Origin of the sequence: Aeromonas sp. R5-4 (genome assembly GCF_040908215.1) — a bacterium.
Classification (GTDB): domain Bacteria; phylum Pseudomonadota; class Gammaproteobacteria; order Enterobacterales; family Aeromonadaceae; genus Aeromonas; species Aeromonas veronii.
Map to the genome: position 1 here is coordinate 57,672 of NZ_JBFODG010000033.1, position 56,849 is coordinate 114,520.

The following is a 56,849-nucleotide window of genomic DNA, read 5'->3' on the forward strand; positions in this document are numbered from 1 at the left end:
TGGTGAGGCGCTGGAACGGCTGACCGAAATCGATGGTCAGGCCCTCTTCGCCCTCTTTGGCGTAACGGATCTTGGTGTCGCCCAGAATGTCCTGCGCCAGGGTGCGCAGCAGCTCTTCGGTCAGGTCCATCAGATCGATGTAGTCGGCGTAGGCCATGTAGAACTCGATCATGGTGAACTCGGGGTTGTGACGAACCGAGATACCTTCGTTACGGAAGTTGCGGTTGATCTCGTAGACACGCTCGAAGCCACCGACCACCAGACGCTTCAGGTAGAGCTCCGGAGCGATACGCAGGTACATGTCGATGTCCAGCGCATTGTGGTGAGTGACGAACGGACGCGCGGAGGCACCACCCGGGATGACTTGCATCATCGGGGTTTCCACTTCCATGAAGCGCTTTTCGTTGAAGAACTTGCGGATACCGGCAACCACCTGGGTGCGGATCATGAAGGTCTTGCGGGACTCTTCGTTGGCGATCAGATCCAGGTAGCGCTGGCGGCAGCGAGCTTCCTGGTCGGTCAGGCCTTTGTGCTTCTCTGGCAGCGGACGCAGCGCCTTGGTCAGCAGGCGGATATCGGAAACGTGAACGGAGAGCTCACCGGTCTGGGTCTTGAACAGGGTACCTTCGACACCCACGATGTCGCCCAGATCCCACTTCTTGAACTGCTCGTTGTAGAAACCTTCCGGCAGGTCGTCACGGGTGACGTAGACCTGGATCTTGCCGGCCATGTCCTGCAGGGTGGCGAAAGAAGCCTTGCCCATGATCCGGCGGGTCATGATGCGACCGGCAATCTTCACCCGTTTACCCAGGCTCGTCAGCTCCTCGGCGCTTTTGTCGTCGAACTCTGCGTGCAGATCGCCAGAGAGGCTGTCGCGACGGAAGTCGTTGGGGAAAGGATTACCCTGGGCGCGCAGGGCGGCCAGCTTGGAACGACGCTCGGTCATCTCGTTGTTGAGTTCGAGAGTTTGGTCGACTTCCGGAGTGATGGTTTGTTCAGACATGGTGATTCCTGCTTGTTTACAGACCTGATTTCAGGCTGGCTTCGATAAACTTGTCCAAGTCACCGTCGAGCACCGATTGGGTATTACGGGTTTCGACGCCGGTGCGCAGATCCTTGATACGGGAGTCATCCAGCACATAGGAACGGATCTGGCTGCCCCAACCGATATCAGACTTGGTCTCTTCCAGGGCTTGTTTCTCAGCGTTCTGCTTCTGAATTTCCAGCTCGTAGAGCTTGGCTTTCAGCTGCTTCATACACTGGTCTTTGTTTTTGTGCTGGGAACGGTCGTTCTGGCACTGTACCACGACACCGGTCGGAACGTGGGTAATACGCACCGCGGATTCGGTTCGGTTAACGTGCTGACCACCGGCACCGGAGGCGCGGTAGACGTCGATCCGCAGATCTGCCGGGTTGATCTCGATATCGATATCGTCGTCGATCTCGGGGTAAACGAACACAGAACAGAAGGAGGTGTGACGGCGGCCACCGGAATCGAACGGGGACTTACGAACTAGGCGGTGTACGCCGGTTTCGGTACGCAGCCAGCCGAACGCATATTCGCCGGTGAACTTGATGGTGGCGGATTTGATACCAGCCACGTCGCCTTCGGAGCATTCAATCAGCTCGGGCTTGTAGCCGTGGGCATCGCCCCAGCGCAGGTACATGCGCAGTACCATGTTGGCCCAATCCTGTGCTTCGGTACCACCGGAGCCGGATTGAATATCGATATAGCAGTCGGAGCCGTCGTGCTGACCGGAGAACATGCGGCGGAATTCGAGATCCACCAGCTTGGCTTCCAGCTGTTCGGATTCGGCGATGGCTTCGTTGAAGGTCTCTTCGTCTTCCCCTTCCACGGCCAGGCTCACCAGCATCTCGACGTCATCCACGCCCTGGGTCAGGGTGTCGATGGTGCCGACCACGTTTTCCAGCGCGACGCGCTCTTTGCCCAGCGCCTGTGCGCGCTCGGGTTCATTCCATACGTCCGGCTGTTCCAGCTCGGCGTTGACCTCTTCTAGACGCTCTTTCTTGGCGTCATAGTCAAAGGTACCCCCTAAGAAGCTCGGTCCGCTCAGACAGCTCCTTAAGTTTATTTAATACGGGATTAACTTCGAACATCGTGAAAACTCTCAGGGTCGATGTGATTTAAAAACGGGATATTCTAGCCAATTGTGGAAGGAATAAACAGGGTTGCCTTGGCTTGTGCGGCTCATGCCGTCAATTTCTGGTGCACTTTTCTCCACCTCGGTAGAAAATATCGCCCGCAGACCCATTTTCAGGTTCAGTTTTGGCCATTCGGGTCGCTAATGACTACGTGTAGTGTTGTGCAATTTAGGGAAAAACCCGCTCCTCACCTCAATAAGAAGAACACATGATGAAAAACCTGTCACTCAAGCAGAAGATACTGTTGTCAGTGGTGATCGCCCTTTCGTTGGTGATTTTGTTGCTCTCTTGGCAGAGCTATAGCAGCCAGAAGTCCCTGTTGCTGCAAGGCAGCAAGGAGCAGTTGCAACGGCTGGGTACCCAGCAGGCCGAGCGTGTCAGCGACTGGCTCGCAGCCCGTCGCGACGTGATCCAGGCGCTCGGCAACAAGGCCGGTGCCGAACCCCTCAATGCCTTGCAACAGGCACAAGTTTCCGGCCGTTTCCAGCTCACCTATTTCGGTGAGAGCAGTGGCAAGATGAATGACTCCGATCCTTCCATCAACCGCGATGGCTACGACCCGCGCTCCCGCGGCTGGTATCAGGAGGCGATGAGCAAAGGTGGCCTGATTGTCACCAAGCCCTATCTCGACGTGGCCTACAACATCATGGTGGTGACCCTGGCCCAGCCGGTTGCTGGCGGGGTAGTCGGTGGTGACCTCTCCATCGCCTCGCTGGTGGAAGACGTGACCAAGATGCAGCTGCCTGCCGACGGTTTCGCCATCATGATGCACAAGGATGGCACCATCATCGCCTACAAGGATGCCGCCAAGGCGATGAAACCGGCCAGCGAGATCGACAATGATCTGACCAACGCGCTGATCGAGCAGAGCAAGTCGAGCAAGGATCTGGTTCCTGCCTACTTCGACAACGAAGGTCGCGACAAGCTGCTGTGGGCGGCTGATATCCCCGACACGGATTGGGAACTGGTGCTGGTGCTGGACAAGGCCGCGCTGGAAGCGCCGCTCTCCTCCCTGCTGATGACCCAGCTGGGGATGGCGCTGCTGGTGCTGGTGGGTAGCATCCTCGCTATCTCCTGGCTGGTCAGCATGCTGCTTGGCCCGCTCACCAAGGTCTCCCTGGCGCTGGCCCGCATTGCCGATGGTAACGGTGATCTGACCCAGCGCATCAAGATCGACGCCAACGACGAAGTGGGCCAACTGGCCAACAGCTTCAACCGTTTCGTCGGCAGCCAGCATCAGCTGATCGGCAATATCCGTCAGCTGGCCAACGAGTTGAACGCCGATGCCGAGCGCAGTCTGGTGACCAACCAGGCCGCGGTGGACGAGCTGCAGCGTCAGCAGCAGGAGGTGACCATGGTCGCCACGGCGGTCACCGAGATGGCGAGCGCCACCATGGAGATCGCCGGCAACGCCGAGAATACCGCCGCCGCTGCCCAGCAATCTGCCCAGAGCAGTGAGCAGGGCAAGATGCTGGTCAACAAGACCCGCCAGTCCATCAATGGTCTGGCCGAAGAGGTGGGGCAGGCGACCGAGGTGATCGGCGAGCTGAGCCGTCACGCGCAGGCCATCACCAGCATTCTCTCCACCATTCAGGGGATTGCCGAGCAGACCAACCTGCTGGCACTGAACGCGGCCATCGAAGCGGCCCGTGCCGGTGAGCAGGGTCGTGGTTTTGCGGTGGTCGCTGACGAGGTGCGGGTGCTGTCGCGCCGTACTCAGGACTCCACCCAGCAGATCCAGTCCACTATCGAGACCCTGCAACAGACCACCGCTCGTGCGGTAAGCCTGATGCAGACCAGTCAGGGGCTGGCGGACAACAGCGTGCAGGATGCCGATCAGGCGGTGCGTGCGCTGGAAGAGATCACCAGCGCCATCTCCCTCATCTCCGACATGGCGGGTCAGATCGCCACAGCCGCCGAGGAGCAGACTCAGGTGACCGGCGAGATCACCCAGAACACCACCGCCATCAAGGATGTGAGTGACGAGATCACCGCTGCTGCCATGCGCGATCTGGATCAGGCCCACAGCCTTAAAGGGCGTGCTGCTGACCTTAACCAGCAGGTATCGACCTTTATCCTGTAAGGTGCAACTCACGGCCTGTTCCGCCTGAGATAAACAAGCCCCGCCCTCTGTCGAGTGCGGGGCTTTTTGTTGTTCGGGGGAGAGCGGGATGTGGGGATTCCGGGTAGTCCGGGTTGCTCGCGGGTCACCCTGGTGGCGGATACGTGCCCCGGCTCTGCCTGCGTCAGCTGGCGAGTAGGGAGCAAGCAAAGAGCCCACCGAAAGGTGGGCTCTGATCATATACGTCTGACGGAAAGGGAATTACAGGAATGGCATCGCCATAAACAGCTTGATCACCATGGCGTTGATGATGTCGATAAAGAAGGCGCCCACCATGGGCACCACCAGAAACGCCAGGTGGGAGGGACCGAAGCGCTGGGTGATGGCCTGCATGTTGGCAATCGCGGTCGGGGTGGCCCCGAGGCCAAAGCCGCAGTGACCTGCCGCCAGCACGGCCGCATCGTAATTTTTGCCCATCACCCGGAAGGTGACGAAGATGGCGTAGAGCGCCATCGCCACGGTCTGGGCGGCCAGCAGAATGAAGATGGGCAGGGCCAGGCTGGCCAGATCCCACAATTTCAGGCTCATCAGTGCCATGGCGAGGAACAGCGACAGGCTGACGTTGCCCAGCAGGGATACCTCGCGATCGCTCACCTCATGCCAGTTCAGCAGGGTCAGGACGTTGCGCAGCAGCACGCCGACAAACAGCACGCAGACAAAGATCGGCAGCTCGAAGGCGCCCCCTTTGAGCGAGGCGGAGAGCAGCTCGCCACCCTTGAGGCTGATGGCGATCAGCGCCAGCGTCTCGATGACGCTGAAAGTGGTGAGGGGGCGCTCCATGTCGGGCATTTCGAAGCCCTGGGGGGCCTCATCCTGATTGTGCTCCTCACCGGGCACCTGCACTTTCTTCACCAGATAGCGAGCGACCGGACCACCGATCAGGCCGCCCAGCACCAGACCGAATGTGGCACAGGCGATGGCGAGCTCAGCGGCGGATTGCACGCCGTACTTCTCGGAGAAGGTGGCACTCCAGGCCGCCCCGGTGCCGTGGCCGCCGGAGAGAGTGATGGAGCCGGCCAGCAGCCCCATGTGGGGATCTAGACCGAGCAGGGTCGCCAGACCGACACCCAGACTGTTCTGCACCAGCAGCAGGCCGGTGACCACCATCAGGAAGGTAACCACCGCCTTGCCGCCGCGTTTCAGGCTGGCGAGATCGGCGGAGAGACCGATGGAGGCGAAGAAGGCCAGCATCAGCGGGGTTTGCAGGCTGGTATCAAATTGCAGCTCCATCTGCAGGGTGGAGCGCAACAGCAGCAGTACCAGCGCGACCACCAGGCCGCCGGCTACCGGTTTGGGGATGTTGAAGGTACGCAGCAGCCCGACTCGGGTAACCAACACCCGGCCAAGCAGCAATACCAGAGTGGCAGCGACCAGCGTTGCGTAGGAATCAAGTTGTAACATTCAGTACTCCCATGTTGATTGGCTGTGTCTTTCATAGCAAAAGACTTACAGATTCAGCCGGGATGAAACCAGTGTGGCTTATGTGCCAGCAAAGAAGGGGAAACATCTCCCCGCCCCAGGAAAGATGGGGCTTGTGCGGGCCTGAAATGCTCAGGCATCCAGATGAGATTTTAGTAAAATCCGGCGGATTGTAGCAAAAAGCATCGTTTAATTCCATCTTTGTCGTATTAATGCTCGTTTTAGTGGTTTATTGTGACATTTAACACTATGTAGGTAGAGGGCAGAAAAGCCGAAAAGGGTGCATGGAACGGCTGTCATTTGGGGCGCCAGTCTCTATAATTCGCCGGTTTCCGCTGCACGCAGAGGCGCTGGCGGGCGTTGACATTGTGGTTCACCCCGACATGGTTCATGTTCCGGCGGTGTTCACTTCATCAAGAGGAGAGGGTGTGAAGAAGTCTATCTACATTGCCTACACAGGCGGCACCATTGGGATGCAGCGTTCCGATCACGGCTACGTGCCGATGGCGGGCTTTATGGAAGACTGTCTGGCGCGGATGCCCGAGTTCCACCGCCCCGAGATGCCGGATTACCATATCCACGAATATGCCCCTCTCATCGACTCCTCCGACATGACCCCGGCGGATTGGCAGCGCATCGCCGAGGATATTCGTGACAACTACGACAAGTACGACGGTTTTGTCATTTTGCACGGTACCGACACCATGTCGTTCACCGCCTCGGCGCTCTCTTTCATGCTGGAAGATCTGCACAAGCCGGTTATCATCACCGGTTCCCAGATCCCGCTCGCCGAGTTGCGCTCCGACGGTCAGCAGAATCTGCTCAACGCCCTCTATATCGCGGCCAACTACCCGATCCACGAGGTGACGCTGTTCTTCAACAACCAGCTCTATCGCGGCAACCGCAGCAAGAAGGTGCACGCCGACGGCTTCCACGCTTTCGACTCCCCCAACTATCCGCCGCTGCTCAATGCCGGGATCGCCATCTCGCTGGAAGCGGGCGAGTTGGGCGTGCCGTCCGAGCGGCCGCTGGTGCTGCATGACATCACCCCCCAGCCCATCGGCGTGGTGACCCTCTATCCGGGGATCTCCAGCGAGGTGATCGCCAACATCCTGCAACAGCCGGTGAAGGCGCTGATCCTGCTGTCATTCGGGGTCGGCAATGCGCCGCAAAACCCGGCCATGCTGGCGCTGCTCTCCGAGGCTTCGGCCCGTGGCGTCATCATCGTCAACCTGAGCCAGTGCCTGCACGGCAAGGTCAACATGGGCGGCTATGCTACCGGCAACGCCCTGTCGCGGGCCGGGGTGATCTCGGGCTTTGACATGACCGCCGAGGCTGCACTCACCAAGCTCCACTTCCTGTTGAGCCAAGACTTGCCCTCCCACCGCATTCGCGAGCTGATGCAGCAGTCGTTGCGTGGGGAGCTGACTCCCTGATAACCCTCGCGGTAGGGTGCAATAAGCGCAGCGCATTGCACCGGTGACGAGGGGTGATAAGTTAGGAAAAAAGAGGGGAGCCATAATGGCTCCCCTCTCTGTTGTGGCCGCTGCGGGCGGCCTGCCGGGTAAGACTCAGTGGTTGAGGTCGACCCGGACTATCTCTTCCTCATCGCGATACTGACGCTTGAGCTCGCTCTTGCTCTTCATCACGATCTCACCGTCGCGGCCGATGTTCATGTGCTCGGGATTGTCGAGATGCATCGCCTGCCAGGCCATCACTGCTTGCAGGGAGGTGGCCTTCTGCTCGTCGGTCAGGGGCTTGCCATCGGGCCACTTGCCCAGCTCGACTGCGGTCTTGAGCCGCTCGTACACCTCTTGTGGCATCTGCCTGATAGCTTGTAAAAACTCACCCTGTTGAAACGACATCCGGCCTTCTCCTTGAACTATTGAGCCATAAACTGCGGGATCTGACGGGTCATGCAGGTAGACTCTATCGGTCTATGCAGGCAGATCCTGTCGGACTACGCCAGCCATCTGTTCCATCACCCGCACTACCTGACAACTGTACCCGAACTCGTTGTCATACCATACGTAGAGCACACAATGATCCCCTTCGGCGATGGTCGCCTGGGAGTCGACGATGCCCGCATAACGGGAACCTACCATGTCGGAGGAGACCAGCTCGGTACTGGCGCTGAAGTCGATCTGGCGATGGAGGGCCGAGCTTAGCGCCATCTGTTGCAGATAGGCGTTGAGGCTCTCCCGATCGGTGGCCTGCTCCAGCGACAGATTGATAATCGCCAGCGAGACGTTGGGGGTCGGCACCCGGATGGCGTTGCCGGTCAGCTTGCCCTTGAGTTCCGGCAGCGCCTTGGCCACCGCCTTGGCGGCGCCGGTGCTGGTCATCACCATATTGAGAGCTGCGCTGCGACCGCGGCGCTCGCCTTTGTGATAGTTGTCGATGAGGTTCTGATCGTTGGTGTAGGAGTGGACCGTCTCCACGTGACCGTGGCGGATGCCGAATCGCTCCTGCATCACCTTGAGCACCGGGGTGATGGCGTTGGTGGTGCAGGAGGCGGCGGAGATGATCCTGTCATCCGGGCCTATCACCTCATGGTTGACCCCGAACACCACGTTCTTCATCTCCCCCTTGCCGGGGGCGGTCAGTAGCACCTTGCCGGCACCGCGCGCTTTCAGGTGCTCGGAGAGGCCTGCCTCGTCACGCCAGACGCCGGTGTTGTCGACGATCAGCGCATCGTGAATGCCGTAGGCGGTGTAGTCGATGTCGGCCGGGCTATTGGCGTAGATCACCTGAATGAAGGTGCCGTTGGCAATGATGGCGCTGCGCTCCACATCCACCTCGATGGAGCCGTTGAAGGGGCCGTGCACCGAGTCGCGGCGCAGCAGGCTGGCGCGTTTCTCCAGATCCCCGTCGCGACCACCGCGTACCACGATGGCGCGCAGGCGCAGCGGATTGGCGGCGCCGGTACGCTCGATCAGCAGGCGGGCCAGCAGGCGGCCGATACGGCCAAAGCCGTAGAGCACCACGTCGGTCGGCTGCGGCATCTGGCTGCGGCCAAGGGCCGGTGCCAGTCGCGCTTGCAGATAGTCCTCTATCCCGGCTTCATCCTGATGATCCTGCCAGTAGCCGACTGCCAGCTTGCCAAGGTCAACCTCGGCGGCGGTGGGTTTGAGGGCCACGATGGCCTGAAGCAGGGGGAAGCTTTGCTGGATGGGGAGGGGAGCGCCCTGGTGGCGGCGGACGACCCGGTGGGCCTTGAGGATATCGATGGTGGAGGCGTTTTGCAGCGGGCGGCCGTAGAGGGTGATCTCGACCCCTTGTTGTCGGTAGAGGCGACCAATCAAGGGCTGCATGGCTTCGGCGAGCTCCTGGCTCTCCTGCCACGCTTGCAAGTAGTGCTCGTGGGTCATTGACCAGATCCTTTATTTCACGTTGTTGGTGTAAATAGAAAATTCGTCGAATGCAGATCAGTGTAGGGGTGTATATTTCGTTATATTATTCTGCAATCGCGGCCTTATATGGCGCGCGTATTGTAATGGATATGTAACCGGTTTGCTAGCCGGAGGTGGCCCGTAAAGGCGCCAGTTGTTACCAACCCGCGTTACCAACAAGATGTGAACCATGGCCAATTTCCCCCTGCGACAGACCTTCATCATGCTTTCCGTCGGCCTTGCCGTGGCTGGCTGCAATGACGACCGGATCCACAATATCTGCAGCAACCATGCCGAGCTCTGTCAGGATCTGGTGGACGATGGCTGGTGCCGCTACGAGCGTACCGATGTGATCCGCAGTCGCTTCTATCTCAAGGAGGAGGGGACGGATCGGCGCAAGTACGAGCTGATGCGCAACCTTGAGCGCTATCTCAAATGTGCCGAGCGCTCCACCAACATCGAGTACAAGAATGCCCGCGAGCAGAAGAGTCCACGGGTCGAGGGCATGCTGGCGGCCGGGGATCAGTTGGCCCAGCTCGATGCGGCGACCCGCAATTCACAAGATCCCTACCTGCTGCTCTGGCACTGGACCAACAACACCAACGAGTTGGCTCGTCAGCAGTTTATGGCGCTGGAAGGCACCAAGGCGCTGGATGAACCCGAGCTGCAACTGGCGCTCGGCGGTATCTACGCCAAGAGCGACCCCGAAAAGGCCATTGCCACCCTGCAGCACGGTCTCTCCCTCTATCAGGAGGGGGACAAGGTGAACAGCCGCATGTTCACCTCCCTCAGCACCCTCTATATGGGCCAGAAACAGTACGGGCTGGCCTATCTGTGGGGCAAGGTGAGCGAGTCGTTTCAGGATAGCCCCGAGGTCTCAGCCAAACGTTTTGGCATCTACCACACCCTGAGCAAGACAGAGCAGGATGGTTACGATGTGCGGGCTGCCGAGATTGTCGAGCAGCTCAAGCATGGCAACTACCGGCCCTGAGGCAGTGATGACGACGTTTTCTCCGGCCAGCTGCTGGCCCAATCCGTTCGATCTCTCTTTCGTTCATGGCGAGGTGCGTACCGATGGCCGTACTCTTGAGCGCCTCACGGTACGTGCCGTGGTGCTGCGCGGCGACGAGCTGCTGCTGGTTCACTCCCGGGTTAACGGCGATCTGATGTTCCCCGGGGGCGGCATTGAAGCGGGGGAGAGCCACCATGTGGCATTAGCTCGCGAGTTGCTGGAGGAGTGCGGTGCCGACCTGCGGGAAGTGGGGGGCCTGCTTGGCGAGACCCGTGAATATCGCGCCGCCCGCGAACCGGGGTTCGATGCCTACTGCATCCGCTCGCTCTACTATCTGTGCCGGATTGCTGAGCAGCTGGTAGCGCCGCAGCCGCAGCCCTACGAGATCCGGCTTGGCTTTGTGCCCGGCTGGTTTGCGATCGACGAGGCGCTGCAGACCAACAAGACCCAACTGGCGGGGCCATGCCCCCAGTGGACGGCGCGGGAAACCCGGGTGCTGGCCCAGTTGCAGCGCTGGCATCAGCAGGGGCGCTTCGAGGAGGAGTGACCATCAGGAGTGACAAGGGGGCGCGATGCCTCTCGTTGTCGTCTATATCGGGGGTGGCATCGCGCCTCGCCTGCTCGAATAGCGGACGGCTTCATGGCTCAGATTGTTGCAAATAAATCGGTTGGAGTTTTCTCTCTGTTGCGCTGGTGAGACAATTTGCCTTGTCAGTGCGTCCGGCTTGCCGGCCATGATGGCCAGAAAGCAGTGCCCGATTTGCCGCCGTAATCGGCATAAGCAGATGCTTGCGGGGGGCGTCGGCAGCCTTGATAGCGCAGCATCAGCCAGCCATGAGCCATAAAAAAGAGCGCCTCGGGGCGCTCTTTTTGTTGCTGCTGGCGAAAGGAGGGGGTGTTTCACCCCTCTTTGCTGCGAGGTTACTTGACCTCTTCGCCCTTGGCTTGCAGATCCGCGTGGTAGGAGGAGCGAACGAAAGGACCACAGGCTGCGTGGGTAAAGCCCAGCTCCATGGCGACATCTTTCAGCTCGTCAAACTCTGCGGGCGGCACGTAGCGCTTGACCGGCAGGTGGTGGCGGCTTGGCTGCAGATACTGACCCAGGGTCAGCATATTGACGCCGTGGGCGCGCAGATCCTTGAGTACCTCGACGATCTCTTCGTTGGTCTCGCCAAGGCCCATCATCAGACCGGATTTGGTCGGCACGTGGGGGTGCATCTCCTTGATGCGGCGCAGCAGCTCCAGCGACCACTTGTAGTCGGCACCCGGGCGGGCGACGCGATACATGCGCGGCGCGGTTTCCAGGTTGTGGTTGAAGACGTCCGGCGGGGTCTCGCGGAACACCTCCAGTGCCTGCTCCATCCGGCCACGGAAGTCCGGGGTCAGGATCTCGATGCGGGTCTGCGGGCTGTGCTCGCGGATCTCGCGGATGCAGTCGGCGAAGTGCTGGGCACCGCCGTCGCGCAGATCGTCGCGGTCCACCGAGGTGATCACCACATACTTGAGGTTCATCTCCTTGATGGTCAGCGCCAGCTTCTTCGGCTCTTCCGGATCGAGTGCCAGCGGGCGGCCGTGGGCCACGTCGCAGAAGGGGCAGCGACGAGTGCAGATGGCGCCCATGATCATGAAGGTGGCGGTGCCGTGGTTGAAGCACTCCGCCAGATTGGGGCAGGAGGCCTCTTCACAGACCGAGTGCAGCTTGTTTTTGCGCAAGGTGCTCTTGATGTGTTCGATCTTCTGGCTGGAGGGGGGCAGCTTGATCCGCATCCAGTCCGGCTTGCGAAGGAGTTCTTCGTTGGGATCCGGCATGAATTTCACCGGGATCAGGGCCATCTTGTCGCCATCGCGCAGCTTGACGCCCGGCTCCATACGAACGGGTTTGCTCATGATTCACTCTCGGTGTTTGTTATTGTTTGATAGCCAATCAGGCGGGCCAGCTCGGCCACCAGAATGGATTGCGCCTCGGCCACGCTCTGCGGGCCGCCCAGGGCGCTGGTCTGGGTCATGGCCATGCCCGCATAGCCGCACGGATTGATGTGCAGGAAGGGGGTCATGTCCATGTTGATGTTGAGGGCCAGCCCGTGGAACGAGCACCCCTTGCGGATGCGCAGCCCCAGCGAGGCCAGTTTTGCCTCCATGCCAAGGTCATTTTTCACATAGACCCCGGGAGCATCGGCCTTGGCATAAGCCTGGATATCGCTTTTGGCGAGGGTGTTGATGATGGCTGTCTCCAGCGCGGTCACCAGCTCGCGAACCGAGAATTTGCAGCGGCGGACATCCACCAGTACGTAGAGCACCAGTTGGCCCGGGCCGTGATAGGTCACCTGACCGCCGCGATCGCTCTGCACCACCGGGATATTGCCCGGATTGAGCAGGTGTTCGGCCTTGCCGGCCTGACCCTGGGTGTAGACGGGATCGTGCTCTACCACCCAGAACTCGTCCGGGGTATCGCTGGTGCGGTTGTCGGTGAAGGCTTTCATGGCGTCCCATACCTGCTGGTAGGGGCGGCGACCCAGCTGCCTGACAATCAGACTGGACTGGGCGGGGATCTGGGATGACATGGCGTCCTCGCGGCGTGCTGCGGCCAAAAACAGTCGCCCCGCAGAACGGGGCGAGAGAGAAATTACAGTACGTATTTCACCAGCTCGATCTTGCCAAGGGCGTGGTACATCGCTTCGATGTGCTCCTTGCTCTGGGCAGTCACGGTCACGCGGACCGAGTGGTAGTTGCCCTTGGAGCTGGGCTGGACGGTCGGGCTGTAGGTGCCGGGGGCGTGCTGCTGCAGCACTTCAACCACCATTTCCGGCAGTGCCGGGTCGGCAACGCCGAGTACCTTGAACGGGAATTTGCAGGGAAACTCCAGCAGTTCATCAAACTTGGTATTCATTTACTCACCTTTTGCGTCATCACCGGGATGACTTCATCTTGGATGGCTAGTGGCCGATGGCCCGTGGAGGCCGCCATTTCAAGTCTATATGGGCACGGCTCATAACTATATGGGCGCTGCCCGGACCGGGATCAAGGCCAGGATCGGTCAGACAAGGATGGAAGTGCTGCTTTTTACCACAAATCAGGGTAAGGCGGAACCTGCAGTTTACAGGGTTATTCACTGCCTTTGCCGGTCACAGACAGCAGCGGCGCCTGTTGGCGCCGCTGTTTGGTGAGGATTGTGCGTTGGATTACTTGAACCAGCTGGTGACCAGCAGTACCAGATAGTCCCACAGACGGCTCATCAAGCCACCTTCCTGCACCTCTTCCAGGGCTACCAGCGGCACCTGCTTGATCTCTTTGTCACCCTGTTTCAGGAACACGGTACCGACGCGCTGACCCTTGGCCAGCGGCGCTTTCAGCTCGCTGTCGAGCTGGAAATCAGCCTTCAGGTTGTTACCCTGACCGCGGGTGACCAGCACGGAGACATCTTTGTCGACGCCCAGTTTCACTTCCGGTTTGTCGCCCATCCAGATCTTCTGGGTGACCAGCTCGGTGCCTGCCTTGTACGGGGTCAGGCTCTGGAAGAAGCGGAAGCCATAGGTGAGCAGTTTTTTGCTCTCGGCGGCGCGGGAGGCTTCGCTGCTGGCGCCCAGTACCACGGCGATCAGGCGCATGCCTTCGTTGTTGGTGGCAGAGGAGACCAGGTTATAGCCGACCTGGCTGACGTGGCCGGTCTTGATGCCATCCACCTGCAGGGATTGATCCCACAGCAGACGGTTGCGGTTGTGCTGGGTGATGCCGTTGAAGACGAAGGATTTCTGGGAGTAGATCTTGTACTCCTCCGGCAGGTCGCGGATCAGCGCCTGACCCAGACGGGCCATGTCGTGAGCGGTACTGTAGTGACCTTCCGCATCCAGGCCGTGCGGGTTCATGAAGTGGCTGTCGTTCATGCCAAGCTTGGCGGCCCAGCTGTTCATCAGGCTGGCGAAGGAGTCGGTGCTGCCCGCCAGGAACTCGGCCATGGCGACGCAGGCGTCGTTGCCGGACTGGATGATGATGCCCTTGTTGAGATCATCGACGGAGACCTGCTTGCCCACCTCGATAAACATCTTGGAGGAGTCGGAGTAGTTCTTGGACCAGGCGTTTTGGCTGATGGTCACCATGTCGGTGCGCTTGATGTTCCCCTTCAGCAGCTCCTGGCCGATGATGTAGGAGGTCATCATCTTGGTCAGACTGGCGGGCGGCAGACGCTCTTCGGCGTTCTGCTCGGCCAGCACCTGACCTGAGTAGTAATCGATCAGAATATGAGCCTTGGCGGAGATCTCCGGCGCGGCGGGAACCACCATGGGCATGGCATTCGGGGTCGGTGTCGGCACCGGCGTATTGGCCTGGGCGGTTACGCTGATCAGTGAGGCCAGAAGAACTGAACGGGCAAATTTGGACATCTTGAAATTCCTGCGAGCCAGATGGGGATAAAATGCGGGCCTAACTATACCAGATGCGCCCGCAGGTTATAGCCCGAGATGGCGATCAGAACTGGTTTTTTATCCATCACTCCCTGTCATCACGCCATAAAACGACGTGATGACAGTGAGTAAGCGGTTAGTCACATCCGCAGCAAAAGGGGGCGATCAGGGCACGATAAAGGCCTGTTCCAGCCCGCCCTGACGTACTTTTTCCAGCACACTTGCCTGCTGGTCGGCGGCGACCGGGCCAATCAGCACCCGGAAAATGGCGCCATGGGCATCGATCCGGTAGGGTAGGCCGTAACGCTGGGTCATCACCTTGCCCATCGCCTCGGCCCGATCCCGGGAGCCGCTGGCCAGTACCTGGATCATCTTGCCATCACCACTGCTGGCGGGCGCTGCAGCCTTGGCTGGCGCTGGTTTGACAGGTGCCGCTTTGGCGGGTGTGGCCGCGGGCGCCTTGACGGGGGCGGGTTCGGCGGCGGGAGTGGCCATCGCCAGTGCGGTTGGTTCACCCAGGAAGCCATCTTGCGACAGCGTGTTGGAGGCCGCAGCCGGAGTGGTCGGAGTCATTTCGATGGGCTTCATCGGTTCCATGATCACCATCTGGTCCGGAGTGTCGCTGATCAGCTCCAGCCGTACTCGGGCCTCACCGCTATCGACCATCTCCAGCTGCTTGGCCGCTGCGTAGGAGAGGTCGATCAGGCGCGGGCTGTTGAACGGGCCGCGATCGTTGACTCGCACTATGGTCTCCAGCCCGTTGTCCAGATTGGTGACTCGCACATAGCTCGGGATGGGCAGGTTGCGGTGGGCGGCACTGAACAGCTTGCTGTCCAGCACATCGCCGTTGGCGGTCTTCTGGCCGTCCAGATCCGGTGACAACCAGCTGGCGGTGCCCTCTTCGCTGTAGTGTTTGATGTCGCGCCACACCTCGTGCTTCTGCTTGCCGATCCAGTAGTCCCGGTTGCCGCTGGCACTCAGGGGCTCGGGGCGCGGAATGGCGCCGGTGGCTTGCGGGATCTCGATAACGGGTGGCTTGCTGACCGGTGCTTGTGGCTCGACGGGGGCGCTATGTTCCGGCTGGCTGCTACAGGCGGCCAGCAACAAGCTCAGGCTGAGCGGGAGGAGTTTGTGACGAAGATGCATACGCTTCCTGAATGGCTTGGCTAAGTTGATACACCGCCATCGCATAGAGTGGGCTGCGATTGTAACGGGTGATCACATAAAAGTTATGCCGTGCGACCCAGTATTCCGGTCCATCGGCTTGGGCAAACGCCAGTAACTTGACCGGCGTCTGTGGGGCCAGCGGCGTGGCGAGCTCAATCCCTGCCGCCGCCAGTTCTGACCACTGCTGTGTTAACTCGGGCTCAGGCCTGAGTAGAGGTTCGACTGCCATCAACCCGATCTGGGCCGGTTCCACCACGGATTCGCCCCAGCGCCACTGGTGGCTGGCAAAATAGTTGGCCACGCTGCCGATGGCATCGACCGGGTTGGCAAACAGATCCCGCTTGCCATCCCCGTCAAAGTCGACGGCATAGTGGCGATAGCTGGAGGGCATGAACTGCCCCATCCCCATGGCGCCGGCATAGGAGCCCTTGAGGGCATCGAGTTGCCACCCTTCCTCTTTGGCCAGCACCACCAGCTGGGCAAACTCCTTGGCAAAGAAGTCGCTGCGCTCCGGGTAGTGGAACCCCAGGGTGTAGAGGCTATCGAGCACCGGATGACGGCCCATCTGGCGACCGTAGAAGGTTTCTACCCCTATGATGGCCACGATGAGCGAGGCGGGCACCCGATAGGTCTGCTCCACGCGAGCCAGCGTCTCGGCATGTTGCTGCCAGAACTGCTGGCCATCACGGATGCGCTCCGGGGTAACGAACAGCGGCCGGTAGCGATGCCAGGGTTTGGCCTCCCACGGCTTGCTGATGGTGTCGAGCACCTCCTGCCGTAACTGGGCGCGGGCGACGGCGGCCTGCAACTCCGCCAGCGGCACCTGTTGCTGTTCGGCGAGCAGGGCCAACCGATCCGGCGCCACAGCGGCGGTCGCCATCGTGGTGGCGAGCGAGAGCAGCAATCCGGCCCGTTTCATCAGGCGAGCAGTCTTCTATGAGTCTGGATGGACATCAGGATACCGAATCCGGCCATCAGGGTCACCATGGAGGTGCCGCCATAGCTCACCAGCGGCAGGGGTACCCCCACCACCGGCAAGATGCCGCTCACCATGCCCATGTTGACGAACACATAGACGAAGAAGGTGAGGGTGATGGCACCGCCCAGCAGCCGCTCGAAGCTGTTCTGGGCCTGCATCGAGATAAACAGGCAGCGGCTGATGACGTAGAGGTAGAGCACCAGCAGTAGGGCAACCCCTACCAGACCGAACTCCTCGCTGAATACTGCGAAGATAAAGTCGGTATGCCGTTCTGGTAAAAACTCCAGCTGGGATTGGGTCCCTTGCAGCCACCCCTTGCCGAAGACGCCGCCGGAGCCGATGGCAATCTTGGACTGGATGATGTGATAGCCGCGGCCGAGCGGGTCCTTCTCCGGGTCGAGCAGCATCAGCACCCGCTGGCGCTGGTAGTCGTGCATCAGGAAGAACCAGAGTACCGGCATAAAGGCCAGCATCAGCAGGACCGCCAAGCTGATCAGCCACCAGCTGAGCCCCGCCAGGAAGATGACGAAGAAGCCGGAGGCGGCCACCAGAATGGAGGTGCCAAGGTCAGGCTGGGCGGCGATCAGCAGGGTGGGCAGCAGCACCATGATGAGGGCGATCACCACATGGCTGAACTTGGGTGGCAGCGAGTGGCGACTGAGCCAGGCGGCCACCATGATCGGCATGGAGAGCTTCATCACCTCGGAGGGCTGGAACTTCATAAAGCCCAGATCGAGCCAGCGCTGGGCCCCCTTGCCGATGTGGCCGAATACGTCCACCGCAATCAGCATCAGCACCACCACGGCGAACAGCGGCACCGACCAGCGGGCGTAGAGGGAGGGGGGCAGCTGGGCCAGGCCGATCATCAGGGCAAATGCGAGACCGCCGCGCACCAGCTGGCGCACGATGGAGTCCATATCCTGACCGGAGGCGGAGTAGAGCACCACCATGGAGAGGGTCATCACGGCCAGCAGACCGAGCAGCAGGGGCAAGTCGATATGCAGCTTGTACCAGATGCTCTGCTGGCGGGCAGAATTACTCATTGGGGGCGACCTCACTCGGTTGGGACGGCTTTTCCGGTGCCGGTGGCAGTTGCGGATCAGGGGGCAGCAGATAGGCATCCAGCATCTGGCGAGCAATGGGCGATGCAGCTCGACCACCACCACCTCCGATGGAGTTTTCCAGTACCAGAGCTACCACCGCTTTGGGCGCCTCGAAGGGGGCATAAGCAACGAACAAAGCGTTATCGCGATGTTCCGCCTTGACCGTCTTGATGTTGTAAACCTGATTTTCCTTCAAACCGACTACCTGGGCTGTGCCCGATTTGCCGCCTGAGGAGTAAGGCGCCTTGGCAAACGAGTGACGGCCACTGCCTTCACTGCCATGGTTGACTCGCCACATCCCATCCTGCGCCACTTTCCAGAAGCTGTCGTTCTTGAGCTTGAGGGCGATATTGGGGTTGATGGGGGCATCGACCACCCCCGCCTGGGAGGCTGTGCTCTTGAGCAGGTGCGGGGTGACGTCGTGACCATTCTGGGTCAGGATGCTGATCGCTTTGGCCAGTTGGAGCGGGGTGGCGCTCCAGTAGCCCTGACCGATACCGACAGAGATGGTGTCACCCTGATACCATGGCTGGCGCCAGCGGGCCATCTTCCAGTCACGGGACGGCATGACCCCCTTGGTCTCTTCATAAAGATCGACTCCTGTGTACTGACCGAAGCCAAACTTGGTCATGTAGCTGTGGATCTTGTCGATGCCGACCCGATAGGCGAGATCGTAGAAGTAGGTATCTGCCGAGACCTCGATGGCGCGATAGACGTCGAGCCAGCCATGACCCCAGCGGCGCCAGTCGCGAAACTTCTTGGTGGTGCCGGGAATGGAGAAGCTTGGGCCGCCGAAATAGCGGTAGCCCGGGGTGATGGCCCCCTCGTTGAGACCCATGATGGACATCATGGGCTTGACGGTGGAGGCAGGGGCATAAATGCCCTGAGTGGTGCGGTTCACCAACGGCCGCGCCGGATCGTTGAGGAGCGCCGAGTAGTTGGCGCTGGAGATACCGGTCACGAACAGGTTGGGGTCATAGCTGGGGCTCGACTCCAGGGCCAGGATGGCGCCGGTTTTCGGGTCCATCATCACGATGGCTCCGCGCTGGCCAGCCAGCAGTTGCTGGGCCTTGAGCTGCATCCGGACGTCGATATTGAGGTAGATATCCTTGCCCGGAATAGGTGGCTGGAACTTGAGGGTGCGGACAATCCGGCCGCGGTTGTTCACCTCGACCTCCTGATAGCCCGCCACACCGTGCAGCTCATCTTCGTAATATTTCTCCACCCCCTGCTTGCCGATATCCTTGGTGGCCGCGTAGTTGGCGAGTTTTTCTTCCTTCTCGAGGCGCTCTACGTCACGGGTGTTGATCTTGGCCACATAGCCCAAAGCATGGGTGAGGGTGTCACCAAACGGGTAGTAGCGCTTGAGGTAGGCTTCGATGCTGGCGCCCGGGTAGTTATGCTGATTGACCGAGAAGAGGGCCACCTGATATTCGGTCAGCTTCTCGTAGAGGGCGACCGGCTTGAAGCGGCGCTGGCGCTTCACTTCGGCGAGGAACTTCTCCTTGGTGCCTTCCGGCAGACCCAGCAGGGTGATCAGCTGGTCGGCGGTTTTTTCGAGATCCTTGGTCTCTTCCGGCACGATTTCCAGACTGTAGACCGGGCGGTTTTCCGCCAGCAGCACACCGTTGGTGTCATAGATGAGGCCCCGTGGCGGTGCCACCGGCACCACGCGGATTCGGTTGGAGTTGGAGCGAGTCTGGTAGGTGTCGTAGGACTCGACCTGCAGATAATAGAGATTGCCCAGCAGCACCAGCATCAGCACGACGATGCCGATGTAGGCTACCAGGGTGCGCCGGAAGAACAGATTGCCCTCGGCACTGTGATCGCGCATTTCGATGCGTTGTTTCAGCATGCCTTTACCTCAAGACCCTTGGGGGCAATAAGAGCAGGAACTGCATTGTTCACTCTCTGTGATAGGGGTGAATATGAGAGGTGAGACTCCAGAGACGCATGGCTCACTCTCTATGATACGGATGGTTGGTGGTGATGCTCCAGGCCCGATAGAGGCTCTCGGCCACCAGTACCCGTACCAGCGGATGGGGCAGGGTGAGCGGTGACAGTGACCAGCTCTGTTCGGCGGCAGCCTTGCACTCGGGGGACAAGCCTTCCGGCCCGCCTACCAGCAGGGCCACATCGCGGCCATCGAGTTTCCACGCCTCCAGCTGGGTCGCCAACTGCTCCGTGGTCCAGGGCTTGCCCGGAATATCGAGGGTGACGATGCGCGAGCGCCCCGCAGCCGCCAGCATGGCTTCCCCTTCCTTCTGCAGGATGCGGGGAATGTCGGCATTTTTGCCCCGTTTGCCTGCGCCGATCTCGACGAGTTCAAACGGCATGTCTTTGGGGAAGCGGCGACGATACTCTTCGAAGCCATGCTCTACCCAGGCGGGCATCTTGGTGCCCACCGCAATCAACTGGATCTTCATGGTCGTTACACTTGTGCTCTTATTGCGTATTCATTTGAGCGGCACCGCTCCACAGCTTTTCCAGTTGGTAGAAGTCACGATGTTCATCCTGCATTACATGCACGATCACCGAGCCCATATCTACCAGCACCCATTCACCGCTCAGTTGCCCTTCCACGCTCAGCAGATCCAGACCCGCGTGGCGGGCCTCGCTGGCCAGATGGTGGGCAATGGCGCTGACGTGACGACTGGAGTTGCCGGAACAGATGATCATGGTGTCAGTAATGCTGGATTTGCCGCGTACATCGAGGGTGATGATGTCGCGGCCTTTCATGTCATCGATCTTGTCGATGATAAAGGCATGCAATTCTTGGCCTTGCAATGAGTCTCTCCTGTATTCCGGCGCGCAGCGTTTGCGTCAGGGCGGCGGATTATATCATGGTCACTCCCGTTTCCCATCGGGCGGGGCGGGATTACGACAGGGGCTAGCGGCGGTTGGCGCGGTAGAGCCCCTGTTGATCAATATAGTGCGCAACCGACTCGGGCAAGAGGTAGCGGGTGTCTTGCCCCGCATCCAGCAAGGCCCGCAGTCGGGTGGCTGACAGTTCGATGGGCTGGTTGTCCGCCAGCCAGATATGACCGGTCAGACGCTGATGCAGCGCGTTGGCATCTGTGGTGTGATGGCGCGCCAGCAGCTGCGCCACCCCGGCCGGATAATCCGGTTGCCAGCCCGGCCGCACGCTCACCACCAGATGGGCATGGTCGAGCAGCTCCTGCCAGCGGTGCCAGCTTGGCAGGCTCAGCAGGGAATCCATCCCCATCAGAAAACAGAGCGGCGTACCGGGCAGTTCATGACGCAGCTCGATCAGGGTATCGATGGTGTAAGAGGGCTTGTCCCGTCTCAGCTCCCGCTCATCCACCACAAAGTGGTGGTTCTCTGCCGCCGCCAGTTTGACCATGGCGAGACGCTGTTCGCTCGAGCAGAACGGATTGGCGCGGTGGGGCGGGATATGGTTCGGGATCAGCCGCATCTCGGCCAACCCGAGGGCATCGCGCGCCTCGATGGCCGGGCGCAGATGGCCGATATGGATAGGATCGAACGTGCCCCCCAGCAGGCCAATGGGCGCCTTCAGCACGGGCTGCTCTCCATCACCAGCGGCAGCGGGGTGCCATCACGAAAGCCGAGGGCAATGGTCTGCAGCATCAGCCAGGCCTGCTCGCTATCGAAGCGGCGCTGTGCATCGTCCAGCTGGGCCATCAGTTGCCACAGTTGCTGCAACTTGGCAAACGGCAGTCGGGTCAGTGCTTGCTGAATGAGCTGCTGGCGGCTCTGCCAGATGCGCAGGCGGCTGAAGTGCTCCCCCAGCGGCTGGCCGTTGCGCATTGCCAGCGACAGCTCGGTCAGCTGCTCCAGCTCGCGGCAAAGGGTCCAGGCCAGCATCCCCGGCTCGGTGCCTTCGGCCCGCAGGGCGGCCAGAATGCGCTGGGCCCGGTTCACCTTGCCCTCCAGCAGGGTATCGACCAGCTGGAACGGGGTGAAGTGGGCGTGGCGGATAATGGTCTCTTGCAGATAGGTGACGCTGATGGGCTGGGGCGGCGAGAGCAGGGTCAGCTTCTCGATCTCTTGGCTGGCGGCCAGCAGGTTGCCCTCGTAGGAGTGGCACATGAAGTTGATTGCATCCGGCAGCGCCTTGAGGCCGAAACGCGCAAAACGGGCGCTCATCCAGCGCGGGAAGAACTTGGGCTCCGGATGGTTGACCGGCACATAGGTGCCAATCTGGTAGAGCTTGTCGAACCAGGCTGCCTTCATCTGGGTCTGGTTGAGGCGACCGCCACTCAGCACCAGCAGCAGGTCGGGATGAAGCTGCTTGCCAATTTCGCTGATGCGGGCAGCGAGATCCTTGTCCACCTTGGCGGGCAGCTCCAGCTCGATGATCTGGCGGGCGGAGAAGAGGCTCATGGCCTGACAGGCATCGTAGACCTGATTCCAGTCCAGCCCCTGCTCCACCACGAAGGTGTGGCGCTCATCGAAACCCTGCTTGCGGGCGACCTGACGGATGGCATCGATGGCCTCCAGTCGCAACAGGGGCTCGTCGCCAAAAACGAGATAGCAGGGCCGAAGCCCTGCTTTGAGGTGGTCACCAAATTGCTCAGGGTAGACTCTCATCAAAGTACTCGCATCAGAAGCTGACCTGACTCAACTGCCGGATCACCTGATTGGCCGCCTGCTCCTGCATCTCGCGGTTGAGCTGCTCCTGCTCACGGGAGGAGGCGAGCGCTGCATCCGGCTTGTTGAGGAAGCTGCGGTTGAAGTTGATGGGGAAGACCTGAGTCGGCTTGCCCGGTACCGAGATGGTGAACTGGGTACCAAAGCCCAGCACATATTCGGTGTCCGTCCCCAGCGCGTTGACCGAGGCGACCTGACTGGTGCCGCCTACGCCGCCCAGAGTGAGCACCGGAATGCCCTCCTTGTCGGCCAGGGTCACGCCAGAGGCCTTCAGACGGGTGGTAACCATCCGGTAGAAGTCGCTCTTGTTGTCGCCCACGACCTTCATGGTCATCAGCTCGCTCGGAATGCCGTTGCCGCGCATGTGAAAGCCGCAGCCTTGCAGCAGCAGACCAGCCAGCACGATGGCCATCCAGCGGGTGAAGATGGTGCCCATAGAAAATCCTCTTTGCATTAAGGGAAAGCGGCGGGCGCAGGGCCCGCCGTTATCATCCGTTTGCTGTCACAGATTGGCAATGATCAGTTGGCAGCCAATTAGTTAGCGACAATGTTGAGCTGTCATGGGCCGGTAAGTCGTTACCCATGAGTGGCCACACAGTCAGCCAAGGTCGCCAAATGGTATGACATCAGTTGGCAACCGATCAGTTAGCGACAATATTGAGCAGCTTGCCAGGTACATAGATCACCTTGCGCACGGTCAGACCGTCGGTGAACTTCTGCACGGAAGCATCGGCCATCGCCAGCTTCTCGACATCAGCCTGGCTGATCTCGGCCGGCACGGTCAGTTTGCCGCGCATCTTGCCGTTGATCTGCACCACCACCAGCTTCTCGGTCTCGACCATGGCCGCTTCATCGGCCACCGGCCAGGCTGCGTGATCGATGTCGTCGCCCTTGCCCAGCATCTTCCACAGCTCGAAGCCGATGTGCGGGGTGATGGGGTAGAGCATGACTACCACAGCTTCCAGCGCTTCCTGCATCAGGGCGCGGTCCTGCTCGTCGTTGCCGAGCTTGGCCAGATTATTCATCAGCTCCATGATGGCGGCGATGGCGGTGTTGAAGGTCTGACGGCGACCCACGTCATCGCTCACCTTGGCGATGGTCTTGTGCAGTTCACGGCGTACCGCTTTCTGCTCGTTGGTGAGAGCTGCCACATCCAGAGCGGCAACGGCGCCACCGGAGACGTGTTCGAAGGTGACGCGCCACAGGCGACGCAGGAAGCGCTGGGCCCCCTCTACGCCGGAGTCGGACCACTCCAGGGTCATCTCTGCCGGAGAGGCGAACATCATGAACAGACGGACGGTATCGGCGCCGTAACGCTCGACCATCAGCTGCGGGTCGATGCCGTTGTTCTTGGACTTGGACATCTTGGTCATGCCGGAGTGGAGCACTTCGCGGCCTTCGTTATCGATGGCCTTGGTGATGCGACCCTTCTCGTCACGCTCTACCTTGACGTCGGTCGGGCTGACCCAGACGTTGCCGCCCTTCTCGTCTTTGTAGTAGAAGGCGTCGGCCAGCACCATGCCCTGGCAGAGCAGGCGCTTGAACGGCTCGTCGCTGTTGACCAGACCCGCGTCACGCAGCAGCTTGTGGAAGAAGCGGGCATAGAGCAGGTGCATACAGGCGTGTTCGATACCGCCGATGTACTGATCCACCGGCAGCCAGTGGTTGGCAGCCGCCGGATCCAGCATGCCCTTGTCGTAGTCCGGAGAGCAGTAGCGCGCGTAGTACCAGGAGGACTCCATAAAGGTGTCGAAGGTATCGGTCTCGCGGAACGCTTCCTGACCGTTGTAAGTGGTCTTGGCCCACTCTGCGTCAGCCTTGATAGGGCTCTGGATACCATCCATCACCACATCTTCCGGCAGCAGTACCGGCAGCTGGTCTTCCGGCGTCGGCACCACGGAGCCGTCAGCCAGAGTCAGCATCGGGATGGGGGCACCCCAGTAGCGCTGACGGGAGACACCCCAGTCGCGCAGACGGTAGTTGACGGTGCGCTTGCCTTTGCCCAGCCCTTCCAGCTTGCTGGCGATGGCATCGAAGGCGCCCTGGAAGTCGAGACCGTCGAACTCGCCGGAGTTGAACAGCACACCTTTCTCGGTATAAGCGGCTTCGCTCACGTCGACGTCGCCATCAACCGGCTTGATCACCGCCTTGATGTCGAGGCCATATTTGGTGGCGAATTCGAAGTCACGCTGATCGTGGGCCGGAACCGCCATTACGGCGCCGGTGCCGTAGTTCATCAGCACGAAGTTGGCGACCCAAACCGGTACCTTGCGGCCATCCAGCGGGTGAATGGCATAGAGGCCGGTGGCCATGCCCTTCTTCTCCATGGTGGCCAGCTCGGCTTCGGCTACCTTGGTGTTCTTGCACTCTTCGATAAAGGCGGCCAGCTCCGGATTGTTCTGGGCTGCTTGTAGCGCCAGCGGGTGACCGGCAGCGATACCGACATAGGTGACGCCCATGAAGGTGTCCGGACGGGTGGTGTAGACCTCCAGCTGCTCAGCCTGACCTTCGATAGCGAAGCTGATGTTGACCCCTTCGGAGCGGCCAATCCAGTTGCGCTGCATGGTCTTGACCATCTCTGGCCAGCCTTCCAGATTGTCGATGTCGTTGAGCAGCTCTTCAGCGTAGTCGGTGATCTTGATGAACCACTGGGGGATCTCTTTCTGCTCCACCGGGGTGTCACAGCGCCAGCAGCAGTTGTCGACCACCTGCTCGTTGGCCAGCACTGTCATGTCGTTCGGGCACCAGTTGACGGAGGAGGTCTTCTTGTAGACCAGACCCTTCTCGTAGAGCTTGGTGAAGAACCACTGTTCCCAGCGGTAGTAATCCGGCTTGCAGGTGGCGACTTCACGATCCCAGTCATAACCCAGACCCAGCATCTTCAGCTGGTTCTTCATGTATTCGATGTTTTCGTAGGTCCAGGGCGCCGGCGCGGTATTGTTTTTGATCGCGGCGTTCTCGGCCGGCAGACCGAATGCATCCCAACCTATGGGTTGCAGCACGTTCTTGCCATTGAGGCGTTGATAACGGGAGATCACATCACCTATGGTGTAGTTACGAACGTGCCCCATGTGTAGTCGACCAGACGGATAGGGGAACATGGACAGGCAGTAGAACTTCTCCTTGTCTACCTTTTCCACGGCCTTGAAGGTTTTCTTGGCATCCCAGTGCTTTTGCACTGCTGGTTCGATTGATTGGGGAACGTATTGCTCTTGCATTGGTGACATCCGGATCTGTGAAATGAATAGATAAATCAGCTGGGAAATCGCAATAGAATACCCATATCCTGCGGCGGCAACAACCGCCAGCGTCCCTTGGGCCTTAAGCCGGGCCAGATCAGGGTTTAGTAGAGGAGTTAGAGCCATGGACAAACGTCAAAAAGGGTACGAAGCCTTCATTGCCGAGCTGCAAAAACAGTGGCAAGAGACTGAAGAGTTCCAGGGGGAGCGCCTCAACCGGATGATTGCCAAGGTGCAGGCCTATCTGGAGGCTGCCAGCGACCTGACTCAGGACGAACTGGCGCTCATCGCCGAGTACGTGAAGCGGGATCTGGGCAACTATGACGAGGGGCGCCATGACGATAGTGCGCAGGTGGAAGAGTCTGCCTTTATGCTGGCCCTCAAAGACACCGCCTGGTCCTGGCTGGCGGATGTGACCGACCGCGCCCAAGTGGAGTGGCGCGAGCTGGCCGACGAGCTGGAGCACAAGGGTGTTTACGAAGCGGGTGACTGGGTGGGGCTCGGGGTCATGGTGTGCGACCAGTGTGGCTGGCGCCATACCGTGCTGCATCCCCAGCAGCTCGATACTTGCCCCGAATGCGGCTGCGCCGAGTATCATCGCGAGCCGCTCTCGCCCTGAGTCATGCCATCAAGGCGGACGAGATAACGAGCAAAAAGGCGCCATCAGGCGCCTTTTTCTTGCTTGCAGGTTTCGTCGGGGCGTTTACTTGCCTGCGACGGAGAGGCCACCAAAACGGATAAGCGGGGAGTAGAAGCCCTTGCCGTCGTTGTGGTGCAGGGTATCGCCGACCGCTTCCAGCTCGCCCAGCAGGCGGTAGAAGTTGCCTGCTACCGTGATGCCGCGCACCGGCTGCAGGCGAACTCCATCGCGGCAGAGGAAGCCCGACGCGCCAAAGGAGAAGTCACCGCTCACCGCATCGGCACCGGAGTGCAGGCCATCCAGCTTGACCAGCTCCAGATAGTCGCCGCTTTGCACCTCCGCTTCCCTATGGGGGCCCGCGCCAAACACCAGATGGCGAGCGGTCACATCGAGGGCGCTGCGGGCACCGCGAGCGGCCGAACCGTTGCTGGCGACGCCAAAGTGGCGGGCGGTGGCGCTGTTGTGGAGCAGGGTTTTCAGCTCCCCTTCGCCAATCAGCAGCAGATCCGAGCTGGCAGCTCCCTCGCCATCAAACGCCTTGATGTTCATGCCGCCCGGCATATAGACCCTGCTCTCCAGAGTAAGCCAGCGTGACGCTACGCTCTGGCCGACCTTGCTGCGCCAGGGGTTGATCCCCTGCTGGGCCCACTTGCCCGACAGCACACCCTGAAAGCAGCCAAACAGGCTGGCGAAGCAGTTGGTGCTAAAGATGACGCTGTAGTGACCGCTCGGCACCGCTTCACCGGGCAGCAGACCATCGGCGATGGCGTAGATCTGCTCGATCAGGGCCTGACTGTCCAGCTCGTCGAAGCGGCGGCCATACTGCCCCTGCGAGTGCATCGACTGGCGGCCATCCCGTTCCACCAGCGCCGAGGTGTAGCAGCCGACGCTGAACTCGCCGTGCTGGCAGAGGGTGCCCTGACTGTTGGCGAGCCAGAGCTGGCTCTCCCCTTCGAAGAAGCTGTTGTAGGGGGCGCCGCTCACATCGGGCATGGCCAGCATGTCAGATTCCAGACGCAGGGCCAGAGCGATCTTCTCCTCAACCGGCGTGGTATCGGGCTGGTTGATCTCGGCGCAATCTGTGGTGATCCGGCTATTGGCCACCGAGATGCGCTGATCAGGATCCACCTTGGCAAAGCGGCTGGCATCGAGCGCATCCTGCAGCATGGCATCCAGCGCCAGCTCATCGAGGGATTCCGAGTAGGCGATGCCGACCCGACCCTCTTTGATCAGGCGAATGCCGAGCTGCTGGCTGCTGGTGACCTTGTATTCACCCAGCTCGCCCTTGTCTGCCTTGAGGGAGAAGGCCTTCTCCTGATTGGCGATGATGTCTGCCTCGGCGTTGAGGTCGGCCACCTTGTCGAGCAGGCGGGTGAGCAGTTGGTTCATGTCGATGGTGCTCATCAGGCGTTCCCTCCCACCAGAATGTTGTCCACCTTGAGGGCCGGCTGACCCACCGAGGTGGGCACCGAGCCCGAGACAGAGCCGCACATGCCGGCGGCCAGCGCCAGATTGCGGCCCACCATGGAGATCTCTTTCAGCACCTGCGGGCCGGTGCCGATCAGCGTGGCCGACTTGAGCGGCTTGGTGATTTTGCCGTGCTCGATGAGGTAGGCCTCCTGCACATTGAAGTTGAATTCACCGGTGCCGGGCTGTACCGAGCCGCCCCCCATCTTCTTGGCGTAGATGCCGTGCTCCACCGTGGCCAGCATATCGTCGAGGCTGTGGTTGCCCGGCTCGATATAGGTGTTGCGCATGCGCGAGGTGGGGGCGTACTTGTAGGATTCGCGCCGCCCCGAGCCGGTGCGGGCGTAACCCGTCTTGAGGGCGCCCATTCTGTCCACCAGAAAGCCGGTCAGTACCCCGTCCTTGATGAGCTGGGTATGCTGGGTCGCCATCCCCTCGTCATCGACGTTGATGGAGCCCCAGGCGTTGCTCTGCAAGCCTTCATCCACCGCATTGACCACCGGATTGGCGATAAGCTGGCCCATCTTGTCGTGGAACACCGAGGCCTTCTTGGCTACCGAAGTGGTCTCCAGCAGGTGGCCGCACGCCTCGTGGAAGATGACGCCGCCAAAGCCGTTCTCCATGATGACCGGCAGGGTGCCGCTCGGACAGGGGGCCGCCCCCAGTTTCACCAGTGCCTGACGGGTGGCAGTGAGCGCCAGATCGCGCGGATCGATGCGATCGGCATGCTCCCACCCCATCAGGGCGCCGGGGGCCTCGTAACCGACGCTCTGCTCGCTCCCTTCCATGGCGATGGTCTGGGCCATGATGCGGTTGTAGTGGCGGCGATCGGCCACTTGCACCCCTTCGCTGTTGAAGATCTCCACCTCCTGCTCCCAGCCCAGCACGTTGCCGGAGAACTGGCTCACCTTGCTGCTCTCGGCGCGGGCCACCGCATCCATGGCGTGCAGATAGGCGATCTTCTGCTCCAGCAGCTTGTCTGCCGACAGCGGCAGCGCCACCGGGTTGCGATCGCTCAGGCGGGTGAAATCGAAGGCGGTGGCGGTCACCACGGGGTCGCGGCGGTCTTTGGCCGCCAGCAGGGTGACGATGCGCAGCAGCTCGTCGCGGCTGGCCAGATTGGTGTAGCCGTAGAGCACCTTGTGGCCGTAACAGAGGCGTACACCGATGCCGAAATCGAGGCCGCCGCTGATGTTCTCTATCTGGCTGGAGAGCAGGCTGAGCTGGCTGCGGCGCTTGCGCTCCACAAACAGCTCGGCAAAATCGGCACCCAGTGCCAGCGCGTGATCGAGCACGTCACGGGCAATGGCGGGGGCCAACAGGGAGAATGGAGTCATAGAATATCCTTTTCTGGTCTGTCCGTTTGCTTCCGACATCCGGCTCTGATTGTTATGGGATGTCGAGTCCATTGTTGCAGACCAGCACAAAAAAGTCGCTATAGCGTCATGCGATGATACCGATTGAGAAAATCGGTGCGATAACTGCGCCCGGCGGCCAGGGCCAGGCGCTCAGGGTCGTTTTGCCAAAACGTGAGAAAGATCAGAGCAGGGCGTGGATTTCGCTCAGGATCTGCTCGACCCACTGCTCGATGCGCGGATCGGTCTGGTCATATTGGTTGGCATCATCAAGGGCCAGCCCGACGAAGTGACGGCCATCGTCGATCAGTGCCTTGGAGGCATCGAATTCGTACCCTTCGTTGGGCCAGTAGCCCACCAGCTTGACCCCTTTTGGCACCAGCTGATCGTGCAGCATGCCGAGGGCGTCCTGGAACCATTCGCCATAACCGAGCTGATCGCCGAGGCCAAACAGGGCGACGATACGCCCCTCCAGATGGAGGTCGGCGATATCTTCCCAGCGGGACTCCCAGTCCTCCTGCAGTTCGCCAAAATCCCAGGTGGAGATGCCGAGGATCAGGATCTCGTAATCCTCCATCAGGCGCAGGGAGACATCCTTGATATTGTGAATATCCACCAGCTCGGGGCCGATGAGGGCGCGGATCTTCTCGGCAGCCATCTCGGTGTAGCAGGTGGTGGAACCGTAAAACAGACCAATCTTCATCGCTCTTCTCTCTGTTGGCGCTTTCTCGCTTGCTTTTGGCGCGTTCTCGCATGCTCGTGTGGGCTGCGCCATGTTGGCAACACGATGGGTAACGTAAGGGGAGGGCGCCAGTCTAGCAGATTGCCATTCGACCTTCACCGCCCGGCAAGGGGGGTGGCAAACGTGCCTTATCTTTCCAATGAAAGTGCCTTGTCTTTCCAAGGAGTTGGCGCGTTACAATGGGCCATCGATCCCCTGATTGCAGCGCACCATGAGCAAACCCGACCCCCATCCCCTGATTGAACCCTTTCTCGACGCCCTCTGGCTGGAGCGGGGATTGTCTGACAACACGGTCAGCTCCTATCGCAGCGATCTGGAGAAGTTCTCCCTCTGGCTCGACGAGCAGGGGAGCTCGCTGCTGCTGGCGGGGATGGACGAGATCCAGCACTACCTCGCCTGGCGGGTGGATCACCAGTTTGCGGCCAGCAGCACTGCCCGCTTTCTGTCGGCCCTGCGCCGCTTTTACCAGTATCTCAACCGCGAGAAGCTGCGCAGCGACGATCCGACCGTGCTGCTGGAGGGGCCCAAGCTGCCGAAAAAACTCCCCTCAGATTTAAGCGAAACGGAAGTGGAGGCACTCTTGAGTGCGCCGCTGGTGGATGACCCGCTGGAGCTGCGGGACAAGGCGATGCTGGAGCTGCTCTACGCCACCGGCTTGCGGGTTTCCGAGCTGGTGGGGCTTACTGCCGAGCATGTCAGTTTGCGTCAGGGCTTGGTGCGTGTGGTGGGCAAGGGCAACAAGGAGCGGTTGGTGCCGATGGGCGAGGAGGCGATGCACTGGCTGGAGCGTTACTACCGGGAGGCCCGCACCCTGCTGCTCGGTGGTACCAGCTCGGACGTGGTGTTTCCCTCCAAGCAGGCCCGTATGATGACCCGCCAGACCTTCTGGCACCGCATCAAGCTTTACGCGCAGCGGGCCGGGATTAACGGCGAGCTATCCCCCCATACCTTGCGCCACGCCTTTGCCACCCATCTACTCAACCACGGCGCCGACTTGCGGGTGGTACAGATGCTGCTGGGCCATGCGGATCTCTCCACCACCCAGATCTACACCCATGTGGCCAACGAGCGACTCAAGGCGCTGCACGGGGAGCATCACCCCCGCGCTTAAGCCCGTTGCAGGCGATTTTTGCCCGCTTGTTTAGCCTGATACAGGGCTGCATCGGCGCGGGCCATCACACTGTCTGGGGCATCATTCAGGGATTCGGCAATGCCACCGCTAAAGGAGACGCTTAAGCCCTTTTCACGCCAATCCTGTTGCCCCATGCTGATACGCCACTGCTCCATCAACTGCTGTGCACTGGCAATATCTGTCTGTTCAAAAATGGTGACCAGCTCTTCCCCCCCAAAGCGGCACAGGGTTGCCTGTTCCTCCAGCAATTGGCTACCAAGCTGAGCGGTGCGTTTCAAAACGGCATCCCCGATGGGATGACCATAGGTATCATTTATTTTTTTGAAGTTATCAATGTCGATAATCGCCAATATATATTGGCTATTTTCTTTATATAGAGTGGCGAGCACCTCTTCCAAATGACGGCGGTTGTACAAGCCGGTTAATGCATCACGCAGCGACTTTTCGGTTTCTGCCTGCATTTTGTCTGAAATCATCACGATTTCATCCTCCAGCTCCTCTATGCCTGCCAGCTTGGGGATAATAATCTGTTGCCCTGGAGGGGTAATACGCAATTGTCTAACAACTTGTACCAATGTGCTGATGGTATGCTCCAGGCGTTGTCTGAAAATAATGGCAACCAGTGTGAATATCGATAGTGACAATATCAGAGTGATAAATATGGTAGGCAATATTTCACCAATCAGAATATCGCTCTTGAATGGAAATACAGTAATAACCAGCCATGATGGGTTGTTGTGAAGGGCGTGATATGAAATGAGATCACCATTTTCACTCATTAAGGTACCATTCCTGCCTTTCAATTCGGAAATCCATGGTTGGTCAAGTCGACTGCCGTTTTCCTGAGGGTCGCTGTGAGCCACAATCATCTTGCTGCCTCGGTCAAAGAGCATATATACAACATTGTTACTACTCTCCAGAATCCGCCCTATACGTGCTGAAAATACCTTCAAGTTCAGGTCGATGCCAATCACGCCAAGAAATTCCCCCTGGTTATTGAAAACAGCATGGGAAAGGGTGACGACCGGCGTTTTTTCAATCGCGTCAATGTAAGGGGAACTCCAGATATTGATGCCGGGATGGTCGATGGCATTGCGATACCATGGGCGTTCCGATTCTTTGAACTCAATCGGGGTAGGATGAAGAGAGAAATTGATATGCTTGTTATCCTGAAGCATGTAGTACACGGTTTTTATTGGGCCATCAGGGTAAAGAAGGTATTGCCAAATGTCGCGATAACGTTGTTTTAATTCCGGGGGAAGATCTCCATTATTCTCAGTAATGTCGGCAATGATGATATTTATTTGCCTCTCAACCGAAGAGAGTGAGTTATCCCATTGCTGCGCAGTACTATCGTTAAAAAATCTGGCGGTGCTTAGCAAGGTGTTTTTCTGCATAACAGAAAAAAGGTACGCACTACCCAATGTGGTCAAAACAAGTGGCAGCGCAAGCAGCAAAAGAAAACGGAGAATAAAGCTGTGATTGGAGTTTGCAGCATTGGAGGTTTGCATAGTCACGACGCCTATATAACTTTACGCCATCTAACCATAGCCCATGGGCATCGTGACACACATACACACTAGTCTGGGGAGTCGGCTTAACGCTCCTGTTGAGATTTCAGCAGATCACGGATCTCGGTCAGCAGCTCCTGATCCTTGGTCGGGCCTGCCGGGGCGGCGGCTTCCTCTTCCTGCTTTTTCTTGAGGGTGTTGATGGCTTTCAGTCCCATGAAGATGGCAAAAGAGATGATCAGAAAGTCGATGATGGTCTGGATGAACTTGCCATAGGCGATAACTACGGCGGGTGTTGCACCTTCTGCGGCCTTCAGGGTGACCGCAAGGTCGCTGAAGTCCACGCCGCCCAGGATCAGGCCGATGGGCGGCATGATCACGTCACCGACAAAAGAGGAGACAATTTTGCCGAAGGCGGCACCAATGATGATACCGACCGCCATATCGATGACGTTGCCGCGGGCGGCAAAGGCTTTGAACTCTTGAATCAGACTCATTATTTCCTCCGAAATTAAACAAGATAGCGCGTTGATTACCCTTGCCAAAGGGCGAACTCTTGTCAGGAAAAACAGAGGCTAAGCCGCGTTGTTCCTGTCGTCCTGACTAGCTTGCGGGCGTTATGAGTCCTTGGCAATCGGGGGGAGCCATTTTTTTGGTACAAAGTGATATTAATTTTTTGGTAAGTAGCTGGTTGAATGATGAGCTGTGCTGCTGTAGTTTGCTGGGTCGATTCATTCATACCACGTGAGTAAACAAGTGAAGTATTTACTACTGGGAATGATGCTTTTGTGCACATTTGCTGCCAGAGCGGGGATGGATACCCAAGCCTTGAAACAGACCATCACGGCCCGGCTGGGGGTCCCCGTCTATCTGGTTGAACCGACCCCAATCGCGGGGTTGTATATGCTGGGCACCTCACAGGGGGTGCTCTACAGCGATGCCAAAGGGGATTATGTGGTGCAGGGGGTCATGCTGGATATGACCCGCGACATGAAGAACCTGACCATCTCGGGTATGCGCGAGCAGCGCCGACTTGGTTTGGCGCAGGTGGCTCATGCCCCCATCGTGCTCAAGGCTCGGGATGAGCGTCACCGGGTTGCGCTGTTTCTCGGCGAGCAGGACGCAAAGCGCCGTCAGCTCTCCGGCACCTTGCAACACCTGCAGGCATCCGGGGTGAGCGTGGCACTCTATCCGGTGATTGATCACGCCGAACGGGCCGCCGACTGGTGCAGCGATCCCCTGCTGCAAAATGATCCGTTAAAAGCCTATTTGCCTCAAACGGCATGTAGTGAGACCCTTATCCAAAATATTGGCCTGAGCCAATGGTTGGGGGTCAAGGTACTGCCGGCCTGGGTCTCCTCCGACGGGGATCTGGTGCGCGGGTATCAGAGCCCCGAACAGCTGCTCAAGATACTGGATCATATTGATGTCCCTGCAAATCCGTCGTCGTCCGCGAGTTGATGATTCCCATCTGCCTGCCACCCTGCATCCCCTGCTTCGCCAAATCTTCGCCAGCCGTGGCGTAGAGGATCCCGCCCTGCTGGAGCGCAGCGCCAGCCAGCTGTTGCCGCCCCAGCGCCTCTATGGGATGGAGCAGGCTGTGCCGCTGCTGGCGGATGCCCTGACTGCCCAGAAACGGCTACTGATTGTCGGCGATTTCGACTGCGATGGCGCCACCAGCTCTGCCCTGTGCGTGCTGGCCCTGCGCGCCATGGGGGGGCGCCATATCGATTTTCTGGTGCCCAATCGCTTCGAGTTTGGCTACGGTCTCACCCCCGAAATTGTCGAGCTGGCGGTGGCCCGTGGCGCCGAGTTCCTGATCACGGTGGATAACGGCATCTCCAGCATCGCCGGGGTGGCGGCTGCCAAGGCGGCCGGCATGCAGGTACTGGTTACCGATCACCATTTGCCGGGTCAGGAGCTGCCTGACGCCGATGCCATCGTCAACCCGAACCAGCGCGGTTGCGATTTCCCCTCCAAGTCCCTGGCCGGGGTGGGGGTAGCCTTCTACCTGATGGCGGCCCTCAACACCCATCTGCGTCAGCTCGGCTGGTTCGAACGGCAAGGGTTGCGCGCGCCCAATGTGGCGGATTACCTCGATCTGGTGGCCCTCGGCACGGTCGCCGACGTGGTGGCGCTCGATGGCAACAACCGCATTCTGGTCCATCAGGGGTTGCAGCGGATCCGGGCCGGGCGCTGTCGCCCCGGCATTCAGGCGCTGGTGGATGTGTCGGGCCGCGATGGTCGCCGCCTCACCGCCGCCGACCTCGGTTTTGCGCTGGGGCCACGCCTCAATGCGGTAGGGCGCCTCGATGACATGTCCCTCGGGGTCGCCTGTCTGCTCTGCGATGATCTCAATCTGGCGCGCCAGCTTGCGGCCGAGATGGACAGCCTCAATCAGGAGCGCAAGGAGATCGAGCAGGGGATGCAGCAGGAGGCCCTCGCCACCCTGGAGCAGATCCGGTTTCGCGATGGCGAGGTGCCGTCGGGCATAGTGCTGCACCGCAACGAGTGGCATCAGGGGGTGGTGGGGCTGGTGGCCTCCAAGGTGAAGGAGAAGTACTACCGCCCGGTCATCGCCTTTGCCGAGAGTAGCGAGACTGAACTCAAGGGCTCCGGTCGATCCATCCCCGGGGTGCACCTGCGCGATGCGCTGGAACTGCTCGATACCCGCCATCCCGGCCTGATGGGCAAGTTTGGTGGTCACGCCATGGCGGCGGGGTTGACCCTGCCCAAGGCCAACATCGAGGCGTTCGGTCGGGCCTTTGAGGCGGTCATTAGTGAGCTGGTGACACCGGAGCTTTTGACCGGGGTGTTGCTCACCGATGGCGAGTTGTTGCCAGACGAGCTCAACCTCGAGCTGGCGGAGCTTATTCGCGCCTCCGGCCCCTGGGGTCAGGCCTTCCCCGAGCCGCTGTTCGACGGCGAGTTCGTGCTGGTTCAGCAGCGGCTGGTGGGGGAGAAGCACCTCAAGATGATGCTGACAACCGATTCCGGTCATGCTGTGGATGCCATCGCCTTTGGCGTCGATCTCAAGCGCTGGCCCGATGCCTCGGTCAAGCGGGTGCGGCTTGTCTACCGGCTTGACGTCAACGAGTGGCGCGGCAACCGCAGCGTGCAGCTGCTGGTGGAGCATCTGGAGGCGGCCGGTCTCTGAGCCGGTAGCATCGCTGCTCTATCGCCGCTTTATCACAGATAGCGCTGACAACGGCCACCCTCGGGTGGCCGTTTTTGTTGGCGGATCTCTGGAAAAGGGCGTTGACCTGTCTATAGCTTCACAGTTTAAGCTCGTCTCTATCGGGTCACCTGAGGGCCCGCACCGTGAGTGATTGCCATGAAAATATCCGAACTGGCCCGCCGCTGCGGTCTCGCCCGCTCCACCCTGCTCTATTACGAGAAGCTGGGGGTGATTGCCGGCACCCGGGCCGCCAACGGTTATCGCCACTATGACGAGGGGGATCTGCAGCGACTGCAGATGGTGCAGGCCCTGCAGGCAGGTGGTCTCAGCCTCAAGCAGTGCCTCGCCTGTCTGGCTGGCGAGATAGATCAAGCGGCATTGCAGGCCCGGGTCAGGGAGCTGGATGAGGAGCTGGCGCGGATGCAGCGCGCCCGGGATCTGTTGGCGGATCTGGCAGGGCTGCGCCCGCGCTCCGGTGAGGAATTCAAGGCCTGGCAGCTGCAACTGCAGCGCGAGGCACCTGAGGCCTACTTCGCGTGGGTGATGAAACAGAGTTTTAGCGAGAAAGATCGCTACCACTTGCAATGGTTGAGCAAAGACATGAATGAACATGAGCGTTACATCAAGGACTTTATCCAGCTGCTGGATGGCATGAGTTACTGGGGGCCGGGGGATCGCGCCTTCACCCAGCAGCAGTTTGCCGCCTTGCCCATCCGGCCGCGCCGGATCCTCGACATGGGCTGCGGGCGCGGGGCCTCGACCATGGCACTGGCTCAGGTGACCGATGCCGACATTGTGGCCATCGATCTGGAAGAGGAGGCACTGGCCGCCGTGGCGCACTCCGCCCGTGCTGCGGGCTTTGAGCATGTCTCCACCCTCTGCGCCAACATGGCGGCACTGCCGGACGATCTGGCCCCGGCCGACCTCATCTGGGCAGAGGGGAGCGCTTACGTGATGGGGGTTGCCAATGCGCTGAAGGCGTGGCGTCCGCTACTCGCGAGTCCGCAGGCTTGCATCGTGCTCAGTGATGCGGTCTGGCTGACCGATAACCCGCCCGAGGAGGCGTTGGCATTCTGGCAGCAGGATTATCCCGCCATGCAGACGCTGGCGGGCCTGCTTGAGACGGTACAAGCGGCAGGCTACCGCTGTCTGTCACACACTCCGTTGCCGATGAGCGCCTGGAACAACTATCTGGATCCCATCGAGGTCAATCTGGTGCGCTATCGTGACGAGCTGGGGGAGAGTGCCGCCTGGCAGGACTTGAGCCGGGAAGTGGCCATCCACCGCCAATATCTGGGCAGTTACGGCTATGTGATCTGCTGCCTGCAAAAAGATGCGTGATTAGCTGTCGTAAAAAAACGAGGCGCCTGCGGGCGCCTCGTTGTTTATCAGGGATGGTGGATGGCCATTACAGCTCGCGGGCCCAGGGGTGAGCCTTGGGGCGCAGCGCCAGCGCCAGACCCAGCAGCAGCACGGTCAGACCGTAGAGGGGCCAGCTGCCAAAGCGCATATAGGGGGTCTCACCGTGGGCGGGACGCACCTCGCTGCGCAGCACGCCCGCTTCAAACTGCGGGATCTGGCCGATGATGCTGCCGTCGATGTCGGTAACGATGGTGATGCCGGTATTGGTATCCCGTAGCAGCGGACGAGCTAGCTCCAGCGCGCGCATCCGGGCGATCTCCATATGTTGCCAAGGGCCGATGCTGGTGCCGAACCAGGCGTCGTTGGAGACGGTCAGCAGGAAGTCGGTATCGGTATTGACGTTGCGGCGCACCTCTTCCGGGAAGATGATCTCGTAGCAGATGGCGGCGGCAAACTTGAGCCCCTTGGCGATCAGGTTTGTCTGTACTTCGTCACCCCGGCTGAAAGAGGACATCGGCAGGTTGAAGAAGGGGGCGATGGGGCGCAACAGATCTTCAAACGGCACGAACTCGCCGATGGGCAGCAGGTGGTACTTGTTGTAGCGGTTGGAGTGGTTGTAGAAGTAGGACTCCTTGCCATCCGCATCCTGCACCCCCATGCCGAGCACGGTATTGTAGAAGCGCTGTTGCTGCTCGTCGTAGTGAATGATCCCGGCCAGCAGGCCGGTATCGTTCACCTTCATCGCCTTGTCCAGATTCTCCAGATAGGGGCCCATCGCCTTCTCGATGGCCGGGATCGCCGACTCCGGCCAGATGATGATGTCAGCATCCTGATTCTCGCGGCTCAAGTCCTGATAGGTGCGCACCGTGGGGGCCAGCGCCTCCGGATCCCATTTGAGGGATTGGGCGATATTGCCCTGCACCAGTGCCACCTTGACCGGCTCGCCACGGGTCACCCAGTTGAGCTGCATCAGACCGTGGGCACCGGCCACCAGCAGGGCAGGCACCGCCAGCCAGAGCGGGGAGCGGGACTTCCACACCAGCCAGATAGCGGAGGCGGACAGCAACAGGGCGAGGGTGATGCCCTGCACCCCGAGAATGGGGGCAAAGCCCTTGAGGGGGCCGTCGATCTGGCTGTAACCAAACCAGAGCCAGGGGAAGCCGGTCATCACCCAGCCGCGCAGCCAGTCAGCGACCAACCAGAGGGCCGGGAAGGCGAGCAGCCAGCGGCTCCAGTGACGGCCGCCAAAGAAGCGGGCAAAGACCCAGCAGGCGAGCGTCGGGTAGAGTGCCAGATAGGCGGAGAGCCCGGCCAGCAGCACGAAGGCGACCGGCAGCGGGATGCCGCCAAACTCGGTCATGCTGACATGGATCCACCATAGTCCCGGCAAAAAGAGTCCCATGGCGTAGCCAAAACCGCGCCAGGCGGCCTGTTTCGGCGTGGCTTTGTCCAGCAGGGCGTAGAGGCCAAGCAGGGAGGGGATCACCAGCGGCCAGTAGCCGAAGGGGGAGAAGGCCAGCACGGCGATGGCACCAGAGGCCAATGCACTGAGGCTTAACAGAATTTTGGAAGTAACAGGGGATAATCTCACGGGCGATGGTGCTCGTCTTGGTGTGCAACTGGGGTCGAATGGCCGGTATCTTAACCTGTAAGCGGGGCAACGGCGAGCCTCGATGCCGGTGGCAGAGAGCACAACGCCCCGAGGTCGGGGCGTTGTTTCACACATCGAGCGGATCTGCTTATTGCGGCTCGGATTGCGCCGCCGCGTGGTGCTCGGGGATCTTCACCTGCAGTTGCTGCAGACGGCGCCGGTCGGCATGCATCACCTTGAACAGGTAGCCGTCCAGCTCGATCTCCTCGCCCTTCTTGGGCAGGTGGCTGAATGCGTGCATCACCAGACCGCCTACCGTATCCACCTCTTCATCGCTGAATTTGGTGCCGAAGAAGTCGTTGAAATCCTCGATCTCGGTCAGGGCACTGATGGAGAAGACCCGCTTGCTGAGGCGGCGGATTTCGTCCGGCTCATCCTCGATGTCGTCAAACTCGTCGTCGATCTCGCCAACGATCAGTTCCAATATGTCTTCGATGGTCACCAGACCGGAGACGCCACCAAATTCGTCGACCACTATGGCCATGTGGTAGCGCTCTTCACGGAACTCCTTGAGCAGACGGTCAACCCGTTTGCTTTCCGGCACGATCACCGTGGGGCGCAAGATTTTCTCGAGCTGCAGCGGCTCGCTGGCGTGATGGCCGCCAAACCCGAAGGGGAGCAGATCCTTGGCGAGCAGAATGCCCTCCACATGATCCTTGTCCTCGTTGATCACCGGGAAGCGGGAGTGGCCGGACTCGATGATCACCGGCAGGATTGCATCCACCGGTTGGGACTTCTCGATGGTCACCATCTGGGAGCGGGGGATCATGATATCGCGCACGCGAAGATCGGCGATCTCCAGCACCCCCTCGATCATGTCCTTGGTGTCCTGATCGATGAGGTCGCGCTCTTCGGCATCGGCTATCACCTCTACCAAATCATTGCGGTCTTTTGGCTCGCCCTGGAAGAGTTGGCTGAGTTTGTCGAGCCAGGTTTTCTTCGGCGAGCCGGTACTAGGGTGATCGTCGGTCATTTTCTCTCTTGGTTACTCGTATGAACACACTTGAAATAGTTCGGGTTATATAAGGATGGCCATCTGCTGTTTCAAGTCGATGACCGTCCGGCGTTTTACTCTTCGTCGTTCAGATAAGGATCGGCAAAACCGAGCTCCTGCATGATGTCGCGCTCAAGCGCTTCCATCTCTTCGGCTTCCTCATCCTCGATATGGTCATAACCTAGCAGATGCAGACTGCCGTGCACAACCATGTGGGCCCAGTGGGCCATGAGGGGCTTGCCCTGCTCCTCGGCCTCGCGCTCTACCACCTGACGGCAGATCACCAGATCGCCGAGCAGCGGCAGCTCCAGACCGGGTGGCGCCTCGAACGGGAAGGAGAGCACATTGGTGGGCTTGTCCTTGCCGCGATAGGTGAGGTTGAGCTCGTTGCTCTCCGCCTCGTCGACGATGCGCACCGTCACTTCAGCCTCCTGCTGGAAGCCGAGAATGGTGCCGTCGAGCCAGCCCTGCAGCTGGGCTTCGGTGGGCAGGCCGTCAGTGCTGGCACTGGCCAGCTGAAGATCCAGGGTTACGCTCATTGCTCGCTCTCTTTGCTGGCGTTTGTTTGGCCGGCCACCTTCTCGGCTGCCTGTTTGGCATCGAATGCCTCGTAAGCTTGCACGATACGGGCCACCACCGGGTGGCGCACCACGTCTTTGGACTCGAAGAAGTTGAACGACAGACCATCGACCCCTGGCAGCACTTCCAGCGCGTGACGCAGGCCGGATTTGGCGTTGCGCGGCAGGTCGACCTGGGTGATGTCACCGGTGACCACTGCCTTGGAGTTGAAGCCGATCCGGGTCAGGAACATCTTCATCTGCTCGGTGGTGGTGTTCTGGGCCTCATCGAGAATGATAAAGGCGTCATTGAGGGTTCTTCCGCGCATATAGGCGAGCGGCGCCACCTCGATGATGTTGCGCTCCATCAGCTTCTCGACCCGCTCAAAGCCCAGCATCTCGAACAGGGCGTCGTAGAGCGGGCGCAGGTAGGGATCCACCTTCTGGGAGAGATCGCCGGGCAGGAAGCCGAGCTTCTCACCCGCTTCCACCGCCGGACGGGTCAGCAGAATGCGGCGGATCTCCTGACGCTCCAGCGCATCTACTGCCGCTGCGACCGCCAGATAGGTCTTGCCGGTACCGGCCGGGCCGATGCCGAAGCAGATATCGTGGCGCACGATATTGGCGATGTACTGGGCCTGATTGGGGCTGCGTGGCTTGATGAGACCGCGCTTGGTCTTGACAGTCACCTCCTTGCCATAGGGGATGCTCGGCGCCGGTTCGTCATCCTGCTCCAGCACTCGCGACTCCTGAATGGCCAGATGGACCATGTCGGGGGTGATGTCGGTCACCTTGCCACCCTTGAGGGGCTGGGTTTCCACATAGAGGTGCTTGAGGATGACGGCGGCGGCATCCAGCTGGGCCGGTTTGCCCACCAGCTGGAAGTGGCTGTCACGGTAGCTGATCTCGACGCCGAGGCGGCGCTCCAGCTGCTTGATGTTGTCATCGAAGGGGCCGCACAGGCTGGCAAGGCGCTGGTTGTCGGCGGGCTCCAGATGCAGATTCAGGGTCGAGATGTGTCGGCTCAAAATATCCTCGTCTCAAGGCGCTCCCCATCCGCCGGGCGAATGGGGAGGAGGGGATTAATGGGGAGTGAAGGCGGCAACGCCCAGCTCGTCCGGTACGTTATCCGGGCGACGGGCCAGGATTTCGCTCGGGGCGGTGGCGATCCGCAGGTTCATCTCGCTCTCGCCGCGGATGAACTTGCCGCGCAGGGAGTTGGGACGCACCTCGGTGATCTCCACGTCGGCAAAGCCGCCGATCAGGGTGTGCTGGCCTTCGAAGTTGACCACCCGGTTGTTCTCGGTGCGGCCACACAGCTGCATCGGGTCGAGCTTGGAGGGGCCTTCCACCAGGATGCGCTGGGTGGTGCCCAGCATGGCACGGCCAATCTGCATCGCCTGGTTGTTGATGACGTGCTGCAGGCGGGCCAGACGGGCTTTTTTCACTTCCATGTCGACATCGTCGGGCATGTCGGCGGCCGGGGTGCCCGGGCGCGGGCTGAAGATGAAGCTGAAGCTCATATCGAAACCCACATCCTCGATCAGCTTCATGGTCGCTTCAAAGTCTTCGTCCGTCTCGTTCGGGAAGCCAACGATGAAGTCGGAGCTGATGGTGATGTCGGGACGGGCGGCACGCAGGCGACGGATCTTGGATTTGTACTCCAGGATGGTGTGCGGGCGCTTCATCATGGTCAGGATGCGGTCGGAGCCGCTCTGCACCGGCAGGTGCAGGAAGCTGACCACTTCCGGGGTATCTTTGTAGACTTCGATGATGTCGTCGGTGAACTCGATCGGGTGGCTGGTGGTGTAGCGAATGCGATCGATACCGTCGATAGCGGCCACCAGACGCAGCAGCTCGGCGAAGGTGCAGATGCCGCCATCAAAGGTCGGGCCGCGGTAGGCGTTGACGTTCTGACCGAGCAGGTTCACTTCGCGCACGCCCTGCTGGGCGAGCTGGGCGATTTCGTAGAGCACGTCGTCCAGCGGTCGGCTCACCTCTTCACCGCGGGTGTAGGGCACCACGCAGTAAGTACAGTATTTGGAGCAGCCTTCCATGATGGAGACGAACGCGGTAGCCCCTTCGGCGCGCGGTTCGGGCAGGCTGTCGAATTTTTCGATCTCGGGGAAGGCGATATCAACCTGGGCACCACGGCCCTCTTGCACTTCCTTGATCATGGCGGGCAGGCGATGCAGGGTCTGCGGGCCGAACACGATATCCACATAGGGAGCGCGCTGGCGGATGGCGTCGCCCTCCTGAGAGGCAACGCAGCCACCCACGCCGATCACCAGAGCGGGCTTGTTGGCCTTGAGCTTTTTCCAGCGTCCCAGCTGGTGGAACACCTTCTCCTGCGCCTTTTCGCGGATGGAGCAGGTATTCAGCAGCAAGACATCTGCCTCTTCGGGCTCTTCGGTAAGGGTGTAGCCATTGCTGGCATCCAACAGGTCGGCCATTTTGGACGAGTCATACTCGTTCATCTGGCAACCCCAGGTTTTAATGTGAAGTTTCTTGCTCATTGCTTCTCTTGACTTGTTTTGAAATCGGCATGGTCAAAGGACCGCGCATTTTACTCCGCAATCTGGATACTGCCTAGCTAATATCCAGCTGGCAATGGTGCTCACCCGATACCTGTTGCCTGTAAGCTCAATAAGCTTTCTCCTTGATTTGACGCAGCAATTCCCCGTTTGCCTCACTGTTTATCAGCCGCCCTTGCGCTATCATGCTGCCATCCGGTTCACGTCCGGGCGCTGTCGCCGGACGCACCCTTTCAGGAATAAATGTATGGAACAGTGTGATATCGCCATCGTCGGCGCCGGCATGGTGGGCGCCGCCACCGCCTGTCTGCTGGCGGCTCAGGGCCTCTCGGTGCGGGTCATCGAAACCCAATTGCCGGAGCAATACGCGCCGGAGCAGCCGCTGGATCTGCGGGTCTCCGCCATCAGTCAGGCCTCGGTGGCGCTGTTGGAGCGGGCGGGTGCCTGGCACCATCTGCAGCAGATGCGGCTCTGCCCCTATCGCCGGCTGGAGACATGGGAGCTGGATGGCTTTGCCACCCGCTTCAATTCCGCCGACCTCGGCCTGCCCCAGCTCGGTTACATCATCGAGAACCGGCTGGTGCAGCTCGCCCTGCTCAAGCGGATGGAAGATTTCCCCAATATCCAGACCCACACCCCGACGGCGGTGACCAGCCTGCGCCAGAGTGCGGATGAAGCTGTGCTGACTCTGGACGACGGCACTGAACTGGCCGCCCGCTGGGTGCTGGCCTGCGATGGTGCTGAATCTCACACCCGCAAGCTGGCCGGCATCGGGGTATCGCGCTTCGAGTACCGCCAGCACTGCATGCTGATCAATATCGACACCGACTTTGCGCAGGAAGATATCACCTGGCAGCAGTTCACCCCGAGCGGTCCGCGCGCCTTCCTGCCGCTGCCCGGTCAGCACGGCTCTCTGGTGTGGTATGACAGCCCGGCCCGGATCCGGGCGCTGGCAGCCATGAGCAACGAGGCGCTCGCCGCCGAAGTGCGCCGCCACTTCCCGAGTCGGCTCGGCGGGTTCACCGTCACCGGCAAGGGGAGCTTCCCGCTGGTGCGCCGCCACGCCAACGACTATCACGCCGGTCGGGTGGTGCTGCTTGGCGATGCTGCCCACACCATCAACCCGCTGGCGGGGCAGGGGGTCAACCTTGGCTTCAAGGATGTGGCCTGCTGGACTGATCTGCTGCAAGGAGCTGGCGCCGACTGGCATCAACTGGCGTTGGCCGAGCGTTACGAGCGGCGCCGTCGCCCCGACAACCTGCTGATGCAGTCGGGGATGGATCTCTTCTACGGGGTGTTCAGCAACGAGATTGGTCCCCTCAAGCTGGCCCGCAATCTGGCCCTCAATCTGGCGGATAAAGCTGGCCCCTTAAAGGAGATGACACTGCGCTATGCACTGGGGCTGGTTTGACAGGTCGAAACCAGATAGCACGGGCTGAATGCGCGAAGGAGCAAAGGTGATGAACAAGGCACTGCTGGTGATCGATTTTATCAACGATATTGCCCACCCCGACGGGCGCATTGCCGCCTCCGCAGCCCATGTGCTGGAGCAGGATGCCATCGCGCATGCCAATCAGGCGCTGGCCCATGCCCGCGCCAACGGCTGGCTGGTAGTGCTGATCAAGGTGGGCTTTGACGGCGGCTATCAGCTGCAGCCCAAGGGGTCTCCCATGTTTGGTCGCGCTCACCAGTTGGGGGCGCTCTCTTTGGCTGACAGCGGCACCGACTTTCATCCTGATCTGGATGTGCAGCCCGGCGATCTGGTGCTGGCCAAGCCCAGAGTGAGTCCATTCTATGGTACTGCGCTGGAACCTGCCCTGCGGGCCAATCACATCGATCACCTCTATCTGTGCGGGGTGAGCACTAGCTGGGCCATTCAGGCGGCAGCGCGGGATGGTCACGATCGCGACTACGCCATCACCATTCTGGAGGATGCCTGCGCAGCCGCAGATGCCACCGAGCATCACACCTCGCTGCGGATGCTGGGTCGCATCGCCGAGATCATCAAGGTGTCCCAGCTGGCTTGATCCTTAACGCAGGCTGCACCCGATCACCGTTTTGAGATTGACTCTGCGGCCCCTGTCGGGCCGCAGCACTTTTGGGCAACATGATTGTCGGGCAATATAGTGCTCACATGGATAACAACAAGGATGGACAGATGCGTTATCAGGGACGGATCGCGAGCTGGAACGAGGCGCGCGGCTTTGGATTTATTACGCCGGAGCAAAATGGCGCCGAGCAGGCAATCAATGGGTCACGCGGTGCAGGGCTGTTTGTGCATGTTACGGCACTGCAATCAGATGGCCGGGTGCCCGAGTCGGGGGAGCGTGTCACCTATCTGATTGGCAGTGGCCAGGATGGCAAGCCAAGGGCGTTACAGGTCTTTTTCCCCGATCGCCCGCTCACGTTGGCGGATGCCGTGCCGTCGGCCGCATCATCGGCGGCGCCATCGTTTCGGGCGGCAAGTCAGCCGCCACGACCCACTTCTACCAGAGAGCGGAGTAACCCCTATCGACGTCGCAAGAGCAGTTGGAGTGGCAAACTGATCCCCCTGCTGGTGCTCGTCGGCCTCTTTTCCATCTATTCCCCTTTCTCGGCCGAGTCGATGGCGCCATTGCCGGTCTCCTCTTTCAATCAGGAGGAGGTCAGCACGCCACAGGCAACGACCTTTATTCGTCAGTGTGATGGTCGGCAGCATTGCTCCCAGATGACCTCCTGCGAGGAGGCAACCTGGTTTTTGCAACATTGTCCGAACACCAAAATGGACGGAGAGGGCGATGGCATCCCCTGCGAAAATCAGTGGTGTGGCCATTAAATGTGACTTATCAGATACATATGCTCATGATGTGCTCTTGTGATCCGGACCTGGGAAACTGGCCTGAAACCTTGCCGGATAGTGTTCGATGGTGAAATTTGGTCTCAGTTGGCTAAGTGGAAATTGGGTGCTTTACTCTATCTGCTGACTTTGTTGTTAATAGGTGGCGGTATGCCACTTTTGCCACAGGATGGCCATCATGGTGGATGATATACAGAGGCCGCGAAGTCACTTCTCCGAGCGGGCTCATTATCTGGCTGCGCTGCTGGATTCGCTGGAAGACCAGATATCGGTGATAGACCGGGATGGCGTGATCCATTACACCAATCTCGCCTGGGAGCTGTTTGGTGAACAAAATGGCATGCCCAAGGGATATAACTGGCTCGGAGTCAATTACATGGGGGCTTGTGACGATGAAGCCGAGCCCTCTGGATTGGCTGCCGTGGAGGGGATCCTCCGGGTTATCCGTCATCAGCAGGATAAGTTCTATCTGGAATACCCCTGCCACAGCCCCGACACCCAGCGCTGGTTTATGATGCGAGTAGCGCCGGTACCCGGGCTTGATGCCGAGTATTTTTCCATCGCCCATATCAATATCACCGAGCGCAAGCTGCTAGAGCTGGAAGTTGCCAGCCTTTCCCAACACGATCCCTTGACTGGACTGGCCAATCGGCGGCTGTTCAACAGCTTTTTGCATAACGAGTGGCGGCGCAGCATGCGTGAACACACACCGCTCTCCCTCATCATGCTGGATCTGGATAACTTCAAGGCGTGCAATGACCATCTTGGTCATCAGATGGGGGATGGCTCCCTCCAGCTGGTGGGCCATCTTCTGCAATCCTTCTGCCAGCGTCCGGCGGATCTGCCCTGCCGTTTTGGTGGTGATGAGTTTGCCCTGATCCTCGGCAATACCGATCGAGATGCGGCCCAGCGGATTGGAGAGGAGATCCGCCAGGCCATCAACGATCTCGACATCGTGGTGGCAAATAATATTCAGCTTAGCGCCAGTATTGGCATTGCCACCTACACGGCAGAGCAACCGCTGGAGGGGGAAGGTGCGTTGCTGGCCGCGGCCGATGCGGCGCTTTATTGCGCCAAGGGGGCGGGTAAAAACCGTAGCCACTGCGCCAGCTGTTGAGCCGCATTGCCGCTTTTGTCCTGCATGCGCCCCCTTGATGGGGGCGCACTGTTTTGACGTGGCACGATGTTAGCTACCAGCGAGCGTTGGTTTCAGCGCTCGGGCGTGGCCGACACCGGCAGGGGATGGCTGGCGATCACCTGCCTGACGAAGTGATCCCTGATGGGGTCGGCAAAGTCCGGATTCCATACCATGCTGACCTCCCACTCGGAGCTGGGGCCTGAGAGGGGATAGAGGGTGACATCGGGCCCTGCGATAAAGCTGACGCTGCGCGGCAGGATGGCGTTGCCTATGCCCGCCGCGACCAATGCCACCAGCGTCTGGATATCCTCGGCCTCCTGGACCATGCCGGTCAGCCGATTGGCGCCGAGAAAACCGGCGATCTGCTGGCTGAGCCCAGGGCAGCGGTGGCCCACCATCTGCAACAGGGGTTGACTGGTCAGTGCCTGCTGGACGTCGAATGCGGCCGGGTCTGGCTCGGTCATCCGTGTCGGCACCGCCAGCACCAGCCGGTCGATCAGCAGTCTGTGCTCCTGCAACTGGGGCATCTGAGGTCTGCGCATAAAGCCAAGCTGCAACTGGCCGGAGAGCAACTGCTCCTGCTGGATGGCGGAGGGCATATCCTGCAGATGGACCATCACGTCCGTGACCTGCTGTTTGAAGCGGGCCACCAGCGCAGGGGCCAGTGCGAAACTCGACAGACCGAAGCCAATTTTGAGTCGACCGGCCACGCCGCTCGCCACCGCCAGCGCATGGCTTTCGAACTCCCGACCGTGCTCGACCAGCGCACTCGCCTGAGTGAGCAGCTGGGCACCGAGTGCTGTCAGCTCGGCACCGTAGCGGCCCCGTTTGAACAGGGTGCAGCCCAGCGTCTGCTCCAGCCCCTGGATCTGCTTGGTGAGGGCCGGCTGGGTGATAAAGAGGCGGCTGGCCGCTTCCCGGTAGTTGGCGGTGTCGGCCAGCGTCACAAACGCCTGCAGTTGCCTCAAGTCGAATTTCATTCCAATTGGTTATCCAAAGTGGCGATTTATTGATTATAAATTATCTAATCGCCTTGTTCTAATGGCTCGGCAAGGGGGGAATCGCCCTCCTCTGAACCGGAACAAGGAGCCATATCATGTCTACCCAACGCTATCTCTTTTTGATCAAGGGCACCCTAGTGCTGGCCCAGCCATTGGCGGCCCCGGAGATGGGGGAGCTGCTCGCCAGCCTGCTGCAACAGGGGTTTGTGGTCGGCCCCTTGCAAGTGTGGGCAGGCAGTACCGAGCAGGCACTCGCCTGTTATGAGCGTGCCGCCCAGCAGCAGGCCTTTGCCGATGCGCTCTCTGGCTCTCTGCCCGAGCTGGCCGGGGTGCCTGTATGAGTGCAGGCATGAACACGATCACCCTGTCGGTATCCGCCCTGCTGCTCGATATGGATGGCACCCTGGTCTGCTCGACCGGCGATGTGGAGAAGGTGTGGCGGCTCTGGTGTCAGCATCATCAGCTGGCCCCCGAGCCGGTGCTGGCGATGTGCCACGGCATGCGCTCACGAGAGGTGATCCGGGCGCTGGCCCCGCAACTGGATGTGGAGCGGGAGGCGGCGCGGCTTGACGAGCTGGAGATGCAGCATACCGGTGGCGACGCCATCGCAGGGGCTGGCGAGTTGCTGCGCCGCTTGCCGCCAGAGCATTGGGCCATTGTGACCTCCGCCAGTGAGCGGGTTGCTCGTCACCGCCTGCATTGTGCCGGTTTGCCGCTGCCCCACGAACTGGTGGGGGCAGAAGCAGTGATCAATGGCAAACCCGATCCCGAACCCTATCTGCTGGGAGCCAAACGGCTTGGCGTCTCGCCCGATTGTTGTCTGGTGTTCGAGGATGCCCCGGCCGGTATCGAGAGTGCCCTGCGTGCAGGTTGCACCGTGGTGCAGGTAGGGGGCGATGCGCCGCTCAATCCGTCGGTGGTGGCGGTGATCCGCGACTGGCGCGGGGTGAAGGTGGAGTTGGAGGAAGGCGAGTCCCTGCTGGTGATGCTGCCCGCCTGAGCGGCGGAGATAATGCGTGGCGGATAAATGCTACGGCATGAGCCTGCGTCATCAGGATTGCTTGTCGCAATAAAAACGCCCCCGAGATGCGGGGGCGTTTTGCTATCTCAACGGTTATTTGAAAACACGGAAACGGGTAGCGTCGTCGATAAAGGTCTTGTCGCCGGCCGGTTGCTTGATGCTGCCAAAGGGCATTTGGGCGCGCAGCAGCCAGCTGGCGGGCAGGTTCCACTCCTTGCGTACCGCCTCGTCGATCAGCGGGTTGTAGTGCTGCAGGGAGGCACCGACTTTCTCCTGTGCCAGCGTCGTCCAGACTGCAAACTGGGCGATGCCAGTGGCATGTTCCGACCAGATGGGGAAGTTGTCTGCGTAGAGGGCGAATTTTTGCTGCAGATCCTTGATGACGTCGGTGTCTTCGAAGAACAGAACGGTACCGAAGCCTGCGCGGAAGCTGCCATCTACCTTGGCCTCACTCTGGGCGTAGGCTTCCGGCGGCACAATCTTTTTCAGCTCGGCTTTGACGATATCCCACAACTTGTGGTGCTGGGCGCCAAACAGGATGACGGCACGGGAGCTCTGGGAGTTGAAGGAGGAGGGGCTGTGTCTGATGGCATCCTGGATCAGGGCCGTCAGCTGCTCCGGCGTGTGGGACACCTGGTCGCCCAGGGCATAGATGGTACGACGTGCTTTGATCTGTTCGATAAACGGACTGCTCATAACATCTCCTTGTTCTGCTTGGCGTTGCAGCCGGTGATGGACGGTGTGTCCAGCGCCTGCCGAATCAGGTATAGACTATAACACCCGCAATGCAGAGCGGGGTTAACCCGGGGTAACTAGCGTTTTTCCTGTCAGTTGATATTCGTTTGCGAACCTTGACGTTTCGCTAATGTTGGAAATGTCATTTAAGGGGCGCGAAAGTGATATTAATCAACGATTCACTCTCCTTTCTCTCCCACAATCCCCGTATGTTTTCTTGGTTCGGATGTGATGTGAGCCGTTCGTATCTCAATAAACGCTACTATGTGCTGGTCCCCCTCTCTGCATTGATTGGTTTGATGATCCTGATAGTGACGATCATCATGGCTATTGCCAGCTATCTGAGGGATATCGACATGACGGTATCCGGCTTCGGCCACATGGCATCCTCCGTTGAAGCGTCCCTGATCCACGAGATGGTGAAGGTCAATGAGCGGCAACTGGCGGTGCTGGAGGCCTCGCTCGACAAGGAGAAGATCGCTCGCGGCGGGCTGGCCGACTCCCCCATCTGGGCCATTGCGCACAAGATCAAACCAGGCAACCACTACATCTACTTTTACAACCTGAACGCGGATCGTATCGACAGTTACCCGGACTGGCTACCGCCCCCCGGTTATCAGGCGGCGCTGCGCCCCTGGTATCAGGTGACCACCATGCCGGGCGACGAGCTCGTCTGGTTTGGCCCCTACCCTGAATACAATACCAATGAACTGATACTCAGCCTGATCAAACGGGTGCGGGACGAGCAGGGGCAACTGCTGGGGCTGCTGATGGTAGACATGTCGTTCGACTCGCTGCAGCAGGCGCTACAACGGACGGTTGGCGGCAATCAGGCCGCACTCTATCTTACCTTGCGCGACAGCGGCCAGCTGGTGGTGGGCAGCAATATGGATCTGCTGGCAGATCACCCCATCGAGCAGCATCAGGGCCAGCAGTGGCTTGGTCTGGATGTGTTGTGTCATGGCACCTTCCTTAAACGCGAGCTGGCGGATATTGGCTGGGATCTCAATATCTATCTGCCGCCCGTACTATTTCGCAACAGCCTCTATGAGGCGCTGCAGATGGTGGTTTTGCCATTGATCTCCCTGTTTGCCATCTGGTGTTGCACGCTGAGTCTGCTGGTGCGGATCTTCCGCCAGGAGCAGGCGCTGGTGTCGGGTTCGCTGACCGGTATCGTGCGCAATCTGGAGAGTTCTCCCCCCATCACCAAGGCCAATACCTGGTTTGTGCGACGCAGCCTGAACGAGATCGATCAGGTCAGGGCTAGCTTCCTCAAGGGGCAGGATGCGCTGTTGCGGGACCCTATGACCGGTATCATGAACCGGCGAGCCTTCGAGCAGCACAAGAGCGCGCTGGAGCTGAGGGGGGAGCGCTTCTGGCTGCTGCTGTTTGATATTGATCACTTCAAAGGACTCAATGACAGTCGGGGTCATGCCTTCGGCGATCAGGTGCTGTGTCGGGTGGCCAACTGTCTTGCTGATGTGCTGGGGGTGAGCACGGTTTACCGGATTGGGGGCGATGAGTTTGCCGCTCTGCTGCAACAGCCACAGGATGAGCTGGCGGAGAAGCTCAATTGTTTGCTTGACGTGGTGCGACATCAACAGTGGCGTGAGCACAAGGGGCAGGTCACCTTGAGTATCGGCGGCGCTTACCATTCACCCGTTGCCGACCCCATCTTCGAGCGTGCTGATGCAGCCCTTTATCGTAGCAAGGAGGCTGGCCGGGACTACTGGCATCTGGCGGATGAGGCTGCTGACTGACAGCTTTTGTCCCAGCGCGGCGGGTCTGTGCCGGGACGCGACAACCAGATTGTGGGGCGCCCAGCCGTAATAGTGTGGCTTTTTTGGTGATTTTAATCTTTAAATTCAATCGGTTGATTTTACTCTTCCATTCTGGGCGGTGGCCGTGCGGCCATTGACTGTCGCATCCCTCATTTCTGCTGGCTGGCGAACCCCGTGGCGCTTTGTATAGTGCCGCTGAATATTAATCAGGTTTGACAGGAGTACCCATGGAGATGAATTCGCGTGCTCTTCGCGCACTGGCACTGCTGGGCGCCTTGCTGGCTGGCAGCACGACCGTGCACGCCTCCGAGACCCTCAATACCATTTTGGGTGGCGGTGCAGGCGGGGTGGCGGGCACCATGATCGGCAAGGAGCTGGGGGGTGATACCGGTGCGCTGGTGGGGGCTGCATTGGGCGGCGCAGCTGGTGGTGCGGCGACGGCCAACAAGGGCAACAAGAATGAAGCGGCCCTTGGCGGCGCGGTGGGGGCGCTGGGCGGTGCCGCTATCGGCAAGAGTGTCGGTGGTGATACCGGGCAGCTGATCGGCGCCGGGGTCGGCGGGGCGAGCGGTTCGGCCATCGGTGCCAAGACGGGCGATGGCCACAAGAGTCAGGATCGCTATTACGATGATGACCACCATCACAAGCACCACAAAAAGCACAAGAAGCACAAAAAACACAGATGGCATGACGACGATTGATCGCCATCTGTCGTGAGTGGTGGGGATGAAACAACGGGGCCAGTGGGCCCCGTTTTGCATGTTTGCTCAGACCAGCCGGTGCTGACGGCGACCGGCGGCAAAGGCGTTGATGTTGTCGATAAGCTGGTCGGCCAGCCGCTGCATCGACTCCTCGCTGGCCCAGGCTACATGGGGGGTGAGGATGAAATGGGGGTATTGCAGCGCCTTCATCAAGGGATGGTCGGGAGGCGGCGGTTCGACGCTCGCCACATCGAAACCGGCGCCACCGAGGCGGCCGTTGGCCAGCGCTTGCAGCAGCGCCTCCTCATCCACCAGCCCGCCACGGCCGACGTTGATCAGCAGGGCGCCCGGTTTCATCAGACCCAGCTCCCGCTCGCCAATGAGGTTGCGGGTGTAGGGGGTGAGCGGGCAGTGCAGGCTGATGACGTCCGAACTTTGCAGCAACTCGTCGAGGGGCAAGCGATCCTCCTCGTGACTGGCGCCGACCTGGCTCTGGGCGTAACGCACTGTCATCCCCATCCCTTTGGCCCGCTCGCCGAGCGCCTGACCGAGCGTCCCTTTGCCGATTATGCCAAGCTGCTTGCCGTGCAGATCCATGATGTTGTGGTCGAAAAAGCAGAACTGGCCGCTCTGTTGCCAGCGCCCCTCCAGCAGCGACTGGCGCCAGCAGAAGAGGTTGCGCGACAGGGCCAGCATCAGCGCCATGGCGTGCTCCGGCACCGAGGGGCCCGAGTAATTGCGGATATTGCACACCCCGACGTTGGCGGCGCGGCACGCTTCCAGATCCACGTTGTCGCTGCCGGTGGCGGCGAGCGCGATGAGTTTGAGCTCTGGCAGCTGGGCCAGTTCGGCGGCGCCGATCCGTACCTTGTTGATGATAGCGATGCTGGCATCTTTGAGCCGTTCCACCACCTGTTCCGGGGTAGTACTTGGATAGCTCTGCCAGTGGTGGGGGAAGTCGGGGTGATGCAGGGTGATGCCCGCATCCAGGGTATCGCTGTCGAGAAACACAATCTGCTGCATGGGCCTTCCTGCCATTGTTCAGGTTCGAGAGGCCATGATGCCAAAGAGGATGCAGTCAGGGCCAGCCTGCCGCTGTGTCATGGCTGGGCTTTATCCGGCAGATGTGAGCTGGCGCGCGCTTTATTGTACCACGGTGGCGGCTGGTTTAGAGCCAGCCCAGATGGTTGAGCCAGCCCTGAATGCGGGTGGGGGTCTCCTCCAGCTCCATCAGGGCGTAGGGGCGATAGTTGAGCTTGTTGCTGCGCCGGCTCTCGCTTCTGCGGGCCTCGGCGGCCAGCAGTGGCCAGCGACCGCCATCCTCCTGATAGAGGTCCAGGGTGGGGATGGCCGCCTGAGCCACCTGTTTGGCCAGGGTCTGGTTGCTCTGCTGATTGGGGAAGAAACCATCGAGTAGCACCAGTGCATCGGGGGCGGGCAACTGTTCGCTAGCGATGAGGTTGGTTGTCCAGGCAGCGCCGGTACCTTGCGCCAGGATCAGCTTGAAGCCCCCCTCCTGCAGCTTGGCATCGGCCAGCTTGTTGATCCGCTCGGCAAACTGCTTGCGAAACTCATCGCTGTTTTTCGCTTTTTTCTCGGCGGCTGGGTCCAGTTCGGTCTGTTGGGAAGAGGGGAGCAGCAGCAGGGTATCAAAGCCCAGTCGGCCGAGGGCGCGAGTCAGTTGCCAGAGCTGGCCGCTGCGCTGCCAGTCGGGCAGTAAAATGGCGAGCCCCAGATAGTTTTCACTGTCGTGTTTGGCGAATAGCACCGTCTGCTTGTCGATCTGGGTGGCATCGGGCAACCCTTTCCAGTCGCTGGCTTGCCAGTGGTCGAGGGGCATAGGTTCGGCAACGGGGGGGGCAACCTCGCTCGCCTCTGCCCCATGGCCAGCCAGCAAGGTCAATAACAGCAGTGATAAGGATAATCTGGCCATAGTGTGCTCCCCCGGTTATCTGGGTTAGCGGCGGCGGCGGGATTTTCTGAAGGCGGGCGATGTGATGGCAACTCGGAGGCAATAAAAAAGCGAGCCGTTGGCTCGCTTTTTCGCAATCAATTCAAAGCGGTCAATTAGTTGACGCGACGCTTGAATTCACCGGTGCGGGTATCGATTTCGATCTTGTCACCGATCTCTACGAAAGCGGCAACAGCCAGCTCGTAGGTAGTGCCTTTCAGACGGGCAGGCTTGGTCACTTTACCGGAGGTGTCGCCACGGGCTGCCGGTTCGGTGTACTCAACTTCGCGCACGATGGTGGTCGGCAGTTCTACGGAGATGGCTTTCTCGTTGTAGAAAGTCACTTCACACAGATCTTCCATGCCGTCTACCAGGTAGTTCAGCACGTCACCCAGGTTGTCTTTCTCTACGTCGTACTGGTTGTACTCGGTGTCCATAAAGACATACAGGGGGTCGGAGAAGTAGGAGTAGGTGCACTCTTTACGCTCCAGCTGAACAACGTCCAGCTTGTCGTCGGCCTTGAAGACGGTCTCGGTAGCGCTGCCGTTCAGCAGGCCCTTCAGCTTCATTTTGACCACGGCGGAGTTACGGCCGGATTTGTTGAATTCAGCCTTCTGGACCACCATCGGCTCGGTGCCGATCATGACTACGTTACCAGCGCGGATTTCCTGAGCGGTTTTCATGTAAAAAATTCCTGTTCGTGAAACGGACGGATAAAAACTGCCAGATTATATACGGCTTTCTAAAAATTTCACCAACCGTGTGACGAGATCCCCATCCCGGAGCAACTTCTGTGACCAGCTTCGCCCATGTTGCTGCCAAATGGCGCTATATCCGGGCCATTGGGCCCAAAGTTCGCCGCAATCTTCGCCACGGTTGAGAGCCAGATTAAAGCGGCGCAGCCATTGGCCGCACTCGGCGGGTAGATCGGATAAGTAGTGGTCAAGGAACTGCTCCAGCTTGACCAGATGGGCCTCTTCTTCCTGCTGGTAGATGTGCCAGAGGAAAGGACGTGCCGCCCACTGGGCCCGCACGAAGGAGTCCTCCCCGCGTACTAGATTGAGATCGCAGCTCCACAGCAGTCGATCGTAACCGGCCTGATCGGTCATCGGCAGTAGCTTGATGGTGAGGTTGTCCGAGTGGAGCAGATCCCCCGCTTTGGCCGCAGGGATGGCATCTGCCAGACCGGCGCCGGTGAGCACATCGTTGAGAGAGCGCCCCAGCGGCAGCAGCAGGGTGACGGGCGTGGCGCTCTGGCACCAGCTCTCGACCAGACTTTTCAGCGCCTCGCTCTCGTAGGTAAAGAGGCTGACCCGCAGCTCGTGCTCTTGTCTGGGCGGCAAACCGAGACTGGCCCAGTAGGCTGCCAGTCCCGCTTCATCTTGTTGCCACTGCTCCCGTTCGGTGATGAGGTCGTGTTCGCACAAAAGGCCGCCGGTTTTAGCGGTAAAGCCAGGGAAGAAGAAGTATTTGTTGAGGCTTTTATTGCCAACCCGCTGGGGCGAGGCGAGGGCGTGGCAATCCTCGACCCAGCTCTCTGCCGAGAGGTACTCCAGATTGATCCAGCAGGGGGGCTTGGGTTGGCTCGCCATCAGTTCTATAAAGGGGGCGGGCAGTTCGCAGGCAAAGGCCTCGATCACCACCCTGGCCGGTGTCATGTCGGTCGGCAGGGTCTCATGCCAATGCTGGATATAGATCCCATCGACCCACTGACCATCCTGTGCCGGGTCGATCCCGGGGCAGATGCGGGCGAAACTTGCCAGATCGTCCACCCAGAGCCGCACCTGAACCGCATCGCCATGTGCCGCTATATTCCCCTCCCGCTTTAGCTGGCGGGCGAGTCGCCAGGTGACACCGATGTCGCCGAAGTTGTCGACGATGCAACAGAAGATATCCCAGTCAAACGGGGGCAGGTGAGTGGTCATGGCTCGGGATCCCAGATGCAAAAAAACCGGTGCGCAGGGTAGCACACCGGTTGACTGGCTTCTAACCGTCAGCGCGTGACGGCGGTCTGTGGCAGGTTACTCCTTGCCGTAGACGTTGTTCTCTTGCTCGCGTACCCGGATAAAGGTGGTGCGCTTGGTGAGCTCTTTCAGCTGGCTGGCACCCACGTAGGTACAGGTGGAGCGCACGCCGCCCAGAATGTCGCGCACGGCGTTCTCGACCGGGCCGCGATAGGGCAGCAGCACGGTTTTACCCTCGGAGGCGCGGTATTCCGCGACGCCGCCGGCGTGCTTGTCCATGGCACTGGAGGAGCTCATGCCGTAGAACTTCATGAAAGGCTCACCGTCTACATCGACGATCTCGCCACCGCACTCCTCGTGGGCTGCCAGCATGCCGCCCAGCATGACAAAGTCGGCACCGCCGCCGAACGCTTTGGCGACGTCGCCCGGGCAGGTGCAGCCGCCGTCACCGACGATCTGGCCGCCGAGGCCGTGGGCCGCATCGGCACACTCGATGATGGCAGAGAGCTGCGGATAGCCGACGCCGGTCTTGACGCGAGTGGTGCAGACTGAGCCCGGGCCGATGCCGACCTTGACGATGTCGGCGCCGGAGAGGATCAGCTCTTCGACCATCTCGCCAGTCACCACGTTGCCCGCCAGAATGACGTGGTTGGGGCAGGCTTCACGAATCTTGCGCACGAACTCGACGAAGTGTTCGGAGTAGCCGTTGGCCACGTCGACACAGATGAAGCGCAGCGCCTCGGACATGGCGAGGATCTGGCGGGTCTTGGCGAAATCTTCAGCCGAGGTGCCGGTGGAGACCATCACATGGCCCAGCAGCGCCGGGTCGGTCTCGTTGACGAAAGCTTGCCACTGCTCAAGGCTGTAGTGCTTGTGTACCGCGGTCATCATCTCGAAACCGGCCAACGTGCGCGCCATGGCAAAGCTGCCGACGGTATCCATGTTGGCGGCGATAACGGGCACGCCTTGCCAT

General features: G+C 60.1%; 53 protein-coding genes (2 of these 53 cut by a window edge). 17 read left to right on the forward strand and 36 right to left on the reverse strand.

Going from position 1 to position 56,849, the window contains the following annotated elements; translation table 11 throughout:
* Nucleotides 1-1,003, reverse strand: the 5' portion of a protein-coding gene (lysS, locus tag AB5Y83_RS17470) for a lysine--tRNA ligase (protein WP_005335201.1). It extends 533 nt beyond the left edge of the window; only the first 1,003 of its 1,536 coding nucleotides appear in the window; the start codon lies at nt 1,001-1,003; its stop codon lies off the left edge, out of view.
* 16 nt (nt 1,004-1,019) lie between these two features.
* Nucleotides 1,020-2,118, reverse strand: a protein-coding gene (gene prfB / locus AB5Y83_RS17475) for a peptide chain release factor 2 (RefSeq protein WP_100645262.1) whose coding sequence is annotated in 2 segments (ribosomal slippage) — nt 1,020-2,042 and nt 2,044-2,118 — 1,098 coding nt in all. Because the reading frame shifts where the segments join, the coding sequence is not laid out codon by codon here.
* A gap of 256 nt (nt 2,119-2,374) precedes the next feature.
* Between prfB and AB5Y83_RS17480 the strand changes: the two genes are divergently transcribed.
* Nucleotides 2,375-4,246: a methyl-accepting chemotaxis protein gene (locus AB5Y83_RS17480; protein ID WP_368175727.1), complete on the forward strand. Its 1,872-nt coding sequence runs from the start codon at nt 2,375-2,377 to the stop codon at nt 4,244-4,246.
* A gap of 240 nt (nt 4,247-4,486) precedes the next feature.
* Here AB5Y83_RS17480 and gltS read toward each other — a convergent pair whose 3' ends face one another.
* Nucleotides 4,487-5,686, reverse strand: a complete 1,200-nt coding sequence (gltS, locus tag AB5Y83_RS17485; RefSeq protein WP_005348115.1) for a sodium/glutamate symporter — start codon at nt 5,684-5,686, stop codon at nt 4,487-4,489.
* Between the two features lie 446 nt (nt 5,687-6,132).
* Here gltS and ansA point away from each other — a divergent pair, with 446 nt between their 5' ends.
* Complete coding sequence (gene ansA / locus AB5Y83_RS17490) at nt 6,133-7,140, forward strand: asparaginase (protein ID WP_005354141.1); 1,008 nt, start codon at nt 6,133-6,135, stop codon at nt 7,138-7,140.
* Between the two features lie 135 nt (nt 7,141-7,275).
* On the opposite strand, the gene AB5Y83_RS17495 is transcribed toward ansA, so the two are convergent.
* Both AB5Y83_RS17495 and AB5Y83_RS17500 read right to left on the reverse strand, forming a co-directional pair.
* Nucleotides 7,276-7,569 (reverse strand): YeaC family protein, encoded by a 294-nt coding sequence (locus AB5Y83_RS17495; protein ID WP_042061025.1) that lies wholly within the window; start codon nt 7,567-7,569, stop codon nt 7,276-7,278.
* A 72-nt stretch (nt 7,570-7,641) separates the two neighbouring features.
* Nucleotides 7,642-9,075, reverse strand: coding sequence for a glyceraldehyde-3-phosphate dehydrogenase (locus tag AB5Y83_RS17500; protein ID WP_021229728.1), 1,434 nt, complete (start codon nt 9,073-9,075; stop codon nt 7,642-7,644).
* Nucleotides 9,076-9,286: 211 nt separating this feature from the next.
* Here AB5Y83_RS17500 and AB5Y83_RS17505 point away from each other — a divergent pair, with 211 nt between their 5' ends.
* Together AB5Y83_RS17505 and AB5Y83_RS17510 are read left to right on the forward strand one after the other, a co-directional pair.
* Nucleotides 9,287-10,087 carry a DUF2989 domain-containing protein gene (locus AB5Y83_RS17505; RefSeq protein WP_058057173.1) on the forward strand — a complete coding sequence of 267 codons (801 nt, stop codon included), beginning with the start codon at nt 9,287-9,289 and terminating at the stop codon, nt 10,085-10,087.
* A gap of 7 nt (nt 10,088-10,094) precedes the next feature.
* A complete protein-coding gene (locus tag AB5Y83_RS17510) occupies nt 10,095-10,655 on the forward strand; it encodes an NUDIX domain-containing protein (RefSeq protein WP_368175650.1) in 561 nt (186 codons plus the stop codon).
* 374 nt (nt 10,656-11,029) lie between these two features.
* Here AB5Y83_RS17510 and lipA read toward each other — a convergent pair whose 3' ends face one another.
* The 14 genes from lipA to leuS form a co-directional block, all read right to left on the reverse strand.
* Entirely contained in the window at nt 11,030-11,995 is a 966-nt protein-coding gene (gene lipA / locus AB5Y83_RS17515; RefSeq protein ID WP_005335190.1) for a lipoyl synthase, read from the reverse strand.
* A complete protein-coding gene (gene lipB, locus AB5Y83_RS17520; protein ID WP_368175651.1) occupies nt 11,992-12,669 on the reverse strand; it encodes a lipoyl(octanoyl) transferase LipB in 678 nt (225 codons plus the stop codon). Before lipB ends, lipA begins: the two co-directional genes overlap by 4 nt.
* Nucleotides 12,670-12,731: 62 nt before the next feature.
* The gene (ybeD, locus tag AB5Y83_RS17525; protein ID WP_005335178.1) at nt 12,732-12,995 is read right to left on the reverse strand and encodes a DUF493 family protein YbeD; all 264 of its coding nucleotides are present in this window, start codon (nt 12,993-12,995) and stop codon (nt 12,732-12,734) included.
* Between the two features lie 292 nt (nt 12,996-13,287).
* The gene (locus tag AB5Y83_RS17530; protein WP_005335176.1) at nt 13,288-14,484 is read right to left on the reverse strand and encodes a D-alanyl-D-alanine carboxypeptidase family protein; all 1,197 of its coding nucleotides are present in this window, start codon (nt 14,482-14,484) and stop codon (nt 13,288-13,290) included.
* Between the two features lie 186 nt (nt 14,485-14,670).
* Nucleotides 14,671-15,651, reverse strand: coding sequence for a septal ring lytic transglycosylase RlpA family protein (locus tag AB5Y83_RS17535; RefSeq protein WP_368175652.1), 981 nt, complete (start codon nt 15,649-15,651; stop codon nt 14,671-14,673).
* A complete protein-coding gene (gene mltB / locus AB5Y83_RS17540; protein ID WP_368175653.1) occupies nt 15,593-16,591 on the reverse strand; it encodes a lytic murein transglycosylase B in 999 nt (332 codons plus the stop codon). The genes AB5Y83_RS17535 and mltB overlap by 59 nt, the downstream gene beginning before the upstream one ends.
* Nucleotides 16,591-17,694: a rod shape-determining protein RodA gene (gene rodA / locus AB5Y83_RS17545; RefSeq protein ID WP_368175654.1), complete on the reverse strand. Its 1,104-nt coding sequence runs from the start codon at nt 17,692-17,694 to the stop codon at nt 16,591-16,593. The genes mltB and rodA overlap by 1 nt, the downstream gene beginning before the upstream one ends.
* Nucleotides 17,687-19,609, reverse strand: a complete 1,923-nt coding sequence (mrdA, locus tag AB5Y83_RS17550; RefSeq protein ID WP_005335168.1) for a penicillin-binding protein 2 — start codon at nt 19,607-19,609, stop codon at nt 17,687-17,689. Before mrdA ends, rodA begins: the two co-directional genes overlap by 8 nt.
* Nucleotides 19,610-19,712: 103 nt before the next feature.
* Nucleotides 19,713-20,180 carry a 23S rRNA (pseudouridine(1915)-N(3))-methyltransferase RlmH gene (rlmH, locus tag AB5Y83_RS17555; RefSeq protein WP_005335166.1) on the reverse strand — a complete coding sequence of 156 codons (468 nt, stop codon included), beginning with the start codon at nt 20,178-20,180 and terminating at the stop codon, nt 19,713-19,715.
* Between the two features lie 19 nt (nt 20,181-20,199).
* Entirely contained in the window at nt 20,200-20,541 is a 342-nt protein-coding gene (gene rsfS / locus AB5Y83_RS17560) for a ribosome silencing factor (RefSeq protein ID WP_005335165.1), read from the reverse strand.
* A gap of 103 nt (nt 20,542-20,644) precedes the next feature.
* Nucleotides 20,645-21,295, reverse strand: a complete 651-nt coding sequence (gene nadD, locus AB5Y83_RS17565) for a nicotinate-nucleotide adenylyltransferase (RefSeq protein ID WP_021229735.1) — start codon at nt 21,293-21,295, stop codon at nt 20,645-20,647.
* Complete coding sequence (gene holA / locus AB5Y83_RS17570) at nt 21,289-22,326, reverse strand: DNA polymerase III subunit delta (RefSeq protein WP_021229736.1); 1,038 nt, start codon at nt 22,324-22,326, stop codon at nt 21,289-21,291. The genes nadD and holA overlap by 7 nt, the downstream gene beginning before the upstream one ends.
* A gap of 13 nt (nt 22,327-22,339) precedes the next feature.
* On the reverse strand, nt 22,340-22,822 hold the full coding sequence (lptE, locus tag AB5Y83_RS17575; RefSeq protein WP_139747808.1) for an LPS assembly lipoprotein LptE: 483 nt from the start codon (nt 22,820-22,822) through the stop codon (nt 22,340-22,342).
* Nucleotides 22,823-23,027: 205 nt separating this feature from the next.
* Nucleotides 23,028-25,604 carry a leucine--tRNA ligase gene (gene leuS, locus AB5Y83_RS17580; protein ID WP_368175655.1) on the reverse strand — a complete coding sequence of 859 codons (2,577 nt, stop codon included), beginning with the start codon at nt 25,602-25,604 and terminating at the stop codon, nt 23,028-23,030.
* Nucleotides 25,605-25,749: 145 nt separating this feature from the next.
* Here leuS and AB5Y83_RS17585 point away from each other — a divergent pair, with 145 nt between their 5' ends.
* The gene (locus tag AB5Y83_RS17585; protein ID WP_005335155.1) at nt 25,750-26,244 is read left to right on the forward strand and encodes a zinc ribbon-containing protein; all 495 of its coding nucleotides are present in this window, start codon (nt 25,750-25,752) and stop codon (nt 26,242-26,244) included.
* A gap of 84 nt (nt 26,245-26,328) precedes the next feature.
* On the opposite strand, the gene AB5Y83_RS17590 is transcribed toward AB5Y83_RS17585, so the two are convergent.
* The 3 genes from AB5Y83_RS17590 to fldB all read right to left on the reverse strand — a co-directional run bounded on the left by AB5Y83_RS17590 (nt 26,329) and on the right by fldB (nt 29,790).
* Nucleotides 26,329-27,669 carry a TldD/PmbA family protein gene (locus AB5Y83_RS17590; RefSeq protein WP_368175656.1) on the reverse strand — a complete coding sequence of 447 codons (1,341 nt, stop codon included), beginning with the start codon at nt 27,667-27,669 and terminating at the stop codon, nt 26,329-26,331.
* Entirely contained in the window at nt 27,669-29,069 is a 1,401-nt protein-coding gene (locus AB5Y83_RS17595; protein ID WP_236396589.1) for a TldD/PmbA family protein, read from the reverse strand. Before AB5Y83_RS17595 ends, AB5Y83_RS17590 begins: the two co-directional genes overlap by 1 nt.
* 202 nt (nt 29,070-29,271) lie before the next feature.
* Entirely contained in the window at nt 29,272-29,790 is a 519-nt protein-coding gene (gene fldB / locus AB5Y83_RS17600; RefSeq protein WP_021229741.1) for a flavodoxin FldB, read from the reverse strand.
* Nucleotides 29,791-30,040: 250 nt separating this feature from the next.
* Here fldB and xerD point away from each other — a divergent pair, with 250 nt between their 5' ends.
* The gene (gene xerD, locus AB5Y83_RS17605) at nt 30,041-30,940 is read left to right on the forward strand and encodes a site-specific tyrosine recombinase XerD (protein ID WP_005335149.1); all 900 of its coding nucleotides are present in this window, start codon (nt 30,041-30,043) and stop codon (nt 30,938-30,940) included.
* On the opposite strand, the gene AB5Y83_RS17610 is transcribed toward xerD, so the two are convergent.
* The gene (locus AB5Y83_RS17610; protein ID WP_005335148.1) at nt 30,937-32,472 is read right to left on the reverse strand and encodes a sensor domain-containing diguanylate cyclase; all 1,536 of its coding nucleotides are present in this window, start codon (nt 32,470-32,472) and stop codon (nt 30,937-30,939) included. The genes xerD and AB5Y83_RS17610 overlap by 4 nt on opposite strands.
* Before the next feature lie 86 nt (nt 32,473-32,558).
* On the reverse strand, nt 32,559-32,969 hold the full coding sequence (gene mscL / locus AB5Y83_RS17615; protein ID WP_005335147.1) for a large-conductance mechanosensitive channel protein MscL: 411 nt from the start codon (nt 32,967-32,969) through the stop codon (nt 32,559-32,561).
* A gap of 316 nt (nt 32,970-33,285) precedes the next feature.
* Here mscL and AB5Y83_RS17620 point away from each other — a divergent pair, with 316 nt between their 5' ends.
* From AB5Y83_RS17620 to AB5Y83_RS17630, 3 genes are all read left to right on the forward strand, one after another.
* Entirely contained in the window at nt 33,286-33,933 is a 648-nt protein-coding gene (locus tag AB5Y83_RS17620) for a disulfide isomerase DsbC N-terminal domain-containing protein (RefSeq protein WP_005335146.1), read from the forward strand.
* Nucleotides 33,899-35,629, forward strand: a complete 1,731-nt coding sequence (gene recJ, locus AB5Y83_RS17625) for a single-stranded-DNA-specific exonuclease RecJ (protein WP_368175657.1) — start codon at nt 33,899-33,901, stop codon at nt 35,627-35,629. The genes AB5Y83_RS17620 and recJ overlap by 35 nt, the downstream gene beginning before the upstream one ends.
* Before the next feature lie 177 nt (nt 35,630-35,806).
* Nucleotides 35,807-36,991 carry a MerR family transcriptional regulator gene (locus tag AB5Y83_RS17630; protein WP_368175658.1) on the forward strand — a complete coding sequence of 395 codons (1,185 nt, stop codon included), beginning with the start codon at nt 35,807-35,809 and terminating at the stop codon, nt 36,989-36,991.
* 67 nt (nt 36,992-37,058) lie between these two features.
* Here the strand turns inward: AB5Y83_RS17630 and lnt are convergent, their stop codons facing one another.
* The 5 genes from lnt to miaB form a co-directional block, all read right to left on the reverse strand.
* Complete coding sequence (gene lnt, locus AB5Y83_RS17635; protein ID WP_368175659.1) at nt 37,059-38,603, reverse strand: apolipoprotein N-acyltransferase; 1,545 nt, start codon at nt 38,601-38,603, stop codon at nt 37,059-37,061.
* 148 nt (nt 38,604-38,751) lie between these two features.
* A complete protein-coding gene (corC, locus tag AB5Y83_RS17640) occupies nt 38,752-39,636 on the reverse strand; it encodes a CNNM family magnesium/cobalt transport protein CorC (protein ID WP_368175660.1) in 885 nt (294 codons plus the stop codon).
* Nucleotides 39,637-39,731: 95 nt separating this feature from the next.
* Nucleotides 39,732-40,196, reverse strand: a complete 465-nt coding sequence (gene ybeY, locus AB5Y83_RS17645) for an rRNA maturation RNase YbeY (RefSeq protein WP_005354089.1) — start codon at nt 40,194-40,196, stop codon at nt 39,732-39,734.
* The gene (locus tag AB5Y83_RS17650; protein WP_005362369.1) at nt 40,193-41,242 is read right to left on the reverse strand and encodes a PhoH family protein; all 1,050 of its coding nucleotides are present in this window, start codon (nt 41,240-41,242) and stop codon (nt 40,193-40,195) included. Before AB5Y83_RS17650 ends, ybeY begins: the two co-directional genes overlap by 4 nt.
* Nucleotides 41,243-41,296: 54 nt before the next feature.
* Nucleotides 41,297-42,730 carry a tRNA (N6-isopentenyl adenosine(37)-C2)-methylthiotransferase MiaB gene (miaB, locus tag AB5Y83_RS17655; protein ID WP_335832464.1) on the reverse strand — a complete coding sequence of 478 codons (1,434 nt, stop codon included), beginning with the start codon at nt 42,728-42,730 and terminating at the stop codon, nt 41,297-41,299.
* A 265-nt stretch (nt 42,731-42,995) separates the two neighbouring features.
* On the opposite strand from miaB, the gene AB5Y83_RS17660 reads away from it, so the two are divergent.
* From AB5Y83_RS17660 to AB5Y83_RS17675, 4 genes are all read left to right on the forward strand, one after another.
* Entirely contained in the window at nt 42,996-44,159 is a 1,164-nt protein-coding gene (locus AB5Y83_RS17660) for an FAD-dependent oxidoreductase (protein WP_368175661.1), read from the forward strand.
* Nucleotides 44,160-44,208: 49 nt separating this feature from the next.
* Nucleotides 44,209-44,775, forward strand: a complete 567-nt coding sequence (locus AB5Y83_RS17665) for a cysteine hydrolase family protein (RefSeq protein WP_236562374.1) — start codon at nt 44,209-44,211, stop codon at nt 44,773-44,775.
* 131 nt (nt 44,776-44,906) lie between these two features.
* A complete protein-coding gene (locus AB5Y83_RS17670; RefSeq protein ID WP_368175728.1) occupies nt 44,907-45,563 on the forward strand; it encodes an excalibur calcium-binding domain-containing protein in 657 nt (218 codons plus the stop codon).
* A 199-nt stretch (nt 45,564-45,762) separates the two neighbouring features.
* Nucleotides 45,763-46,701: a sensor domain-containing diguanylate cyclase gene (locus AB5Y83_RS17675; protein ID WP_110302603.1), complete on the forward strand. Its 939-nt coding sequence runs from the start codon at nt 45,763-45,765 to the stop codon at nt 46,699-46,701.
* 92 nt (nt 46,702-46,793) lie between these two features.
* Here the strand turns inward: AB5Y83_RS17675 and AB5Y83_RS17680 are convergent, their stop codons facing one another.
* Nucleotides 46,794-47,702 (reverse strand): LysR family transcriptional regulator, encoded by a 909-nt coding sequence (locus tag AB5Y83_RS17680; RefSeq protein WP_368175662.1) that lies wholly within the window; start codon nt 47,700-47,702, stop codon nt 46,794-46,796.
* Nucleotides 47,703-47,818: 116 nt separating this feature from the next.
* Between AB5Y83_RS17680 and AB5Y83_RS17685 the strand changes: the two genes are divergently transcribed.
* Both AB5Y83_RS17685 and AB5Y83_RS17690 read left to right on the forward strand, forming a co-directional pair.
* Nucleotides 47,819-48,064: a hypothetical protein gene (locus AB5Y83_RS17685; RefSeq protein ID WP_368175663.1), complete on the forward strand. Its 246-nt coding sequence runs from the start codon at nt 47,819-47,821 to the stop codon at nt 48,062-48,064.
* Nucleotides 48,065-48,072: 8 nt separating this feature from the next.
* On the forward strand, nt 48,073-48,723 hold the full coding sequence (locus tag AB5Y83_RS17690) for an HAD-IA family hydrolase (protein ID WP_335863046.1): 651 nt from the start codon (nt 48,073-48,075) through the stop codon (nt 48,721-48,723).
* Between the two features lie 114 nt (nt 48,724-48,837).
* Here AB5Y83_RS17690 and AB5Y83_RS17695 read toward each other — a convergent pair whose 3' ends face one another.
* A complete protein-coding gene (locus tag AB5Y83_RS17695; protein WP_005348028.1) occupies nt 48,838-49,440 on the reverse strand; it encodes a nitroreductase family protein in 603 nt (200 codons plus the stop codon).
* Nucleotides 49,441-49,688: 248 nt separating this feature from the next.
* On the opposite strand from AB5Y83_RS17695, the gene AB5Y83_RS17700 reads away from it, so the two are divergent.
* Nucleotides 49,689-51,239, forward strand: a complete 1,551-nt coding sequence (locus AB5Y83_RS17700; protein WP_368175664.1) for a diguanylate cyclase — start codon at nt 49,689-49,691, stop codon at nt 51,237-51,239.
* A 248-nt stretch (nt 51,240-51,487) separates the two neighbouring features.
* Nucleotides 51,488-51,961 carry a YMGG-like glycine zipper-containing protein gene (locus AB5Y83_RS17705; protein WP_201904902.1) on the forward strand — a complete coding sequence of 158 codons (474 nt, stop codon included), beginning with the start codon at nt 51,488-51,490 and terminating at the stop codon, nt 51,959-51,961.
* Between the two features lie 66 nt (nt 51,962-52,027).
* On the opposite strand, the gene AB5Y83_RS17710 is transcribed toward AB5Y83_RS17705, so the two are convergent.
* From AB5Y83_RS17710 to AB5Y83_RS17730, 5 genes are all read right to left on the reverse strand, one after another.
* A complete protein-coding gene (locus AB5Y83_RS17710; protein ID WP_204477615.1) occupies nt 52,028-52,984 on the reverse strand; it encodes a D-2-hydroxyacid dehydrogenase in 957 nt (318 codons plus the stop codon).
* Nucleotides 52,985-53,129: 145 nt separating this feature from the next.
* Nucleotides 53,130-53,894, reverse strand: coding sequence for a DUF3530 family protein (locus AB5Y83_RS17715; RefSeq protein ID WP_236316850.1), 765 nt, complete (start codon nt 53,892-53,894; stop codon nt 53,130-53,132).
* A 134-nt stretch (nt 53,895-54,028) separates the two neighbouring features.
* Nucleotides 54,029-54,595 (reverse strand): elongation factor P, encoded by a 567-nt coding sequence (gene efp, locus AB5Y83_RS17720; RefSeq protein WP_005335100.1) that lies wholly within the window; start codon nt 54,593-54,595, stop codon nt 54,029-54,031.
* A 45-nt stretch (nt 54,596-54,640) separates the two neighbouring features.
* A complete protein-coding gene (gene earP, locus AB5Y83_RS17725; RefSeq protein WP_368175665.1) occupies nt 54,641-55,837 on the reverse strand; it encodes an elongation factor P maturation arginine rhamnosyltransferase EarP in 1,197 nt (398 codons plus the stop codon).
* A 96-nt stretch (nt 55,838-55,933) separates the two neighbouring features.
* On the reverse strand, nt 55,934-56,849 hold the 3' portion of the coding sequence (locus AB5Y83_RS17730; protein WP_005348017.1) for a GMP reductase. The gene runs 128 nt beyond the window's last position; the window shows 916 of its 1,044 coding nt (coding positions 129-1,044); its start codon lies beyond the right edge, outside the window; the stop codon is at nt 55,934-55,936.

Coding starts and splice junctions, on each gene's coding strand:
- AB5Y83_RS17500 (WP_021229728.1), bottom strand. CDS start 9,075: ATGACCCACGAGCACTACTTGCAAGCGTGGCAGGAGAGCCAGGAGCTC.
- AB5Y83_RS17585 (WP_005335155.1), top strand. CDS start 25,750: ATGGACAAACGTCAAAAAGGGTACGAAGCCTTCATTGCCGAGCTGCAA.
- efp (WP_005335100.1), bottom strand. CDS start 54,595: ATGAAAACCGCTCAGGAAATCCGCGCTGGTAACGTAGTCATGATCGGC.
- ybeD (WP_005335178.1), bottom strand. CDS start 12,995: ATGAATACCAAGTTTGATGAACTGCTGGAGTTTCCCTGCAAATTCCCG.
- AB5Y83_RS17610 (WP_005335148.1), bottom strand. CDS start 32,472: ATGCAAACCTCCAATGCTGCAAACTCCAATCACAGCTTTATTCTCCGT.
- AB5Y83_RS17695 (WP_005348028.1), bottom strand. CDS start 49,440: ATGAGCAGTCCGTTTATCGAACAGATCAAAGCACGTCGTACCATCTAT.
- AB5Y83_RS17590 (WP_368175656.1), bottom strand. CDS start 27,669: ATGAGCACCATCGACATGAACCAACTGCTCACCCGCCTGCTCGACAAG.
- corC (WP_368175660.1), bottom strand. CDS start 39,636: ATGACCGACGATCACCCTAGTACCGGCTCGCCGAAGAAAACCTGGCTC.
- AB5Y83_RS17690 (WP_335863046.1), top strand. CDS start 48,073: ATGAACACGATCACCCTGTCGGTATCCGCCCTGCTGCTCGATATGGAT.
- rodA (WP_368175654.1), bottom strand. CDS start 17,694: ATGAGTAATTCTGCCCGCCAGCAGAGCATCTGGTACAAGCTGCATATC.
- AB5Y83_RS17665 (WP_236562374.1), top strand. CDS start 44,209: ATGAACAAGGCACTGCTGGTGATCGATTTTATCAACGATATTGCCCAC.
- lipB (WP_368175651.1), bottom strand. CDS start 12,669: ATGTCATCCCAGATCCCCGCCCAGTCCAGTCTGATTGTCAGGCAGCTG.
- lptE (WP_139747808.1), bottom strand. CDS start 22,822: ATGGGCACCATCTTCACCCGCTGGATGGCCATCGTGCTGGCTGGTCTG.
- AB5Y83_RS17680 (WP_368175662.1), bottom strand. CDS start 47,702: ATGAAATTCGACTTGAGGCAACTGCAGGCGTTTGTGACGCTGGCCGAC.
- AB5Y83_RS17505 (WP_058057173.1), top strand. CDS start 9,287: ATGGCCAATTTCCCCCTGCGACAGACCTTCATCATGCTTTCCGTCGGC.
- fldB (WP_021229741.1), bottom strand. CDS start 29,790: ATGAAGATTGGTCTGTTTTACGGTTCCACCACCTGCTACACCGAGATG.
- AB5Y83_RS17595 (WP_236396589.1), bottom strand. CDS start 29,069: ATGACTCCATTCTCCCTGTTGGCCCCCGCCATTGCCCGTGACGTGCTC.
- holA (WP_021229736.1), bottom strand. CDS start 22,326: ATGAGAGTCTACCCTGAGCAATTTGGTGACCACCTCAAAGCAGGGCTT.
- AB5Y83_RS17530 (WP_005335176.1), bottom strand. CDS start 14,484: ATGTCCAAATTTGCCCGTTCAGTTCTTCTGGCCTCACTGATCAGCGTA.
- miaB (WP_335832464.1), bottom strand. CDS start 42,730: ATGAGCAAGAAACTTCACATTAAAACCTGGGGTTGCCAGATGAACGAG.
- mltB (WP_368175653.1), bottom strand. CDS start 16,591: ATGAAACGGGCCGGATTGCTGCTCTCGCTCGCCACCACGATGGCGACC.
- gltS (WP_005348115.1), bottom strand. CDS start 5,686: ATGTTACAACTTGATTCCTACGCAACGCTGGTCGCTGCCACTCTGGTA.
- xerD (WP_005335149.1), top strand. CDS start 30,041: ATGAGCAAACCCGACCCCCATCCCCTGATTGAACCCTTTCTCGACGCC.
- AB5Y83_RS17715 (WP_236316850.1), bottom strand. CDS start 53,894: ATGGCCAGATTATCCTTATCACTGCTGTTATTGACCTTGCTGGCTGGC.
- mscL (WP_005335147.1), bottom strand. CDS start 32,969: ATGAGTCTGATTCAAGAGTTCAAAGCCTTTGCCGCCCGCGGCAACGTC.
- AB5Y83_RS17495 (WP_042061025.1), bottom strand. CDS start 7,569: ATGTCGTTTCAACAGGGTGAGTTTTTACAAGCTATCAGGCAGATGCCA.
- recJ (WP_368175657.1), top strand. CDS start 33,899: ATGTCCCTGCAAATCCGTCGTCGTCCGCGAGTTGATGATTCCCATCTG.
- AB5Y83_RS17675 (WP_110302603.1), top strand. CDS start 45,763: ATGGTGGATGATATACAGAGGCCGCGAAGTCACTTCTCCGAGCGGGCT.
- AB5Y83_RS17710 (WP_204477615.1), bottom strand. CDS start 52,984: ATGCAGCAGATTGTGTTTCTCGACAGCGATACCCTGGATGCGGGCATC.
- ybeY (WP_005354089.1), bottom strand. CDS start 40,196: ATGAGCGTAACCCTGGATCTTCAGCTGGCCAGTGCCAGCACTGACGGC.
- AB5Y83_RS17510 (WP_368175650.1), top strand. CDS start 10,095: ATGACGACGTTTTCTCCGGCCAGCTGCTGGCCCAATCCGTTCGATCTC.
- AB5Y83_RS17670 (WP_368175728.1), top strand. CDS start 44,907: ATGCGTTATCAGGGACGGATCGCGAGCTGGAACGAGGCGCGCGGCTTT.
- AB5Y83_RS17620 (WP_005335146.1), top strand. CDS start 33,286: ATGGATACCCAAGCCTTGAAACAGACCATCACGGCCCGGCTGGGGGTC.
- rlmH (WP_005335166.1), bottom strand. CDS start 20,180: ATGAAGATCCAGTTGATTGCGGTGGGCACCAAGATGCCCGCCTGGGTA.
- lipA (WP_005335190.1), bottom strand. CDS start 11,995: ATGAGCAAACCCGTTCGTATGGAGCCGGGCGTCAAGCTGCGCGATGGC.
- AB5Y83_RS17705 (WP_201904902.1), top strand. CDS start 51,488: ATGGAGATGAATTCGCGTGCTCTTCGCGCACTGGCACTGCTGGGCGCC.
- AB5Y83_RS17535 (WP_368175652.1), bottom strand. CDS start 15,651: ATGCATCTTCGTCACAAACTCCTCCCGCTCAGCCTGAGCTTGTTGCTG.
- AB5Y83_RS17685 (WP_368175663.1), top strand. CDS start 47,819: ATGTCTACCCAACGCTATCTCTTTTTGATCAAGGGCACCCTAGTGCTG.
- AB5Y83_RS17630 (WP_368175658.1), top strand. CDS start 35,807: ATGAAAATATCCGAACTGGCCCGCCGCTGCGGTCTCGCCCGCTCCACC.
- AB5Y83_RS17480 (WP_368175727.1), top strand. CDS start 2,375: ATGAAAAACCTGTCACTCAAGCAGAAGATACTGTTGTCAGTGGTGATC.
- leuS (WP_368175655.1), bottom strand. CDS start 25,604: ATGCAAGAGCAATACGTTCCCCAATCAATCGAACCAGCAGTGCAAAAG.
- earP (WP_368175665.1), bottom strand. CDS start 55,837: ATGACCACTCACCTGCCCCCGTTTGACTGGGATATCTTCTGTTGCATC.
- AB5Y83_RS17660 (WP_368175661.1), top strand. CDS start 42,996: ATGGAACAGTGTGATATCGCCATCGTCGGCGCCGGCATGGTGGGCGCC.
- AB5Y83_RS17700 (WP_368175664.1), top strand. CDS start 49,689: ATGTTTTCTTGGTTCGGATGTGATGTGAGCCGTTCGTATCTCAATAAA.
- mrdA (WP_005335168.1), bottom strand. CDS start 19,609: ATGCTGAAACAACGCATCGAAATGCGCGATCACAGTGCCGAGGGCAAT.